We start from the raw sequence: 57671 nt of genomic DNA on the forward strand, positions 1-57671 counted from the left end.
TGATAACGGAACAATCACTTTAGGCGCCCCAGCTATAGAAGGTGCTTCAGTAGAAGCTAAAGTGTTACAACACTTAAAAGGAGATAAAGTTATCGTTTTCAAAAAGAAAAGAAGAAAAGGATACAAAAAGAGAAACGGTCACAGACAGTATCTTACTCAAATTGTAATTGAAGGTATTTCTGCATCAGGTACAAAAAAAGCAGCTCCAAAAGCTGAAAAAGTTGCTGAAGCAAAAGCTCCAAAAGCAGCAAAAAAAGCTGATGATTTGAAATTAATTGAAGGAGTTGGTCCTAAAGCAGCAGAAGCATTAGTTGAAGCTGGTATTACTACATTCTCTAAATTAGCAAAAACAAGTGCTGATGCGGTAAAAGCAATTTTAGAAGCATCTGAATCTAAATTATCTCATTTAGATCCAACTACTTGGGCTCAACAAGCACAATTAGCTGCAGATGGTAAAATGGATGAATTAAAAAAATTACAAGATGAATTAAATGGTGGTAAAGCTGTTTAATTAATTTATTAACAAATATAAAACTAATACGTCATGGCTCACAAGAAAGGTGTCGGTAGTTCTAAGAATGGTAGAGAATCAGAATCAAAACGTTTAGGCGTTAAGATATTTGGTGGTCAAGCTGCTATTGCTGGGAACATCATCGTAAGACAAAGAGGTTCAAAACATAATCCAGGTGCAAACGTTTACATTAGTAAAGATCACACACTACACGCAAGAGTAGATGGAGTTGTTTTCTTCCAAAAGAAAAGAGATAACAAATCTTATGTTTCTATCCTTCCATTTGAAGTTGAAGCATAATTGATTTTCTCAATTATTATAAAAACCCATTTCTTTCGAAATGGGTTTTTTTTTGCTCTCCACAGTATTTGATTAATAATTATTGCAATTTAAAATAATAAAATACTGGATTCCCACAAACTAATTCTGAAAATCCTTCCTCGGTTTTTTCTCCAATGTAATAAGCTTTTAATTCTCCTGAATTTTCATCTACACTATAATCCCAAATCTCTTTGTTTGAATATAAAAATTCTGTAAAAGAATACGACTCTGGATTTTCGGAAAACTTAATCTTTTCTGTTTTTACTAATTCCCATTTTTTTGAATTACGATACAGTTCGAAAAATAGGATTTCATCTACATTGATAGTAATCATTTTTCCACCTAAGCCGTCTTCTCGGATAGCCCAGTTTCCCTCTTTAGAAACCCATTTCCAATCTCCAAGTAATCTATTGAGCTTATTATTTCTAATAATTGATTTTAATGAATCTGCTTTTTTTATAGCAATTTGAGCAATTTCAGATTTTGCATTCATGTCGTAGACTAATGAGAATTCTCGGATAGCTACTGTATGATTGCCGTTTTCAAGGGTGTTTTTTGCTGATTCAAAATTTTCTTTTTGATATTGATTCCGAATAGCGTCTTGTGACCAAATCTGTATAGACATGAATAATAATAAGTTGGATAAATATTTTTTCATACTGTTAGAAAATGTTTCTTTACTACAATTGTAAATTGTTAATTCGAAAAATCTGGGATACAACTATAAGACTAATTCATACATCTTGTACGTTGTTATAAAAGCCAATTTAAAACAAAAAACCCTTGCAGCAATGCAAAGGTTTCTTTATGAATAATTTTAGCTAATTACTAATCACTAAGGACTAATTACTAAAATCTAGTATCTGTAATATTCTGGTTTGAATGGACCTTCAACAGGAACACCAATATAATCAGCTTGATCAACACGTAACGTTTCTAATTCAACACCTAATTTAGCTAAGTGTAACATTGCTACTTTTTCGTCAAGGTGTTTTGGTAACATGTACACGTCATTGTTGTATGCCGCGCTGTTCTTCCACAATTCGATTTGAGCCAAAGTTTGATTTGTAAATGAGTTACTCATTACAAAACTTGGGTGACCTGTAGCGCAACCAAGGTTTACTAAACGACCTTCGGCCAAAATGATGATGTCATTTCCAGCAATAGTATATTTGTCAACTTGAGGTTTGATTTCGATTTTTGAATCACCGTGGTTTTCGTTCAACCAAGCCATATCAATTTCGTTATCAAAATGTCCAATGTTACAAACGATAGTTTTGTCTTTCATTTTTTCGAAATGAGAACCCAAAACGATATCTTTATTTCCAGTAGTAGTGATGATAATATCAGCAGTTGCGATAACGGTATCTAATTTTTTTACTTCAAAACCGTCCATTGCAGCTTGTAAAGCACAAATTGGGTCAATTTCAGTAACCGTAACAATAGAACCAGCACCTCTGAAAGAAGCAGCAGTTCCTTTACCTACGTCACCGTAACCACAAACGATTACTCTTTTTGCAGCAAGCATAATATCAGTTGCACGACGAACCGCATCAACTGCTGATTCTTTACAGCCGTATTTGTTATCAAATTTAGATTTAGTAACCGAGTCATTTACGTTGATAGCAGGCATTGGCAAAGTTCCAGCTTTTACTCTTTCGTATAATCTGTGAACACCAGTAGTAGTTTCTTCAGACAATCCTTTGATACCAGCAACTAATTCCGGGAAACGGTCAATAACCATATTCGTCAAATCTCCACCGTCATCAAGAATCATGTTCAATGGTTTTCTGTCTTCACCAAAGAATAATGTTTGCTCAATACACCAGTCAAAATCAACTTCGTTCAAACCTTTCCAAGCATAAACTTGAATTCCTGCAGCAGCAATTGCAGCAGCAGCTTGATCTTGAGTAGAGAAAATGTTACAAGAACTCCAAGTAACTTCAGCACCAAGAGCGATTAAAGTTTCAATCAAAACCGCAGTTTGGATTGTCATGTGCAAACATCCTGCAATACGAGCACCAGCAAGTGGTTGTTCGTTTTTGTATTCAGCACGAAGCGCCATTAAACCTGGCATTTCAGCTTCTGCTAGTTCAATTTCTTTTCTTCCCCAAGCCGCTAGAGAAATGTCTTTAACTTTGAAAGCCACAAAAGGCATAGTTGTAGTACTCATTTATAGTATATTTGTAAGTGTAAAATTTTTTGCAAATTTACATAATAACTTTAGAATTTTACTGTTTTCTTGAAGTTTTATGAATTGTTTAATTCGCTAATCTTTTGAACATTAACTAAATAATTTCTTTAAGCTGAACTTATTTCAGTTTCTGGAGCTATTTCCCGTTATTCGCTATATCTTTTTCCACGCAAAAAAGCGTGAAAAAAGGATGCCGCTACTACCGGGGCTAAAAACCAAGACGATAACACGATGCCGCTTTACAAAACGATACATTTCTCCCGAAGCGTCGGGACCACTACTCAAATCCTCGTTTGGAAAGTAACCGAATCCTATGCCGAATTATTAGAACAAGTGGTCTTAAACGACAGCAATCGCCTCCGCCTCGACGGAATGAAATCTGAAATGCACCAACGCGCCTTTCTGAGTGTTCGCAAGTTATTACAGGAAACGGGCCACACCGATTTAGATTTGTATTATGATGAATTTGGGAAACCACATCTACATGGAGAGAACCATATTTCTATAACACATTCCCATAATTTTTCGGCAATTATCATCAGTGACGAAACCGTAGGAATCGATATCGAATTGCAGCGAGACAAAATCCTCCGAATCGCCGATAAATTCTGTGACTCGGAATTTCAATTCTTGGATTTGAACAGTGACGAATATATCAGGAAATTAACGGTTATTTGGGGTGCTAAAGAAGCCATTTTCAAAATTAGAAACGAAAAAGGAATCAGTTTTAAAGACCATATCAAAGTAAACTCTTTTGAATTAGAGAGTAAACAAACAATGGCTGAACTGCATTTTAATAATTCAATAAAATACTTCAAGATCCATTTTGAAGAAATAGAGGATTTTACGTTAGTTTACGCTTTCGAAAATTAAAATCAACCGCAAACTAGCAAATTAGGGGTAAAACTTATGGAGAACCTATACAGCCAAATAATAAAAGCCAAAACGAATAACCAAAAATTACTCGCTATCCTTCTTGATCCCGACAAATTGGTTTTAGAAAACTGGGATCTTTTAATTTCAAAAATTAACCAATCGCCGGCGTCTCATATTTTCATTGGCGGAAGCCTGGTTACAACTACTATTATTGATGAATTAATTGTGAAAATTAAACAAAACTGCAATTTACCAATCGTTCTTTTCCCCGGAAATCCATCTCAGATTTCAGATAAAGCCGATGCGATTTTATTTTTGTCTTTAATCTCTGGTCGCAATCCAGATTTTCTAATTGAACATCAAGTAAAAGCAGCACCCATTTTAAAGCAAACCCAACTCGAAATCATTTCTACGGGTTATATTTTAATTGAAAGTGGAAATGAAACCGCCGTAGAACGCATTAGTAAAACAAAGCCTTTAGATAGAAATAATCTAGATTTAGCATTGGCAACAGCACAAGCGGGAGAAATGTTAGGCAATAAATTGATTTATCTGGAAGCGGGAAGTGGTGCAAAACAAGCTGTTCCCTTGGAAATGATTGAATTAGTTTCTCAAAATATTGAAATTCCGTTACTTGTTGGAGGCGGAATTGTAGATTTGCAAGGAATTCAAAACGCCTATCATGCCGGTGCCGATTTAGTAATTATAGGAACAGCCTTTGAAAACGACATGAATTTTTTTAATCAATAATTTAATTTTTGCAATGATAGAATACTTTTTTTCTCAATACGCGGATTACCCAACCTTAGATATAGTTTTAGAAATTGTAGCAGTCGTTTTTGGTTTATTAAGTGTTTGGTATGCTAAAAAAGACAATATTTTAGTTTTTCCAACGGGATTAGTAAGTACATCTATTTATGTTTATTTGCTTTGGAAATGGACTTTATGGGGCGATATGATGATTAATGGATACTATTTTGTGATGAGTATTTATGGTTGGTACCATTGGACCAGAAAAAAAGAGGATATGGTTGAGTTCCCAATTTCAAAAATATCGAGTTCTGAAAAACGAATTGCGATAATTCTTTTTATATTTACGGTCGCTTTTGTGGTTTCGGTATATCAGTATTTCGAAAAATTCACCACTTGGTATGCTTATGTAGATACATTTATCACAGGAATTTTCTTTGTAGGAATGTGGCTCATGGCCAAAAGGAAAGTAGAAAATTGGGTATTTTGGATTATTGGAGATGTAATTTCAATTCCATTATATTTTTCAAAAGGATTTACTTTTACAAGTTTTCAATACATAGTATTTACAATAGTTGCCATTTTTGGCTATTTAGAATGGAAGAAAATCTCAGACAGCTCTCAAACGGAGTTACAAAAATAATTAAAATTGCTCTATTTGGTCCGGAAAGTACTGGAAAAACCACATTAGCAAAACAGCTCGCTGAATATTATAAAACAGAATGGGTTCGTGAATATGCCCGAGAATATCTTCAAGAAAAATGGGATGCAAATCAGCAAATTTGCGATGTTAACGATATGCTTCCTATTGCGTATGGCCAAACTAAATTAGAAAATGAAAGTGCTTTAATTGCTAATAACTATCTTTTTTGTGATACTAATTTATTGGTAACCAAAGTTTTTTCGGAAGTCTATTACGACTATTGTGATCCATTATTAGATCAAGCAGCTCGCGAACATGAGTACGACTTTTTTTTTCTTACAGATATTGATGTTCCTTGGGAAAAAGATGATTTAAGAGACCGTCCGGAAGAAAGAGAGTCAGTATTTGCAATTTTCAAACAATCCTTAATTGATAATAAGAAACCATTTGTAATTCTTTCAGGAGATAAAAAATTAAGACTGAAGAAAGCAGTTGCTATTGTTAATGATTTGACAAAAGCCAAAGAGATGGGGCTTTCTTCGCTTGATTTTATTCAGATTTATGAAAAAGGAGTTTCGTTAAAAAACATTCAACAACAACTTGGGTTTTTTAGAAACGGAATTACAAAAAGTAATCTGGTTGGACCGGCAACTTTGTTTAATGGTATTTTAAAATTATCAGAAAATGATTTTCGAATAAAAGCGGATTATTTTGATGAAAATAAATCCAGTTTAAAAATGGAAAAATTTGTTCCTGCTTCTGGAGCTGCCACAAGAATGTTTAAGTTTTTAATTGCTTTTTTGAATGAATTTGATTTTGAAAATGAAAGTATCAACGCTTATATAAACAGAAAAAAAGACACTGAGTTATCTGTTTTTATAGTGGGTTTAGAGAAGTTTCCATTTTTTAAGGCCGTAGATAAAAAACTTAGAGAAGAATTTATTGACTTTGAGCTACTTCATCGAGATTATAAAAATTATTATTTTATAAAATTACTTTTGTCTCCTGATTATTTTGGTTTTTCCAATAAACCAAAAGCAATTTTGCCTTTTCATAGATACAAAACACATATTGTAACTCCTGTTGAACAACACTTGAATGAGTGTGTCCATTATGCAAATTCAAATTCAAAATCAAACTTGCATTTTACGGTTACTGAATCTCATTTGGCTCAGTTTAAAAAGACAATTAGTGCCTTTAAAGGCAAGTTGGAAAAAAAGTCAGGGATAGCAATACACGTTAGTTACTCTTGTCAAAATGAGAATACGGATACTCTTGCTGTAGATTTTGAAAATAACCCCTTTAGAGATGAAAATGGCAAGTTGTTTTTTAGGCCGGGTGGACATGGAGCTTTGATAGAAAACTTAAACAATCTTGATGCTGATATTATTTTTATAAAAAATATTGACAACGTAATCCGAAATAATATTGAAAAAATTGCTTTGTATAAAAAAGCATTAGCAGGTATTTTATTAGGATTGCAACAGCAAGTGTTTAAGTATTTACATGCAATTGATGCTGAAGAAATTCAGCAAGAAGAAAGTGAAGAAATTTTACTTTTTTTGCAAGAAAAACTAAATATTAGAGTCTCAAACAGTTTTTACGAACTTAGTTTTGAAAATAAAATAATCGAAATTAGAACTATTTTAAACAGGCCTATGAGAGTTTGTGGAATGGTAAAAAATGAAGGCGAAGCCGGTGGTGGCCCTTTTTGGGTAAAAGATGAGAAAGGTTCCATTACTTTACAAATTGTTGAGAGTTCTCAAGTAGATTTATCAGATGATAATCAGAGGGGAATCCTGAATGCATCTACACATTTTAACCCGGTAGATTTAGTTTGCGGAATCAAAAATTATAAAAAGGAGAAGTTTGATTTAACTAAGTTTGTAGATCATAACAGTGGCTTTGTAGTAGAGAAAACAACTTTTGGAAGAGCTATTAAATCGTATGAATTACCGGGTTTATGGAATGGTGCCATGTCAAAATGGATGACTGTTTTTGTTCAAGTGCCTTTACTTGCTTTTAACCCCGTAAAAACAGTAAATGATTTATTAAAACCAGCACATCAGCTGTAATAATTTTACTGAAACATTTCCGAAGTTTCGGGACAACATAAATGGAAAACGAAAAAATCATAGCTGAGTTAAGTTTTAAAGCCGTTCGGAGCAGTGGAGCCGGTGGGCAGAACGTAAATAAAGTTTCTTCGAAAGTGGTACTGACATTTGATTTGAAAAATTCTCAGGCTTTAACCGAAGAAGAAAAACTTTTGGTCGAAACCAAATTGTCTTCAAGGTTAACAACTGATTCTGTTTTAATATTAAATTGTGATGAAGATCGAAGTCAGTTTAGAAACAAAGAAATTGTAATCAAACGATTTTTGGAACTTATAAAAAATGCGTTGCTTATTCCTAAAGAACGTAAACCTACTAAAATCCCTAAGTCGGTTATTAGAAAGCGAATAAAGGACAAAAAGAACATTTCTGAAATTAAAAAGACACGCAGAAAACCTGATTTTTAAAATTTATTCCAATTCATAATTTATAATTCACAATTTATAATTAGTTTTGCGCTGTCTCAAAGGGGTGCTCTAAATAACGAGCTGAGATTATACCCAAAGAACCTGGACAAGTAATGTTGTCAAGGGAAAAAATGACAAACAAATAGCGTGCACACTACTTTATTTGTCATAGGAAACAATCATTTTTTAATTTAACAAAAGAATAATTCCCCCTTTTATTCGTAATCTTTTTACGGATGAATACTTTTATTACAGTTACAAAGTCTCAAAGTCTCAAAGTCTCAAAGTCCAAGAATTTGACATATTATATGTCTTCGGTCTTTTTTCTAGCAACTTTTATCTCTTTCTCACAAGTCAAAGACGCGACGAAAGTAAACCAACTTGATGAAGTTTTGGTTTCGGCAGTTCGTGTGACGACAAAAACTCCGGTTAGTTTTAGCAATTTGGACAAAAAGGAAATCAAATTCCGAAATTTAGGACAGGATATTCCTATTCTGATGAATTATTTGCCTTCAGTTGTGACCACTTCTGATGCGGGAAATGGAGTTGGATATACCGGAATTCGTGTCCGTGGTAGTGATGCAACAAGAGTGAATGTTACTATCAACGGAATTCCTTACAATGATTCTGAAAGTCATGGGACGTATTGGGTAAATATGCCTGATTTTGCATCTTCAGTGGAGAGTTTGCAGTTGCAGCGCGGTGTAGGAACTTCAACTAATGGAGCAGGAGCTTTTGGAGCCAGTTTAAATATGCTCACGGATAATTTTGCCAAAGAAAGTACAGGAGAAATCTCTAACTCTTTTGGAAGTTTCAATACCAGAAAACATACAGTAAAATTTAGTACTGGTTTGATGAATGATCATTTCGAAATAGCGGGACGTTTGTCTGCTTTAAATTCGGATGGTTATGTGGGCCGTGGCGCATCTGATTTGAAATCCTATTTTCTTCAAGGTACCTATGTGGGTAAAACTACTTTGATAAAAGCCTTGGTATTTGGAGGAAAAGAGAAAACATATCAGTCTTGGAACGGAATTGACGGCGAAACATTGAACAATGATCGCACTTTTAATTCAGCAGGAGCTTTTACGGATGAACAAGGAAATGCTCGTTTTTATGACAATGAAACCGATAATTACCAACAAGATCACTCTCAATTACACTGGAACGAAAAGATATCAGAAAACTGGAGTACTAATTTTGCGTTGCATTACACCAAAGGAAAAGGATTCTATGAAAATTACAAAGAAGACGCTGATTTAACCGATTATGGATTACAGCCAGTTGGTGCCGTGACAACATCTGATTTGATTCGTCAAAAATGGTTGGATAATGATTTCTACGGAACTACATTTTCTGCAAATTACAAGAAAGACAAACTGGATGTGATTTTTGGTGGCGGATGGAATAAATATGAAGGAAGTCACTTCGGGAAAGTTATTTGGGCACGATTTGCTTCGCAGAGCGAATTAGGAGATCGTTATTATGACGATTATGCTGTTAAAACGGATGGAACTGTTTTTGCTAAAGCCAATTACCAAATCACAACGCAATTAAGTTTATTTGGAGATTTACAATATCGTACGGTTAATTATAAAGCCAATGGTGTTCAGGCCACTGTAGTAGATGACACGTTTAATTTTTTTAATCCAAAGACAGGATTGACGTATGACATCAATGCTAATAATGCCTTGTATTTTTCCTATGCAAGAGCTAACAGAGAACCAAACAGAACTGATTATGAAGGCGGAAACGTAAAGCCAGAAAAATTGAATGACTTTGAATTGGGTTGGAGATATGTAGCAGAGAAAGTACAATTCAATTCGAATGTGTATTATATGGCCTATAAAGATCAATTGATTTTAACTGGAAATCTGGATGATGTAGGCGCTCCGATACGTTCCAATAGCGAAAAAAGCTACCGTTTAGGACTGGAAGTAGACGCTACAATAGCGTTGACAAATCAATTGATTATACGCCCTAATTTTACCTTGAGTGCTAATAAAAATACGGATTTAGCGGTAGAAGGACAGAATTATGGTACTACTAATATCGCGTATTCACCATCGATTATTGCGGGAAATATTTTGGTCTATACACCAGTGGAAAATCTTCACATTTCATGGTTGCAAAAATTCGTTGGGGAACAATACATGAATAACATTGAATTACCGGCTGCAAAGTTGGCAGACTATTTTGTGAATGATTTGAATGTTGCGTATGAGTTTAAACCAAAATCAGTTTTTAAATCGATTATTGTGACTGGTTTAGTGAATAACTTTTTAGACAAAAAATATGTTTCTAACGGATACATGTATGATGTATATCCATATTATTATCCACAAGCAGGAATTAATTTCCTTGCCGGATTGACTTTGAAGTTTTAGAATATTGTTTTAGTTATAATGAGAAAAATCCTGATGGTTTACCTGTCAGGATTTTTTGTTTAATTATAAACTCGAAGAGAAGTTCCGTTTACTTGAACACGATATTGTTTCATAGGATATTGTAAAGTTCCCTGTCCGGTAAATAAACTGTACTCTTTACTGTCACATCCACAAACGGCATTTATCCCATCTATGGTCATGGTAGAACAGGAACTTATTGCTTGATTAGGACAAGCCGCATCAAAAGCATTGTAACCGCTACCGGTATTAAAAACAATAATACCACGTGCGCCTACTCCAGCATAATAAATAGCATTGCTCGCGTATTTAAGATTTGAATACGCAGGCAAATTCATATTAATATCTACCGTAAAAGTATAATTAGGGATATATGGATTTGTATTGTCAAAACCTGAATCACTACACGAGAAAAAGAAAGGAATTATAACGGAAAGGAGCAGGTATTTTTTCATTTTAAAATAGTGTCAAAGTATTAGTGAAACAAATTTAATTTATTTAACTTTGAATTATATATGATTAACATATATTTATAGACGAAAAAATAATAATAGTATCTTTGTGGAAAGAAATCCCGTCCTGATGGGATTTTTTCTATTTATATAAATGATGAAGTTATGAGTACAGTATCGTATTACACCGCAGAAGGGTTAAAGAAATTAAGAGAAGAATTAGATTATTTAAAAAGCGTAATGCGTCCAAAAGCATCTGCAGATATAGCTGAAGCAAGAGATAAAGGCGACCTTTCTGAGAATGCCGAATATGATGCTGCTAAAGAAGCACAAGGAATGCTGGAAATGCGTATTGCTAAACTGGAAGAAGTACACTCTAATGCCAGATTAATAGATGAAACACATCTTGATGTTTCTAAAGTATTGGTTTTGTCTAATGTGAAAATCAAAAACCAAACCAATGGAATGGAAATGAAATACACATTGGTAGCTGAAAGTGAAGCTGACTTGAAAACCGGAAAAATCTCAGTGACTTCTCCAATTGGGAAAGGTTTACTGGGTAAATCAGTAGGAGAAGTGGCAGAAATCACTGTTCCAAACGGAGTGTTGAAATTTGAAATTTTAGAAATATCTCGTGATTAAATAGTTAAAGGTTTAGCCGATTCAACAATTAACCAATTCAACAATGTCAAGTATATTTACAAAAATTATAAACGGAGAAATCCCATGTTACAAAATCGCAGAGGATGAAAATTTCTTGGCTTTTTTGGATGTAAATCCAAATGCAAAAGGACACACGCTTTGTATTCCAAAACAAGAAATAAATAAGATTTTTGAGATGGAAGATGATTTGTATATCGGACTGATGCAGTTTTCTAAAAAAATAGCAGTTGCCCTTGAAAAAACGGTTCCGTGTAAAAGAATCGGAATGGCAGTTGTAGGACTTGAAGTTCCCCATGCGCACGTTCATTTAATTCCATTGAATGAAATGGATGAAATGCGTTTTCAAAATAAAGTATCGCTGTCCAAAGATGAATTTGAAGCTTTGGCAGAAAGCATTAAAGCTAATTTGTAATATTTTAGTAAATAAAATAAATTGGTATGATTTTAGTTTAGAAAGGGGGATAGGTGAAAACCTATCCCCTTTTAATTTTTTGAGACTACATTATATACTATGAAAAACATTTGTTTAGTACTTTTTTTCTTTTTCTCACTTCTGAGTTTTGGACAGGTCAATGCCGGATATCCTTTGGTTGATGCTAAAATGGCTGCTATTCCTGCTAATTCAACAACTTCAACCGATGCAATTGCCAAATATATTAACGCTAATTTTAAAACAGAAACGGATAAAATCAGGGCTGTTTTTTATTGGACTACATCAAATATAAGTTATGATGTTGCCAATATGTTTGTAGTAAATTTCAATGAAACGGTACAGGAACAAATCGCAAGGACGTTAAGAACCAAAAAAGGTGTTTGTATTCATTATGCTGTCGTTTTTAATGAGCTTTCGCAAAAAACAGGAATCCAATCCTATATAATCGATGGATATACAAAGCAAAACGGAAAAGTAAGTGATTTAGCTCACGCTTGGATAGCTGCAAAAATTGATAAAAAGTGGTATGTATTTGATCCAACTTGGGGTTCTGGTTATGTCAATAATGGGAGGTTTTATAAAAAAATAAATAACTATTATTTTAAGACTGAACCCACTAAAATAATTGCTTCCCACATTCCATTTGATTATTTATGGCAATTTTCCAATTATCCTATTACCAATGGTGAGTTTTATGAAGGAAAAATTGAAATCAACAAAACCAAGAAATACTTTGATTTTGAGAAAGAAATTATCAAATATAATGCTTTGTCTGAAGCCGATCAATTATTTGATTCGGCAGAAAGAATAGAGAAAAATGGATTGAAAAACGCCATGATTCTGGAACGTTATGAAGGGAAAAAGCAGCAGTTGACTTATTTGAGACATAATACGAATATCGAGAAATTGAATTCCATTGTGAACGAAATGAATCAGGCAGTTGTTCTATTAAATGATTTTATTTATTACAGAAACAATAAGTTCAAGCCTGCTTTGTCAAATGATGAAATTAGCAATATGATTGAAACGCCAAGAGAACAGCTAGTGAAATGTCAGAATGATATTTACAGCGTGGGTTCAGTTGGGAGCAAAAATGCGTCTAGTGTAGCATCGATTAAAAAATCGATTGGAGCAGCTTTGGCGCAAGCCGAAGAGCATTCCTTGTTTGTGAAAAATTATTTGAGTAAGTCTAAAATAGTCAGAAAAACAATGTTTTCAAAAGTTACTTGGTTTGGTGTTCCGTTAAACTAAATTGCTTTTTTTGAAACTGACTTGCATCGTTGTTCCTTTTCCAATCTCGGAATTCAACACTTTTATGGTTCCTTTATGGTATTCCTCAACGATTCTTTTAGTCAATGAAAGACCCAATCCCCAACCGCGTTTTTTAGTTGTAAATCCTGGTTCAAAGATGCTTTTGAATTGGTTTTTTTGAATTCCGCTTCCAGTATCGGTAACGTTTATTTTTACAGAATCACCTTCTTGTTCAATTTCAAGTGCTAATTTCCCTTTTCCTTTCATAGCGTCGATGGCATTTTTTACAAGATTTTCAATGGTCCAACTGTGTAAAGTAGGATTCAAAGAAACAATGATAGGTGATTTTGGTGCCTTGAATGAAAATTCAATTTGTTTCGAAAATCGGGATTGTAAATAGTCGTAGGATTGAAAGGTTTCTGCTACGATGTCTTTATTTTCTAATTTTGGTTCTGAACCTATTTTAGAGAAACGATCTGTTATGGTTTGTAAACGTTCAATGTCTTTTTCAATTTCGAAAGTGGTGCTTTCGTCAACATTTTCGGATTTCAAGAGTTCGACCCAGCCAATCAAGGAAGAAAGCGGCGTTCCTATCTGGTGCGCGGTTTCTTTTGCCATTCCGGCCCAAAGTTTATTTTGCGTAGCCATTTTGGTACTTCTGTAAAAATTGTAAACGAGCGCTCCAAAAAGCACAATGATAAGCACTAAAGCAACGGGATAATATTTTAATTTATTCAGTAATGCAGAGTTACCATAATACAGATTTTGAAATTTTCCCGGAACATATTCAATGACTATAGGTTCATTTTCGCTTTTTAATTTGGATAAAAAATCCTGGGCTTTGGACTTATTTTTCACAATAGCATCGTCAATGTTTACGGTGTTTATGATGCTGTCATTCTCCGTAACTATAATAGGAATTGAGGTATTGTTGCTGAAAATTTGAAGTGGGAGTTCTACATCGGTATTTTCACCGGCATTGTTAAGTGTTTTTTGAGCTTTTGCCCAAAGGTTCATTTTTAATCGTTCTTCATTTTTGAAGATTTGAAAAAAAGTATATGTGTTCCAGAGAATTAATGAAATGATTAAAAAGGATGCAAAAATAATAACCCAACGAGTTGTATTTCTTCTTTCAGAAAACTGCATAAATATAATTTAGTGGTATAAATATAACGAAATAAATGCTTTTGTATTTTAGTTTTGGAGAAAGAATTTTTTTTGAGAAAATTAATCCTTTATTTATTCTAATTTGAGGTTACTGCTTCTTAAACTTAATTCATTTGTCTACTTTTGTATCTTTCAGCAATAAATTAAAAACGTATGATTACTATTGATCCTAAAAGTATTGAAACAGCAAAACTGCAAGGGTATTTGCAAAGTTCCGTTGGACCGCGACCTATTGCTTTTGCCAGTACGATGGATGCTAAAGGGAATCCTAATCTATCGCCTTTTAGTTTCTTCAATGTGTTCAGTGCTAATCCTCCAATTCTGATATTTTCGCCCGCAAGACGCGTTCGTGATAATTCGATAAAACACACCTTAATCAATGCCGAAGCGACTCGTGAAGTGGTGATTAACGTGGTAAATTATAATATAGTTCAGCAAACGTCTCTGGCCAGTACGGAATATGCTGATGGAGTAGATGAGTTTATAAAATCTGGCTTGACTCCAATTGCTTCGGAGGTGGTAAAACCTTTTAGGGTAAAAGAATCCCCCGTTCAATTTGAATGCAAAGTCACTCAGATTATTCCATTGGGAACTGAAGGAGGAGCCGGAAATTTAGTACTTTGTGAAGTAGTGCGCATTCATATTGACGAATCTGTTTTAGACGAAAACGGAGCGATTGATCAACACAAGATTGATCTAGTTTCCAGATTAGGCGGCAATTGGTATTCCAGGTCGAATCAAGGTCTTTTTGAAGTGCCAAAACCATTATCCACATTAGGAATTGGAGTGGATGCGATTCCGGATTTTATAAAAGAAAGTACAGTTTTTGATGGAAATGATTTAGGGATTTTAGGGAATATTGAAGCCTTGCCTACAAAGGAAGAAGTTACTATATTTGTAAAACAAAATTTCGCAGTAAAAGGAGTTTTAAGCTCCGATGATGAGTTAAAAGTGCATTTGGAAGCTAAAAAATATTTAAATGCCAACGACGTGTTTTCGGCATGGAAAGTACTTTTGGCAGAAAGAAAAAAATAGAGCAAAACAATTAAAACATAGAAGATGGAAGTTACAGGAAAAATTAAAATGATCGATCAAACTAAAGAAGTTGGATCTGGAGGTTTCAAAAAAAGAGATGTAGTTGTTACTACTGATGAGCAATATCCACAACATATTCTAGTTCAGTTTGTTCAGGATAAATGTGACTTATTGAACGGTTTTCAAGTAGGTGAGCCTGTGAAAATTGATATTAATTTAAGAGGTAGAGAATGGACAAATCCTCAAGGGGAAACGGTTTATTTTAATACTATCCAAGGATGGAGAATAGGGAAATTGCAAGCTGAAGCTCCTTCTGCTGCACAAATGCCTCCTATGCCGGCTGCAGAAGCTTTTGCACCAGCAACTAACTTAAACGAAGAAGAAGCAGACGATTTACCTTTTTAATCATTTGAGTTCCTATTGATATAGTAAACAAACCCGACAGGTATTCAAAACACTGTCGGGTTTTATTTTTTAATAAAGAATGTATTATTTAACTGCAACACTATTATTTCCTCCAGTTTCTCTGACCAATTCTTCGGGTATTCTAGCTCTTGGAGGAGATTTATCACCGGAACGATTGCAACTTGCTTATAAAAGTGGCATTTTTCCGTGGTTTGAAGATGGAGAACCTATTACATGGTGGTCGCCAAATCCCAGAATGGTTTTGTTTCTGGATGAATTGATTGTTTCCAAGAGTATGCGCAACATTCTGAATAGAAATAGTTTCAAGGTTACTTTTAATCAGAATTTCAGGAACGTAATTTCAAACTGTCAAAACATAAAAAGAGACGGTCAAAATGGGACTTGGATAACGAATGATATGATTGAAGCCTATTGTAAATTGAACGAATTAGGTATTGCAAAATCGGTTGAAGTCTGGCAAGATGAGGTTTTGGTTGGTGGATTGTACGGAATCGATTTGGGTCATGTTTTTTGTGGTGAAAGTATGTTTTCTAAAGTCTCTAATGCTTCCAAAGTGGCTTTCATTGCTTTGGTAAACCAATTAAAAAAAGAAAATTACAAACTGTTGGATTGCCAAGTTTATAATCCGCATCTTGAAAGTTTGGGCTGCAGGGAAATTGACAGAGAAGAATTTATGGAGATTTTGAAAAGCAAATAATTTTCAGATTCCGATTTCTAGCACTTTAAACTGCAACCTGATTACTAGCTTTTTTTCCAGCAATCTGCTACGTGATCATCGACCATTCCAGTGGCTTGCATGTGTGCATAAATCACAGTGGAACCTACGAATTTAAATCCGCGTTTTTTCAAATCTTTACTAATTTCATCCGAAAGTGGCGTTGTTGCAGGAACTTCTTTCAAGGATTGTCGGTTGTTTTGAATAGGTTTCCCATCGGTAAATTTCCAAATATATTTTGAAAAACTACCAAATTCTTCTTGTACTTTCATAAAAGCAATGGCATTCGAAACGGCTGCGCGAATTTTTAACTGATTGCGAATAATTCCTGAGTCTTGAAGTAACTCTTGGATTTTATCATCGGTATAAAGTGCTACTTTTTTATAGTCAAAATCATCAAAAGCTAATTTGAAGTTTTCTCTTTTTTTTAGGATTGTAATCCAACTTAGTCCAGCCTGAAAGGTTTCTAAAATTAGGAATTCAAATAATTTTTGATCTTCATAAACAGGAACACCCCATTCTTCATCATGGTATTTTTCGTAAATATCAATACCCACACACCATTTACATCTTATTTTTTCTTCCATGATTTATTCTGTTTCTTCTGATAAATATTTTTTTATAATGTAGTGCCCCAAATAAATTAGCGGGGTCAATAAAACGGCAATTCCAAGTTTGAAAGTATAACCCGTCAATGCAGATGTGATAAAAGTATCAAAGTTAATTTTTCCGGGCAACCAAAAAGCAATTCCAAGGACAATAAAAGAATCGAATAATTGAGAAATTATAGTGGAACCCGTTGTTCTAAGCCATATTTTTTTATTTCCTGTGCGGTTTTTGAAAAACCAAAAAATAGTTACATCAATCAATTGTGAAACTAGAAATGCAATGATACTTCCAACGATTATCCACATACTTTGCCCAAAAACAGCAAAGAATTGATCGTCATTTACCGGGCTAATTCCTTTTGCTGCAGGAATGCTTATGGCTAAAAATAAGAGGATAAAAGCATAAGCTATTAAACCGGCTGTGATTAAAGACAATTTTTTCACTCCTTTTTCTCCGAAATATTCATTGATTAAATCGGTAGTCAGGAAAACAATGGGCCAAGGTAAAATACCGATACTCATTACAAACGGACCAATCTGTATTAGTTTTCCTCCTATTAACTCTGCCGTAACAGCATTGGTTATAAATAGTCCAGCTAGTATGACAAAGACCAACTCTTTTTTTGTTTTAAACATAAGCAATTTGAGATTTATTTCAAAGTTACTCTTTTTTTGAAAAAAGAAATAAATTTTTATAAATAGCAAAGCATTTTTTTAATCAGAATTGAATTATATTTTTTTATTATTTTTTTTATGAATTGTTTTGTTAGTTTTGTTTTGAAGTTGTTGTTAGTTTTTTAACGCACTCTTTAAACTATTAAAATATGAAAAATAATTTATTCTTGCTCTTAGTGTTAACTTCATTTGCATCATTTTCACAGAATTTTGCAGGAATGTTTTCTAATGATTTAAAAAACAAAGAAATTTTAGCATTTCACTCATTAAATAAAAAAAATAATGAATCTACTTTGTACTTTGTAAATAACGATAGAATTATTGCGAATAGATTGAGTAGTTCTATGCAATTTAAAGATTCTATTTCTACAAATAAGCCAAGTCAGTCAAATAAAAATATTCTTGGAAATATTAATACTGAAAATGAATCTTTACTTTTCTTTGGGGATGATAGTTTTAAAAGTATTTTTTGTCTTTCATTTGATTTCCAAAAAAGAAATGTTGATTTTAAGATATTTAATTTTATTACAAGTGAAGATAAAATACTGCAGTATTTTTCTGAAAATGAAAAATTTTATGTCCTCTCAACTAATAAATCTTCTAATAAAGTTAAGTTGACAATAATTAATGAAAATAAAGAATTAAATGAACTATATCTTGAGTCAAGTTTAGATCAAAATTCAAATGATTTATTGATGAATGTTAGTGTAAATAATGAAAATATAAATATGAATGCATTGAAAATAAATATAAATTCCTATTGTTTTTATACTGAAAGTTCAAAAATGAATAAAGCATATTTTTATAATAATCAATTCATTTTATCTTTTGATTCTAATAATTTATATACAAAGGTTATTGTTTTTGATTTAATTAAGAACTCAATAACAGAGAAGAATATCACTAAAACAAGTCAAATTCCTTATAATGACATTGATTTGAAAAGTAATTCTTTTTTGCAAGAAGGGAAATTGTTTCAAATTGCTTTTAATAAATCTGATTTAGTTGTCACAATAAAAGATTTAGACAATAACTTAATTAAAGAATTTAGTAGTTTTACTTCTGATTTTGACAATGTTGAGTTTATTAAAGAACATGAAATTGATGCTCCAAATATTACAAAGAAAAGAGATGTTTTTTTGAAGTCTATGGCTAACGGTGAGGCTGGGATTTCTTGTTACAAGGATAATAATAATTTTTTAATTTCTTTTGGAAGAGCGGTTGCTTTAGTGTTACCTGAAGAAAAAAGAGAAAACAGTTACGCTACAATTGGTGGTGCAGGAGGCTTTGTTGGTGCACTGATAGGCGCTATTATTGATAACTCAAGTAATTCTAATAAAAATGTCAGATCTTTTTTAAATAACGGAAGATATTATTTTAACTATTCAATAGATACTAATTTCAATTATGTTCAAACGGCAAGTAATAAAAAGATTGGAGCTGAAAAATTACGTTCTTATTTGAAACTAAGTGACAATGAAAATGGTTCAATTTTGTTTAAAATAGATACCATTACCTATTATGGATTTTATGATCATAGCGAAAAAAGATATTTTATTAGAAAGTTTGATGATTATTAAATATTAATTACTTAATTTGCCTTACATCAAGTTAAATAATAAGTTTCATGCCAAAAAACTATAATTCAGTTTTTTTTAAGCAATAAACCCCAACTCATTATAAAACAAGTTGGGGTTATTTATAATACGAAATCAAAAAAAAATTGAAATCGTTAATCTTAATTTTAAAATCAAATTATCCTAAAGTAACTCTTTTGAAACCTGTAATCTCAACGTTGAATCCTTTAACATAATCGCTAACTTTTTTACTGTCATCTTTGATGAAGTTTTGATCTAATAAGGCTTTCTCTTGATCTAAAGTAGTATTGTCAGAGATGAAACGTTGAACTTTTCCAGGGATAATTTTATCCCAAATTTGTTCTGGTTTACCTTCAGCTTTTAATTCAGCCTTAGCATCCTCTTCAGCTTGTTTTAAAACTTCTTCAGTTAATTGAGAGAAAGAAATGTATTTAGGAACATTTTTCAATGTTTTTCCTAAACGTTTTGCTTCTTCATTTTCTTTTTCGATGATAGCAATACGAGCAGCAAGTTCAGAATCAACGAAAGATGGGTCAAAATCTTTATAAGATAATGTATCAGCTCCCATAGAAGCCACTTGCATAGAGATGTCTTTAGTTAAAACGTCACCATTAGCAATTGGTGCAGATATTGCAGTTAAAGCAGCAATTTTGTTAACGTGAACATAAGATCCAACGAAAGCACCCTCTAAAATTTCAAAACCACCGATTTCGATTTTTTCACCGATAACACCAGTTTGCTCGATCAATTTCTCAGCAACAGTCATTCCGTTGAAATCTGACGCTAAGAATTCTTCTTTAGAGGAGAAGTTAATCGCTTTTTCAACTAATTCTTTAGCTAAAGTTACGAAAGATTCATTTTTACCCACGAAATCTGTTTCGCAGTTTAAAGTGATGATAGCTCCTTTAGTTTTATCAGCATTAATAAAAGATACAGCAGCTCCTTCAGACGATTCACGGTCAGAACGGTTAGCAGCTACTTTTTGTCCTTTTTCTCTAAGGTTTTGAATAGCTTTGTCAAAATCTCCTTCAGCTTCAACTAAAGCTTTTTTACAGTCCATCATTCCGGCACCTGTAGTTTGTCTTAATTTATTAACGTCTGCAGCAGTAATTGTTGCCATGTTGTATTATTTTTTAAGGTTAAAAGTAAAAAATTCCAAGTGTTAAATCCAATTTCCAATTTTATTAAATTATCAACATATTGTTTCTAATTATTTTTGGAGAGGAATTTAAAACTTGGAATTAAATGTTTATTTATTCTTCAGTTGCAGTTGGAGCAGTAGCTTCTACAGCAGGGGCTACTTCTACAGCTTCAGCAGCAGGAGCAACAACTTCAGCAGTAGCTTCACCTTCTTTGTCAGAACCTCTATCAGAAAGTCCTTCAACAATTGCAGCAGTAACTAAAGATAAAATTTTATCAATTGATTTAGAAGCATCATCATTTGCAGGAATTACATATTCTACTTCACGAGGATCAGAATTTGTATCAACCATTGCAAAAACTGGAATGTTTAATTTTTGAGCTTCTTTTATTGCGATATGTTCCGCTTTGATATCAACTACGAACAATGCAGCTGGTAGTCTTGACATGTCAGCGATTGAACCTAAGTTTTTCTCTAATTTAGCACGAAGACGATCAACTTGCAAACGCTCTTTTTTAGAAAGAGTCATGAATGTACCATCTTTCTTCATTTTATCAATAGTAGCCATTTTTTTAACAGCTTTACGGATAGTTACGAAGTTAGTTAGCATTCCACCAGGCCATCTTTCAGTGATGTAAGGCATGTTTGCAGCTTTTGCTTTTTCAGCAACGATGTCTTTTGCTTGTTTTTTGGTAGCAACGAATAATATTTTTCTACCTGATGCAGCGATTTTTTTCAAAGCGTCATTAGCTTCTTCAATTTTTGCTGCAGTTTTATATAGATTGATAATGTGAATACCATTACGCTCCATATAAATGTAAGGAGCCATGTTTGGATCCCACTTTCTAGTCATGTGTCCGAAGTGAACACCTGCTTCTAGTAATTCTTTTACTTCTACTTTGTTTGCCATTTTGTTCTAGTTTACGTTCTGTTGATTAGCAATGAATAAATGGCGATTTCTCGGCTTTATACATTTAGATGCTAAACTATTTCCTACCTCAGTAGGAGAGCAACAACAACTGTTTTTTTAAATTCAATAATAAATGAACGATGTCTTGTCCCATTTGAACAAGACAGGTAATATTAACGTTTAGAGAATTGGAATCTCTTACGAGCTTTCTTCTGACCGAATTTCTTACGTTCAACCATTCTTGGATCTCTTGTTAATAAACCTTCTGGTTTCAAGATAGCTCTGTTTTCAGCATTTACTTCACACATAACGCGTGCCAATGCCATTCTTACAGCTTCTGCTTGACCAGTTGAACCACCTCCGTAAACGTTAACTTTTACGTCAAAGTTGCTTACATTTTCTGTCATAGACATAGGCTGTAATACTTTGTACTGTAAAGTTGCAGTTGGGAAGTACGTTTCGAATGCTTTTTTGTTTACAGTGATTACTCCTGTTCCTTCTGAAACATAAACACGTGCAACAGCGGTTTTTCTTCTACCGATTTTGTGAATAACTCCCATTACTTAAGATCGTTAAGGTTAACTGTTTTAGGTTTTTGAGCGCCTTGTTTGTGCTCAGATCCTACAACAACATTTAAATTTCTAAAAAGTTCAGCACCTAATTTATTCTTAGGTAACATTCCTTTTATTGCTTTTTCAACTAGTAATGCAGGGTTTTTTGATTGCAATACTTTAGCAGTTAAAGTTCTTTGACCTCCTGGATAACCTGTGTGACGGATGTATGTTTTTTCATCCATTTTGTTACCTGTAAGGTTAATTTTTTCTGAGTTGATAACGATTACGTTATCACCGCAGTCCACGTGTGGTGTGTAACTTGGCTTGTACTTACCTCTCAAAATCATAGCGACTTTTGAAGCAAGACGACCTAAGTTGTGACCATCAGCATCTACAACAATCCACTCTTTAGTAACGGTGGCTTTGCTTGCTGATTGTGTCTTGTAGCTTAATGCGTCCATAATATATTTTTAATTAAACATTCCATCCCCAATAAAGGGGTTGCAAAAGTACAATTAATTATTTTAAATACAAATACCTTAAATGAATATTTTTTTCTTGTTTTTACTCTGATAATCAAATGTATATTTAAAATAATATTCTAAGATTGAATTTGTGTTTCGTACTTGTTGATGAGTTGAATTCAAGGCGCTGCTGTTTTTATTTAATTTTATTGTATATTTCTAATATTTGGAAGCAAATTTTACATTTTATTGGCTATTTTTGACATTTAAACAGTTAATATTTTAATTATTCATATCTTGTAACTGTTTTTATCATATAAATTACGTCAAATATATCTCTTATGAAAGCTAAAGCAACTTTAAAACAAATCGCTAAAGAACTGAATGTTTCTGTTTCTACAGTTTCTAAAGCGTTGAACGATAGCCCGGAGATTAGCGAGCAGACGAAGATTAAGATTAAAGAATATGCGAAGCTTAAAAATTACAAACCTAATGTCATTGGTCTGAATCTTAAAAACAGAAAAACAAAAACCATTGGTGTTATTATCCCAAATATTTTAAATTCTTTTTTTGCCAAAGTATTTAGTGGTATAGAAAAAGTTGCAGACGAAAAAGGGTATAACGTTATTATGTGTATTTCTAACGAATCATCAGAAAAAGAAGCTCATACGCTGGAAATGCTAAGCAATGGAACTATCGATGGATTTATTGTTTCGGTTTCTGAAGAAGCACAAAAAAATCAGGATTACGACCATTTCTCTGCCATTATTAATGATGGAACTCCTATTGTTATGTTTGATCGAATTGCCGATGGCGTAGATTGTGACAAAGTAATTGTTAATGATTTTGACTCCGCTTTAAATTCAACACAACATTTAATTGATATAGGATGCAAGAATATTGCCTTGTTGTCCTCTATTGACAATTTAAGTGTTGGTAAATTAAGAGCCGATGGATATTTGAAAGCATTGGAAAATAATAATATTGCTGTAAACAACGATATCATTTTAAGAACGGATTCTGAAGATGATTTAAAGGATAAAATCGAAAAAGTTTTTGAAAATAAAATTGATGGAATCTTTGCTCTTGAAGAAAATGACTCAGTAGCAGCTTTGCGTATTGCGCTTAAAAAAGGATATAAAGTACCGGAAGAAATTTCTATCATTGGTTTTGCCGATGGTATTCTGGCTTCCAGAAGATTGTCTCCAAGTTTAACAACGGTGAGTCAGCACGGAATCGAAATAGGTGAGGTGGCCGCTAAATTGCTTATTGACAGGTTAGAATCCAAAGAAGAAGATCTGCCTTATGAAACGGTCGTAATCAAAACAAAATTGAAAGAAAGAGAGTCAACAAGGAAATTGTAGAAACTCATTTAATAATAGGTCTAAAAAAAATCTCTAATCGTTTTAAATGATTAGAGATTTTTTTTATGAGTATGATGGAAGATATTTAATGTGCTTCCAGCCAATCTTTTCCTAACCCTAAATCAACATCTAAGGGAACTTCTAACTTGATAGCATGTTCCATTTCGTGTTTTATCATTGGTTGGATTTTTTCGAGTTCCGAATTGTGTACGTCAAACACAAGCTCATCATGAACTTGTAATAACATTTTGCTTTTCCAATTTTCGGATGTTAGTTTTTCATGAATATTGATCATTGCAATTTTGATAATATCTGCAGCACTTCCTTGAATTGGTGCATTTACCGCATTTCGTTCTGCACCACCGCGAACAATGGCGTTTTGCGAATTGATATCTTTCAAATAACGACGACGTCCTAGGATGGTTTGCACATAACCATTGTCTCTCGCAAAATCTATTTGTTCTTGAATGTAGGATTTTAATCTTGGATAGGTTTGGTAATAGGCCTCAATTAAATCAGCGCTCTCTTTTCGAGATAAGTTAGTTTGATTGCTCAATCCAAAAGCTGAAACCCCATATATAATTCCAAAATTTACCGTTTTGGCGTGACTTCGTTGTTCGCGAGTTACTTCTTCGAGCGGAACATTAAATACTTTTGAAGCAGTAGATTTGTGAATGTCTTCGTGGTTTTGGAATGCTTTAATCATATTTTCTTCACCACTCAATGCCGCAATTACTCGCAATTCTATTTGGGAATAATCCGCAGAAACCAAGGTGTAATTTTCATCTCGAGCCACGAATGCTTTTCTAATCTGTCTTCCTCGTTCCGTACGAATGGGAATGTTTTGCAAGTTCGGATTATTTGAACTCAAACGGCCTGTTGCGGCAACGGTTTGCATATAATCGGTGTGGATGCGCTGCGTGATTTTATCTACTTGGTTTGGCAAAGCCTCGACATAAGTATTTTGTAATTTTACTAATTGTCGCCAATCCAGAATGTCTTTTACAATTGGGTTTTCGGCAGCCAAATAACTCAAGATTTCCTCTCCGGTTGCATATTGACCGGTTTTGGTTTTCTTTTGTTTTACACCTCCAATTTTTAATTTATCGAATAAAACATCGCCTAATTGCTTTGGAGAAGCCAGATTAAATTTTTCTCCTGCAGTTTCAAAAATATTTGCTTCTAATATTTTAATGTCATCGTCTAATGTTTTTGAAAGTGATTTCAAGAAATCTACATCAACACGAATCCCTTCTTTTTCCATATCAGCCAGAACTTTTACTAATGGAATTTCGATTTCCTCAAAAAGTTTTTTGGTTCCGGTTTTATCCAATTCTAAAGTAAATATTTCCTTGAGTTGCAAGGTAACATCAGCATCTTCAACGGCATATTCTTTGATTTCTTCCAATACAACGTCGCGCATTGATTTTTGGTTTTTTCCTTTTTTACCAATTAACGTTTCAATGGATTGAGGTGAATATTTCAAATAAGTTTCTGCCAAAATATCCATATTATGACGCATATCCGGATTAATCAGGTAATGTGCAATCATCGTATCGAATAATTTTCCTTTCACGGTAACATTGTAATTAGAAAGAATCTTTAAATCATATTTTAAATTTTGGCCAATTTTCTCGACGTTTTCATTTTCGAAAAAAGGAATGAATTTCTCGATTAAAGTTTGTGCTTCCTGTTGGTTTTCTGGAAAAGGAACATAGAAGCCTTTTCCTTTTTCATACGAAAATGAGATTCCAACTAATTCGGCGTGCAAAGCATCTAGTCCAGTTGTTTCTGTGTCAAAACACACTGAAGATTGTTTTTGTAAATTTTGCAACAGCAATTTCATTCCTAAATCACCTTGAATTATCTGATAGGAATGCGCTGTGTTTTCTAGTGAACTATAATATTGATGACGGGTTTCTTCTGAAAAATCATCTTGAATGGCACTTCCAAAAAGATCGAATTGGTCTTCGTTTTTTGGTTGTGGTTTTTTGTATAGTTTGGTTTCGTCAACAGGATTAGTGTTAGTGGTTGCAGTTCCGCCTTTTTTAAATATAGCGTCAAATTGCTCCGCCATTCGTCTAAACTCTAATTCATTGAAAAGCGCATCTGTTTTTTCGACATCCGGAGTTGATAATTCATAATCCGTTTCATCAAAAATAACGGGGCAGTCCAGTAAAATTGTAGCCAAAGTTTTGGATAATAGCCCTTTTTCTTTATTGGCTTCAATGTTTTCTTTCATTTTTCCCTTTAGCTTGTCAGTATTTGCCAAAAGATTTTCCATGGTTCCAAATTCCTTCAACAGTTTCTTAGCCGTTACTTCGCCTACACCAGGAAGTCCTGGAATATTATCGGCAGCGTCACCCATCATTCCAAGAAAGTCAATTACTTGGTCTGGTCTTTCGATTTCAAATTTTGCCAAAACCTCTGGAATTCCCCAAATTTCTATTCCGTTCCCCATTCGGGCAGGTTTATACATGAATATATTTTCAGAAACGAGCTGTGCAAAATCCTTGTCAGGAGTAACCATAAAGACTTTGTAGTTTTGTTTTTCGGCTTGTTTAGCAATTGTACCAATTAAATCATCAGCTTCATATCCTTTTACCTCTATAATAGGAATATGCATGGCTTTCAGTAAATCTTGGATATATGGAATAGCAATTTTAATAGCTTCGGGGGTTGCATCACGATGCGCTTTGTATTCTGGAAATATATCATTTCTTAATTGACTTCCGCCATTGTCAAAAGCAACTGCTAAATGATCTGGTTTTTCTCTTTTTATTACATCCATCAGGGAGTTCATAAATCCCATAATGGCTGATGTGTCCATCCCTTTAGAGTTGATTCTTGGGTTTTTTATGAAAGCATAATAACCACGAAAAATTAAGGCATAAGCATCAAGAAGGAAAAGGCGTTTTTGTTGTGACATAATTGTGATTTTGTAAAGTTTTCAAAAGTACAAAACTTGTGAGATAAAGGAGTGAAGGTTTGAAATATTTATTATGATTGTTACTAAAGCCCATTTTTTTGTTTTCTGAAAATTTCGTCTTTAAAATTAAGTAATCAATTCTTTATTTGGAGAAACATTGCGAATAATGATTTGAAAGAAAATTGTTGTTAATCTGTTACGGATAATTATTTTTAAATAATTAAATTGTAAGAATATAAATATACATTTAATAAAAACATGCTTTTAATCGATTTTTTATGTATTTAAACGTTGTTTTGTGTAAATTTACACACGAAGTTTTAAGCCTAGTGAGGCTATTTATATTAAATCTTTAATTCGTTATATTATGAGAAAAAATTATTTTTCAAAAAAGGTATTACAATCCTGTGTGTTATTTTTCATGATAATAACAACAAATGTGTTTGCACAAGTAGGTATAGGAACGATTACACCACATGCAAGTTCTGTATTGGATGTTTCATCAACAACCCAAGGGATGTTAACTCCCAGAATGACAACTGCACAAAGAGCTGCTATTGCTTCTCCTGCTGATGGTTTAATGGTTTATGATACAGATCTAAAATCTTTTTATCATTACAATTCAACTTTAACATCATGGAATGTAATGAATAGTGGTACAACAGGCAGATTAAAGTTTAAACGTATAAAATCTACAGATGTTTTAGCGACAGTTTTAGCGACAGAGAAGGCTGCGGGAGGTAATACAAAGTATGTTTTGGATGTTAACACTTATTATGAAATAAATGGAACCATAATTTTTGATTTACCAATTGATTTAAACAATGCCTATATTTCAGGTCAGGATGCTAATGAGGATAAATTAGTTAGAACATCTGGAAATCTGTTTGATGGTGCAACAGGGGGAAGTATTAGAAATGTTACCATTCAGGTTACAGGGGGAGGAAAAGTTTTTAACTTGAGTGGAACAGCAGCGCAAAATATAATTATTAGAGATACAATAATTGCAGGTTCTTCCAGTGTAGGTTCTATAACTGGTTTTGGATTAGTTTTTGTCAGTATAGTTCAATATGTTGGAAATATTACTGGTATTGTTTATGATTCTATCGGTAAATTATTGATAAGTAATGCAGCGTGGTTTAGTAATAATGGGGGGACTTATGAAAAATTGCAAGGAACATTTGGTTTAGTGCAAAAGCAAGGAGGTTTTAGCGAGGTTTCTGGAGCAGCCGTTGGTTTTGATGTGTCTTCTAATCCAACAATAACGGGAGATGCCGTTATGGAAACGGTTGTTTTTACAGGAACAGTAACAACAGGAAAATATGTAAACGGATATAGTCCTGCAATTTATTCAGGATATAATTTTGATAATAATTGGAATGTTCGTTGTGCAGGAATTCCAACTGAAATTGATGCATCAGCAGTGGGTGAATTTTCAGTGGATTATGCTGTAGGTTCTGGTGCTTCTACGGGTTTCTCTGGATCAAATCCAACTTCTATTATAAAGGTTGCGGGTGTCTCTGCCTCATCAAATTTATTTAGATTTTCTACCGGGGGAGTTAGTAATAAACTTATATATTTAGGTAAAAAGAAACGTTTTTTCCAAGTTACGGGTTCTATTTCGTTTCAAGTTCCAGCAATAGGTACTTATATAATTTATATTTCTAAGAATGGTACACCTATTTCGCAGTATAAAATCTATGGTCGTGGAGCAGCTGTAAATGATATTTTAGTATTACCATTAAATGCATTAGTCGAGTTGTCAAATTCTGATTATATAGAGGTTTTTGCGCAAAGGTATTCATCAACTAATAATAATGATAGTATCATAACTCCAAATATGGCATTAGTTGTAAAATAGTAAAAGCTTATATAATCTAAAAACCGCATTATTTTAAACCTAAATAATGCGGTTTTTATTTGTATTCCATATTCCTAAATCGCAGGAGTCTATTTAAGTTTAATCAACAGTTAAATTTTAATTAATAAAAAACCATTTTGGTTAATTGTTTTGTTATTTTGTTAAAAATTTTTTTAAAATGATCTTTCGTATCGTATTCTTGTGCTTAATGCTTCTTGTTATTGAGCTTTATACTTTTCAAGTATTAAAAACTTTAATAAAATCAAAGCCAATATTGTTTTCAATTCAGATTATAAGCATATTAGTTTTAGTATATATTGTTTATTCTTTGATGCAATTTGACCGAAGCGTAGGTCAGACCAAACAAATGATGGTTATCATGGGTTTGTTGCTTATTGTTTATGTTCCAAAATTAATTTTGACATTGATATTAATGGGAGAAGACATCTTTAGATTAGGTGCCGGAACTGTTAACTATTTTGTCAATTATGATAAAAATACAGACTTTCTGAATTCAAGAAGAAAGTTTGTCAGTCAAATAGGATTAGGATTAGCAGCGGTTCCTTTTTTGTCTTTAATATATGGGGTGACTATAGGTAAATACAATTATAAAGTCATCAAGCAACGTATATTTTTTCCTGATTTACCAGATGCTTTTGATGGTTTTACGATTACTCAAATATCAGATGTTCACAGTGGAAGTTTTGATAATCCAGAGAAAATTAATTATGCAATAGATTTAGTCAACGAGCAAAATTCAGATATGATTTTGTTTACCGGAGATATTGTGAATACTGATGCCAAAGAAATGCATCCGTGGATAGAAACCTTTAATAGGATTAAAAAACATGAATATGGTAAATATTCAGTTTTAGGAAATCACGATTATGGAGAATATGTAACTTGGCCATCAGAGGCGGCAAAAGAAGATAATTTTAAAGCCATTAAAGATTTATACGGACAAATTGGTTTTAAATTAATGCTAAACGAACATACTTTTATTGAAAAAGGAGATGAGAAAATTGCATTAGTTGGCGTAGAAAACTGGGGACATAATTTCAAAAAAGCGGGTGATATCAACAAAGCTTCCCAACATGTAAATAAAGAAGATTTTAAAATTTTGATGAGTCATGACCCTTCGCATTGGGAACATGAAGTGCAACATCATGAGAAAAATTTTCACCTTACACTTTCCGGTCATACACACGGAATGCAGTTTGGAATCGAAATACCGGGTTATTTTAAATGGAGTTTGGCACAATATGTATACAAACAATGGGCGGGATTATATGAAAACGTCGGACGATACGTTTATGTAAATAGAGGTTTTGGTTTTCATGCCTATCCTGGCAGAGTGGGAATCATGCCTGAAATAACGGTCATCGAACTAAAAAAAGGTGTTAATGTGGCATAATTCGTTTAAAATACTACATTTGTAAAATAAACATCTCTTTTTAGTGAATTTAAAAAATTAAATTTTTGGTTTTATGTCAAAATTTGGAGAACTTATAAACGCTCAAGTACCGGTGTTAATAGACTTTTACACAGAATGGAATGAGCCCTCAGTTTCAATGCATCCTGTAATTAGAGATGTAGCAGCCGCTCTTGGTGATAAAGCAAAAGTCATAAAGATTGATGTGGATAAAAATCAAGAATTAGCCGATGCTTTACGCATTAAAGGCTTGCCTACGTTGATGATTTATAAACAAGGTCAAATGATTTGGAGACAATCCGGAGAATTAGATGCGAACACTATTATTAGTATTGTTCAAGAACAATTGTAACGCATCTCATTACAACACCTCACAATTAAAATTGTTTTCTTTTAAATAAGCTAATGTTTTAGGCAATACGTATTCTAAGTTTTTAAAGGCTTTTATACTGTCGTGGAAAACAATAATGCTTCCTGGTCTTAGATTTGATGTTGCATTTTTTAAACATTGTTCTTGCGTTAAAGTTTGGTCAAAATCAGCACTGAGGACGTCCCACATAATTATTTTATAACCCAGTTTCCTGATTTTTCTAGATTGAGATGCTTTTATCTTGCCATATGGTGGACGAAACAGTTTATATTTTAGATTAGAAGGACTATTTTTTTGAATCGCTTCTTCGCATAGTCTAGTGTTTTCAATGTAAACTTCGGTTGATGTTTTCCATCCGTTCAAATGATTAAAAGTGTGGTTTCCTATGCGATGACCTTCGCTAATCACCTTTTTGAATATTTCAGGGTTTTTATCAATATTATCTCCAATGCAAAAAAAAGTAGCTTTTACATTGTGTTTTTTTAATTCATCCAAAACCCATTCTGTAACTTCTGGAATAGGCCCATCGTCAAATGTGAGGTAGACTGTCTTACTGTTTCCCGTATTGGAAACATCCCAAGTATAATTTGAGAAAATCTTTTTTATAATCCGACTTGTTTTTATCCAGTACAGTTTCATTTTTTAGTTTTAAAATTAAAAAAAAGTAGCGACATTTTTCAACATCGCTACCTTTTCTAATTAGAGTTTTCTATTTAAAATTATTCTTTTTCGCGTCCAAAGCGGTCAAACATTTTAATATAAGTATTGAATACAATTTTATTTTTGTTGTAGAAATCTAAGTCACCATTTTCTTTCATTACGCTTAAAAGGCTTCTGTATCGCTCAATATCTGTGATGATAGGAATGGCAATACTAGTTTGCTCAGAAGATTTTAGATTGCCATAATAATTAAGGTTTTCTCTGTATTTTAAGATCAATTTGCTCAGCAATTGTTGTGCTTTTAATTTCTCATCAATTTTGTAATATCCGCCAGCAAAAGGTTCTACTAAAGAGTAATAGTCAAAATATTCCAATGGCATTTTTGTCATCGCCAAATCGATAATATTCTTTGCTTTATCTTTTTGTCCTTCAACAATTAATTGATTCATTAATCTGGAAAGGTTGGTTCTGTACGTTATACTATTTCTGCGAGTTTCAGGATCATGGTAAATTTTTGGACTTTCGCCATTGCCCCAATCCCATTTCATAACTTTAGCATACATTTTATCAGAATCGATTTGCCCCATATCAAGTGGACTTGCATCTTTTGACAAAGCGGTTTTTATTGGAACAAGTTTGTATACCATTCCTTCTAATTGAAGGTACTCTTTCATCCAGATATAATCTTCGTTGTCAAATGCGCCACCGCTAAAATAGATTGGTCTTTTCCAATTGTTATTAGCAACAATATCAAGCATCATCAATCTGTTTTTGTACAATGCATTTCCTTTTATATCCAAGTCAATGTAAGGAACAATAGAATCATTGTGCTTAGGATTAACCACTTTGTTTTTTATGATTATATTTTTGTCAACAGGAATTCGGATCTTATTTGTAGGATAAAAATGGATTGTTTGTCCGTTTTGCATATCTACAGTTGATTTTGGATTTTTGATAAAATTGATAAAGTCTTTTATGTCCCAACGGCTTTCAATTTTTGGAATGTGAGCTACATAATCCAGTTTATCCCCTACATATTCATCGTGTGTAAATGAAATAGGAAGAGCATCTGATTCGTATGTTTTAGTTTTCATCTGATCGATATACCAATCAGTCATGAAAAGGCTTGTGTTTACAATTTTGATATCCGTTCTCACTTTTTCAATCTCTTGGGCGTACCAAAGAGGGAACGTATCATTATCACCAATTGTGAATAAAATGGCGTCTGGGTCGCATGATTCCAAATATGCTTTTGCCATTGCAACAGCAGTATATTTACCGGAACGGTCGTGATCATCCCAGTTTTGAGAAGCCATAAGAACTGGAGCTGCCAATAAACTTGCTGCAATAATAATTGGACCAGCCAGTTTTGGGGTTAAATATTTCTGGGCACTTTCGTATAATGCATAAACGCCAAAGCCTATCCAAATGGCAAATACATAAAAGGAACCTACTAAGGCATAATCTCTTTCTCTAGGTTCGAAAGGCCTTTCATTCAAGTAGATTTTTAATGCTATTCCGGTAAAAAGGAATAAGGCGAGTAATACATAGAAATTTTTTAAATCTTTATTGGCATGATACATTAAGCCGATTAGGCCAAGGATAAATGGCAGAAAGAAATACACATTTCGTCCTTTGTTGTTCAATACATCCGAAGGAAGATTGTCTTGACTTCCTAAGTGTAATTCATCTATAAATGAGATACCACTAAGCCAGTTCCCATCCAGATAGTCGTATTTTCCTTGAATGTCGTTTTGTCTTCCAACAAAATTCCACATCAAGTATCTCCAATACATATAACCAAATTGGTATTCAACCATGAATCCTAAATTATCAGCAGTTGTAGGTTTTTCTACAATTAAATAATCACCATAGCTTTTCAAGAACGTTACATAACCTTCGTTGTCAATTTGTTTTTGAGCGTAAGCTTGCCTGAATTCGGTAACAATTTTTTCGGTTTCGTTTTTTAGTTGAGCAATCGCTTTGTTGTAATCTTCTTCACTCAACTGACTTGGATCGATACCGTATTTGGCTAAATCATCCTCATATGGATAATCAGGATTTAATCTAAATTGAGGTGGATTTGTAAAATTCATGTAGTTTTCGATGTGCTCACCGCTCCACATTCTTGGCAAAATAGTTTTTTGATTGTTGTCTGAATTTTGCTCGGCATTTTTGAAATTATTTGTAATAATATATTTTCCGGTCTTATAATCTCTTTCGTAATTGGGTGCTTTATCCAGATAAGGATTGTCCTTGTCTAAACCAGCAAAGGCTTCTGTGTATTGAGGGCCGTAAAACAAAGGATTTACACCATATTGTTCTCTATTGTAGTAGGCAAGAACTTCGGCAGCATCCGAAGGCTTATTTTCGTTGATTACGGTATTGGCATTTGCTCTGATGGGTAACATCATCCATGTAGAGAAACCAATTAAAATAAATAATATACAAAGGATTATAGTATTGTAGAATGCGAAACCTTTTTGTTTGGTGTATTTTAGTCCAAAGTAAAAGAAAGCAATTAAGATTAAAGCAACAAATATAGTTCCTGAGTCAAAAGGTAATCCTAAGCTGTTAACCATGAAAACTTCGGTTTTACCAAAGAATCCCATAGTCAGAGGAAGAAGTAATTTGAAAATAAATAATAAAATAGCGATTACAACAACATTTGCAATGATGAAATTTTTAAGGGTGACTACTTTGTAGTTTTTGAAAAAATAAAGGAAACCTATTGCGGGAATTGTTAATAATGCCATGAAATGGACTCCAAAAGAAAGCCCGACAACAAGAGATATGATTAAAAGCCATTTATTTCCTCTAGGCTTGTCCATGTCTTGTTCCCAGCGTAAACCCAACCAAAATAATAAGGCAATGAATAAAGATGCCATAGCATATACTTCGGCTTCTACAGCATTGAACCAAAAACTATCTGAAAAAGTATAGGCCAAGGCTCCTACGAATGAACTTCCAAGAATAACAATGTCATTGTTTTTATTCGGGTCTGAAAATCTAGAAACTAATTTTTTCAAGATTATCGATGAAGACCAAAATAAGAATAAAATAGTAAAAGCACTGGAAAATACAGACATCATGTTTACCATTAAGGCAATTTTTGTGTTATCTGAAGCAAACATGGCGAAAAACGCACCAATCATTTGGTATAATGGAGCTCCGGGAGGGTGGCCTACTTCAAGTTTTGCTGCTGTAGCAATGTATTCGCCACAATCCCAAAAACTCATGGTGGGTTCAACAGTTAAAGTGTATGTTAATAATGCTATTCCAAATGTAAACCAACCAATAATTGTATTCCATTTATTGAAATTGAATGCTGCTTTATCCATGTACTAAAATTTAATTTAATTTTGAATTACAAAGAAAATGTTTTTTTGTTTAACCTTGATAGCATTAACAATATTTTCTGGAAAAGTATTACATTTCAATAACACATTGATTGTTAAGGTTTTTTGTAATTTTTTCAAGTTGTTTTGAATTTTTAGCAAATTTTTTTTCATAAAAAGGCAAAATAAATTTGTACAAACTAAAATTTATTTTAAATTTGCACTCGCTTAGCAGCAATGCTGGTCTATGGTGTAATGGTAACACAACTGTTTTTGGTGCAGTCTTTCAAGGTTCGAGTCCTTGTAGACCAACAAGTATTTATGAAAAACCCCGTAAACATTACGTTTACGGGGTTTTCTTTTTTGGGGCGTAGTAAATCACGTAGTAATTTTTTATTTACTACTAATAAATATTTAGTTGAAACTTTAATATTTGTGAAGTATTTTTGTAAAAAGCAGATATTTTAACGGTTTTGGGGAGTTCGAATCGATAATTAAAATTTTTGTGGTTGCCTTGAGCATAAAGAACTCTAAAAAAACACCTGTTTTTTCAATGAATAAGGAAATTCTTAATTCAAGAGATGTGATGGCAATGTTATCGATTTGCGAAAACACGCTACTTGAAATGGAAAGAGATAGAAGAGTTGTTATTGATTTTCGGATTGGTAACAGAAAACGTTATTACTTAAAAAACGTTTTGGCTTCACTAAATCGGCTTCAAATAAAAAGATAATGAGAGTAATGTAATCTTTTATCTGTCTGGCAAACTATAACCATAATACATTGTTGGTTGTGTTCGTGCCTATACCCATTTTTTTTTTTTGACTATTGGAATCTGATTGATTTTAATAGTAACAATAAATTTTACGGCCAGAGGACTTTTTCCTAAAGCCGTGATATTTATTATAAAATAAGTAATCTATCAAGGACTCAAGTACAGTTCCTAAGAGATTAGTAGTATAAACAATTTAAGAATATGAATGAAAAAGAGTATCTATCTGTAAAAGATATTAGTGAATTAACCTTGCAGTCGGCAAGAAATGTTAGAAGAATAATTAAGGCTTTAAATGGTACAGTAAGTATTACGCAATTGCATATGTGTGCGGCAACAGGGCACTGGAGAGTACATAACTTGTTGTTAAGTAGTTTTAAGCCTCAAAGAATAAGAAGGGATAATTACTATGCTCTAAGTGTAGACCCATGTAGTAACTATTCGGAGAGCGATATAGATGAGATTATGATGTTTGTATATAAGCAAATGAATAGTAGCAAGCTTGAAATCAACTATGTTGTTGAGCAAAAAAAAGCAAATAATCGAAATCATTTACATTGTTATGTAAAGTGTAGTAATAAAAAGAAGCTTCTCCAATTTATTAAATTGGGGTTTGCACAGGCAAGCTATCACCAAAGCCCAATATTTGATTTGGAAATTTGGATACATTATATAACGAAGGACGGAAGTCAAATTAAAACATTAAAAAATTAGAAAAAATGGAGAAATTAAAAAATTTGGATTATAATCCAATACTAAAACAGTTACTTGTAAATTACGTGCTAAGAATGTACGAAGACCTAGCAATAACCGATGACTGGCATTTATACGAAGAATACTTGATGCTGATAAAAGAAAATAGGCTACATGAAATCTTTGAAAACGAATGTCTAACGAATAAATTAAATGATGAAAATTATAACTGTGGTGACGATAGATGATAGAATTAAGGTTGTTCGGTTGCAATTATCAGTTGAAACAGACCCAGAGCGAAAAAAAGAGATGCAAAAGAAATTACAGAAATTGCTGTTGCAGAAAGAAATCGAAACAATAAGAAGGAAAATAGAACAATTAGGATGACCGCCTTCCGTCCTGGTAAAACATATATTAGTAATTCTAGTTACCACCCTCAGATATGTGATTTTATTGTGATAGATAATAAGGGTATGGATATGCGCTTTAGAATATTTTAAATTTTTACAGAATAGTATTGTTCCGTTTTGTACCTAGTCTAGCCCGTTACTACTATTGAATGTTTTTAAAAAAATAGTGTTTTATGTGTCAGAATCGCCATAAGCAATGATGGTGTTCGTAAGTGTTTTATTAAATTTGGAATGGGTCGTGCGTAGCACGATCCATTTTAATTTATACTAGTTAGTAACCTTTGAATTTTTTGTGCTGTCCCAAGACTGCAACCACCAATTTTTGAAGCACGTCTAAGAGATTCTCCGTTTTTAAGCTCTTTTGCAACCGCTTTATATTTTGTTAGGAAATCTGCATCGCTTATTTTTGAACCGTATAGACGACCTGTATAAGAACCTTTGGCCTTAGCTAATTCGATTCCTTGACGTTGGCGTTCTAGCATATTAGAGCGTTCCATTTCGGCTACGTTACCAAGAACACTTATAATCATTTTAAAGCTCGGATTTGGCTTGTTATCGATTAATGAAAACATCCCGATGTTTTCTACAAATAGTTTGATTGATTTTAGATTGAAAAATTCGACCATTGTTAATATGTCGATTATAGAACGGCCCAAGCGGTCGATTGATGAAATGTGAATTTCAGATACCACGCCAGTTTCGATGTCGGCCAAAAGTTTCGATGCTTCTTTTCTATCGATGAACTTAATCGACCCAGAAACTTTATCTATGTAAATTTTTGAAAATTCTTTAGCGTTTACTTCTTGACGACCTGTATTTTGTTCCTCGCTCGATACTCTGATATATTTTACTTTTGACATGGCTTATATTTTTTATCCTTGAACAAATATAGTGTATATATTTAGGATGGCAAAATTATACACCTAAAAACCAGGTATTTAGCTAAAAATAATGTGTCGTTTCGAAGCATGCTCTAAAAATATACGTATTTGAGAATCAAAGAATTAAATTGACACGAAAACTATATCAATTTAAATGTGATTTAGATTTATTTTGATACACTTTACGTTTTGATACGTTATGTTTTTATTTATTAATGAAAGCATGATTTAAAAACAATATCAATTCCAATTCCAATGAATTGCATAAAATGAGTTTTGTTTTTATTAATAGTGGTTTAAATTGGTAATTTTAAATTTATATTTACATTTACAAAATCATTAATGACTTTAAAATGCGATACAAAGAATTAGAAATAAATAGATTTAGGGGGATTAAGAAGATTGAATTTTCGGATTTTCGAAATATTAATCTAATTGTTGGTAGGAATAATTCATCTAAGACTAGTATATTAGAATCTTTATTTGTTTTAACAGGGAGTTTGAGTCCAGAAATTATTTTAAGAATTAACTTGTTCAGAAATTTAAAATTTATTGAGCAAGAGGATTTACGGTTAGTGTTTAATGCGTTAAAATATGATGAAGATATACATATAAAAGCAATTGGTTTTAATGAAGAGAAAAGAGAATTAACTATTTCTCCTGGTTCTAAGGATGTGAAAACACAGACTTTGTCAAAAGATGTTAATAATAGAAGTCTAAATGACCTAGACTATAATTCGTTCTCCTCGGTAACAAATATAAACGAGTTGACTTTTAGAACAACTGTCAAAGAGAGGCACTCTCCAGAAAAGAAAGCTGTTGCAAAGATTTATTTTCAAAATGGCGAATTTCTCACTGAGAATGGCATATTGAAGAGTAAAATTAATGACAGAGCGGTTTATGTTACTCAATATTTAGATTTGAGTTCTAATCTTGAAAAAGAGTTGGAAAATTTAATTATAACTAAACAGCATATGAGTATTGTTGATGCTTTGAAGAGTGTTGATGTAAATATTGTAAACATTTCTTTAGGGCATAATCGAATGATATATGCTGATATAGGTTTAGATAGGTTGATACCAATAAATTTATTGGGAGATGGGGTTCGAAGGCTTTTAGCTATAATTTTAGCTATTCATAATTCAAAAGATGGAATTGTTTTAATTGACGAAATTGATAATGGCTTGCATTATTCAACTTTAAAGTCATTATGGAAAAGTGTTCTTTATATCTCAAAGCAATGTAATGTTCAGGTTTTTGTTACAACGCATAATTATGAAACAATAAAATACTTAAGTGAATGTCTTGTGGAAGCGGAGTATGAAATTTATAAAGATACTGTCAAAACCTATACTGTTAGGAAGCTTCAAAATGGAGAGCATAAATCTTATGGGTATGATTTTGAACAATTCAGTAATGCGATTAATGAAGATATTGAATTAAGATAGATTATGCTAAGAGTATTTGCGGAGGGTTTAGATGATGTTTTTATTAGAAAATATCTTGAAAAATTAGGTTATGTTTCCAATGTAGATTTTACTACGGATAATAGTGGAGGGTGGACTAAAACACCATTGGTGGCTCCTAAAATTCGAGAGTATTTAGATGGTGGAGATAGAGTTGTTTTAGTTTTTGATGCTGATGGTGATTATAATGGAGGTGGATTTGAAATTAGAAAATCAGAATTGGAGGCTATATTGAAGAAATCAGAATTGGCAATTGACTTTTTTTTGTTTCCAAATAATAAAGATGATGGAGATTTTGAAACTCTATTGTCTCAAATTGCAAATGTTGACAGATTAAAGATTTTCGATTGTTTTGACAAGTATGAATCTTGCGTAAAGGCATTGGAAACGGATACTACGAAATTTAGAGTTCCTTTGAGAAAATCGAGGGTTTATGCATACTTTGAATCTTTTGATGAATCAAATAATTCGAAGAAAAAAGAGAGTAATGATAAAACTTTTTTTTATGATAATCCTAAATATTGGGATTTGGATTCAGTTCATTTGGAAAGTTTAAGGCTTTTTTTAAAAGAAAAGTTAGATTGAAGTAGGTAATAATTTTTAATTACGTTGATCCTGCGGAGCAGGAACAACATAATTAAAAATTGGCTTTAATATCACAACCTAAATGATGTTTGGTTTTAATAAGATTGTTTTAAAAGAGTATTAAAAACTTAATATTTGAAAAGTGGTGATTTTTTTGAGCTCAGTTGATTTAGGAATTTAACTGCTTTGTCATCAAGTGTTGATTTGTCATAACCATCCAGAACTGATGCGTTTTTTATTTTTGGATGTGTGATAGGTTCAATTGTATCGTTTTGTACGCCTAGCTGTTTAATATTTGTTATGAAGGTTCTACGGCAGTCGTGAGGTGTAAATAAGGTATGTTGTTCCTTGTTCTCAATTTTGATTTCATTTACCAAATAATATTTTGTTTTTGTTTTTATCTTATCTTTAAATTCGAGGTGTTTTAAAAATTTCTTTATTACTTTTCTAATGTTTGGTTCAGATGTGAATTTTGGAAATTTATTACCGTTAGCTTCTAATAGGTTTTTAACGGGTTTTAATATTGGTATTGTTACAATTAGTTCTTGTGTGTTTTCGGGTGATTTCCTTATCTTAGTTGTAAAGCAATTATACTTTTTAGATTTATGAATTATGGTTTCAGGGTTTACCTCGTGTAGGTATATCATATCTCCAATTCTTAAACCTGTGAATGATGAAAGGATAATGTAGTTTCTAGCGTGTTCAAATTCTTTTGAGTGACTAGTGTCGGTGTTAATAATTGTGTTTAACTGTTCTTCACTTAAGTAGGTTTCATAAGAAGCTGGGCTAGATGGGATTTTTAAGTTTTTTTTGGAATAAGCTATTTGTATGTCAATTCCATCTTCCTTGGCACAGTTGAAAATTGCACGTAGTGACCTAAATTCTTTATTGACGGTCGTTTGAGTGTAGTACTCGCCATTATCAGTTTTTTGATAGTCGTTAATGGTTTTAAAGTAGTCCCAATATATTTCCTCGGTTATTTCGCCAAAAGTCAATTTGATGTTTTTATCTGACTCGTATCTTTTAATACGGTTTACTATTGCTTGGTATTGTTTTGCTGTCGTGTCACCCCAATATTCACTTGAAGTATTTGTTAGGTTCGTTCTTCGTGAAATCAATTTTTCGGTATAATCAGCTATATTGGTGTTTTGGTTGTCTTTTTTTCTTCTATTAAGTTTTTCAAAAACTAATTGTTTTAACTCCTCGTTAGTCGGGTCTTTGTCAAATGTATTTCTGAAAAATGAAAGTTGCTCGTAAGATATTCTTTCAATTTTATCCAATACGTTATTTAGGTCTTTGCCGTATTTTTTAACATAAGTTTGATTTGCTCTATAAGTCGGTTTATCAATCCAATATTCCTTATTGATACTCCATTCAGTTGAAATTCTAAAAGGTTGGTATCTTGGAGTGTTTGAATTTGGGGTATTTTTTTTTATGCCGTATGATAGATTAAAGAGAATTAATTGTTTTCCAGACTTTGTTTTTCGAGCTTCTAAATTGAAATTATGGGTAGGTTGTTTCACAGTTATAATTTTATCACGTAGTAAATCACGTAGTAAAACTATGCTATTTAATGATGTTTTCCAAAACTTTTTGAGGTGTTGATTTTTTATAGTGTCTAAAAAGTTTCGATTTTATTGGGGTTACAGGGCTTTTTGAGGTTTGATGAGGTGTTAGGGGGGTAGTCCTTGTAGACCAACGTAAAACCCCTCATTCTTGAGGGGTTTTTTTATGCAATGAATTGAATAGATTGTTTTTGGAGTTTGATTTTCGTCTGGATTGATTAAATCTTGAAAGTTATCACTGGTTTGACAGTGTGGTTTACCAAGTCTTCACTGATGCTTCCATTAAAAAAATGAGCAAATCCAGTTCTTCCATGTGTGCAAAGGCCTATCAGATCGGCATCAATGCTATTGGTAAAATTAATGATTCCGTTTTCTATATTAACGTCATTGTAAATGTGTGTAGAGTAATTTTCGATTTCAAATGAGGCAATAAAATTTTTCATTATTTCCTCAGACATTTTGGTGGTTTTAAAACTATTGGGTGTGCAAATCATGACTAAGTATAAATTTGCATTAAATATTTTGGCGAATTCTATCATTTTTTTGAAAGGTTTTTTAGTCTCTTTTGAAAAATCAGAAGCAAATACAAAGTTGTTGAATTTAAAGTCGCGAATATCTTTTTTTATGACCAGTACCGGTATTTCTGAGAGTCGAACCACTTTTTCGGTGTTGGACCCAATGAGTACTTCTTCGATGCCGGAAGTTCCGTGCGAGCCCATCACTATTAAATCAATTTCATTTTTTTTATTAAAAGATAAAATGCCGCTAAAAGCTCTTTCGAATTGTACAGACGCATTTACTGAAATTCCATTCAAGTAGGGCTGTTCCTTGATTTTTTGGAGTGTTTCGTTTGCTTTTTTTATAAATAACATTACTTCAGGAATGCTGCTTCCGCCGGTTATTGCGTCGTTCATTTGGTTAGGTAATTCTAATAAGTGTAACAAAAAGATTTCACAATTATTTTTTTTTGCAATTATGGCAGCTACTTTTAAAGCGTTTTCAGCATATTCAGAAAAATCGGTAGGGACTAAAATCCGTTTCATAACTATAAAGTGTTAAATTATGATAAAAACTGTTATTTTAATGCTTCTATAAAGATAAGAAATTATTTTACAGCAATCGATTATTTTAGTTTATAAAAAAAAACACTATATTTGCACCGTTATTTATTAAAATCTAGATAATGAGGGGACTAAATGTCCCCTCTTTTTATAAAAATATGACATTTAAAGAAAAAGTAAATACGTTGTTGACAGAAGGCTTGTTAGAAAAGCCATCAATCTTTTTGATAGACCTTATCATTACGGATGCTTTCAAGGTTATAGTGACTTTGGACGGAGATAATGGAGTGGCACTTCAAGATTGTATCGATGTGAGTAAATTCATAGATAGTAATTTGGATAGAGAGGAACAGGATTACTCTTTAGAAGTAGCTTCAGTAGGAGTTGGGTCTCCATTGAAATTAATAAGACAATACAAGAAAAATATAGGTCGAACATTGATTGTGAAGACTTCGGCTGAAATTATTGAGGCAGAATTAGTTGATGCTAATGATGATTTTGTAATTTTGTCTTGGAAAGCAAGAGAGCCTAAAAAAATAGGAAAAGGGAAAGAAACAGTTCAAAAAGAGCTTAAATTGCCTTACGTAGATATAAAAGAAGCAATTGTTACAGTAACATTTTAATTAAAGAATTCGCATGGAAAATTTAGCATTAATCGATTCATTCTCAGAGTTTAAAGACGATAAACTTATTGATCGTGTAACGCTTATGGCAATTTTGGAAGATGTATTTAGAAATGCATTGAAGAAAAAATACGGTTCAGATGATAATTTCGATATCATTATAAATCCTGATAAAGGAGATATGGAGATATGGCAGAGAAGAGTAATCGTTGCTGATGAAGACTTGGATTTTGATCATCTTGAAATTACGTTGACTGAAGCTAGAAAAATTGAGCCTGATTTCGAAATTGGTGAAGAAGTTTCCGAAGAAGTGAAATTAATTGATTTAGGTAGAAGAGCAATTTTAGCTTTGCGTCAGAATTTAATTTCTAAAATTCATGAACATGACAACACGAATCTTTACAAGCAATTTAAAGATTTAATAGGTGATATCTATACTGCTGAAGTACACCATGTGCGTCCAAGAGTCGTAATTTTGGTTGATGATGAAGGGAATGAGATTATTTTACCAAAAGAAAAACAAATACCTTCTGACTTTTTCCGTAAGGGAGATAATGTTAGAGGAATAATAGAAAGCGTTGAATTAAAAGGAAATAAACCTCAAATTATTATGTCTAGAACTTCTGAGAAGTTTTTGGAAAAATTATTTGAACAAGAAATTCCGGAAGTATTTGACGGTTTAATCATGGTTAAGAAAGTAGTAAGAATTCCTGGTGAAAAAGCAAAAGTAGCTGTAGATTCTTATGATGACAGAATTGATCCAGTAGGAGCTTGTGTGGGTATGAAAGGATCTCGTATTCACGGAATTGTTCGTGAATTAGGAAACGAAAATATAGATGTTATCAATTATACAAGTAACATTCAGTTGTATATCACGAGAGCATTAAGTCCAGCAAAAGTATCTTCTATTAAGATAAATGAAGAAACAAAAAGAGCAGAAGTTTTCTTGAAGCTTGAAGAAGTTTCAAAAGCAATTGGCCGTGGTGGGCACAACATTAAATTAGCGGGTTTATTGACTGGTTATGAGCTAGACGTTATTCGTGAAGGTGATATTGCAGGTGCTACAGCTGATGAGGATGATGTTGAATTGACTGAGTTTTCAGATGAAATTGAAGACTGGGTTATTGAAGAATTTGCAAAAATTGGTTTGGATACAGCAAAAAGTATCTTAAAACAAGAAGTAGAAGATTTAGTAAGAAGAACAGACCTGGAAGAGGAAACGATTCTAGATGTAATGAGAATATTGAAAGAAGAATTTGACAGTTAGTCAATGTGTCTTCAACGATAAACATGCCACTTTACAATTAATTCTTGCTCGGTAGGTATCGAGTTGGGAGTAAAGTGAGGAATAACAAAAAAGGTAATAATAAAAAGGTTTTATGTCTGAAGAGAGAATTATTAGAATAAACAAAGTTTTAAGGGAATTGAATATTTCTTTAGAAAGAGCTGTGGATTATCTAAAAGATAAGGGGATTGCTATTGAAGCAAATCCAAACGCAAAAATTTCTGATGATGTATACAATGTCTTGTGCGGTCAGTTTGCAGGTGACAAAGGGAATAAGGAGGCTTCTAAAGAAGTAGGGGAAGAGAAAAGAAAAGAAAAAGAAGCTTTGCGTTTAGAACGAGAGAAAGAAATCGAAGACAAACGTAAAATTGAGGAAGAGCGAGTAAAACAACAAGAGGTTATAAAAGCGAGAGCAATTATATCTGGTCCGGTTCAAGTGGGTAAGATTGATCTTAATCCAAAAAAACCATCAATCGTTGCGCCTGTAAAAGCTGTTGAAAAAGCAGAAGCTCCAGTAGCTAATGCACCTGAAGTAAAAGCTGTCTCAAAAGAAGTTTCACCTGAGAAACCGTCAACTGAAAAGCCGTCAACTGAGAAACCTGTTTCAGACAAAAAAGAGGTAAAACCTATTGTTGGGATAAAAGAGGTTAAAACAGAAACTCCTAAAGAAGTTCCTGCTGAACCAAAAGTGGTTGCAAAAACTGAGACAGTTAAAGTTGATGAAGCTCCTGTTGATGAAACCATCACTACACAATATCAAAAACTATCGGGAACTACATTAACGGGTCAGATAATTGATTTATCTCAATTCAACAAACCGAAAAAGAAAAAAGAAGAACCGAAAATCACTCCGAATAAACCGGGTGCTCCAGGTTCGGCTGCAGCCAATGCAAATAAAAACAAGCGTAAAAGGATTGCTCCTAAACCGGGTGCTCCTAGACCGCCTGCAACACCGGGAGTTCCTGGTGCGCCAAATCCTAACAAGATTACACCTAATACTGGTGGTGGTGGATTCAATGCAAACAGAAGTGCAAGACCTGGTTTTGTAAAAGGAAACAGACCTGCCATTGTTGCAAAAGTGGAGCCTACTGAGGAAGAGGTTAAAAATCAAATTAGAGAGACTTTAGAGAAACTGCAAGGTAAAGGTGGTAAATCTAAAGCGGCAAAATATAGAAGAGATAAAAGAGATACGCACCGTCAGAAATCTGATGATGAGCAAAGAGCTATTGACGAAGGCAGTAAAACGATAAAAGTTACTGAATTTGTTACTGTAGGTGAAATTGCCATCATGATGGATGTGCCAATTACTAAAGTGATTGGAACGTGTATGTCGCTTGGAATCATGGTTACCATGAACCAACGTCTTGACGCAGAAACGTTGACTATCGTTGCTGATGAATTTGGTTATGAAGTTGAATTTATCACTGTAGATATCGAAGAAGCAATTCAGGTTGTTGAAGACAGAGAAGAAGATTTAGTTTTCAGAGCGCCAATTGTAACGGTAATGGGTCACGTCGATCACGGTAAGACATCGTTACTGGATTACATTCGTAAAGAAAACGTTATTGCAGGGGAGTCTGGAGGAATTACACAGCATATTGGTGCCTACGGAGTAACGTTGGATAACGGACAAAAAATTGCATTCTTAGATACACCGGGTCACGAAGCGTTTACTGCGATGCGTGCGCGTGGTGCTCAAGTTACAGATATTGCTATTATTGTAATTGCAGCTGATGATGACATCATGCCGCAAACTAAAGAAGCAATTAGCCATGCTCAGGCAGCTGGAGTTCCTATCATATTTGCTATCAATAAAATTGATAAGCCAAATGCTAATCCTGAAAAAGTAAAAGAAAGATTAGCAGGTATGAATTTACTTGTTGAAGACTGGGGTGGAAAAATTCAATCACATGATATTTCTGCGAAAGTAGGAACAGGTGTGAAAGAATTATTAGAAAAAGTATTGTTAGAAGCAGAACTTTTAGATTTGAAAGCAAATCCAAATAAAGCGGCTTCTGGAACTGTTGTTGAGGCTTTCCTTGATAAAGGAAAAGGATATGTTTCTACTATATTAGTTCAAAACGGAACGTTGAAAATTGGAGATTATATGTTGGCTGGTAAGCATCATGGTAAAATTAAAGCCATGCATGATGAAAGAGGGAATATCGTTACTGTAGCGGGTCCTTCGACTCCGGTTTCGGTTTTAGGTCTTGATGGAGCAGCAACTGCGGGTGATAAGTTCAATATTTTTGAAGACGAAAAAGAGGCAAAACAAATTGCTTCAAAACGTTCTCAATTGATGCGTGAGCAATCCGTACGTACACAACGTCATATTACATTAGATGAAATTGGACGTAGAATTGCATTGGGTCAATTTAAAGAATTGAACATTATCCTTAAAGGAGATGTGGATGGTTCTGTTGAAGCATTGTCTGATTCGTTCTCTAAATTATCTACTGAAGAAATTCAAATTAATATTATCCATAAAGGTGTTGGAGCAATTACTGAAACTGACGTAATGTTGGCTTCTGCTTCAGATGCGATTATCATCGGATTTAATGTTCGTCCTGCTGGAAATGCAAGACAATTAGCTGACAAAGAGGAAATCGATATCCGTTACTACTCTATTATTTACGCTGCTATCGATGACTTGAAAGATGCAATGGAAGGAATGTTAGCTCCAGAGATGAAAGAAGAAATTCTGGGTACAGCTGAAATTAGAGAGATATTCAAAATCTCGAAAGTGGGTTCAATTGCAGGATGTATGGTTATGGATGGTAAAATTGTCCGAAGCGCTAAAATGAGAATTATTAGAGAAGGTGTAGTTGTCTTTACAGGAGAGCTTTTAGCACTGAAACGTTTCAAAGACGATGTGAAAGAAGTAGCCAAAGGTTACGATTGTGGTATTCAAGTAAAAGGATACAACGACATCGAAGAAAGAGATGTTATTGAATCGTACCATGAAGTTGCTGTTAAAAAGAAATTGAAATAAAATTTCAATATATTAAAATTAAAATCCCGATTCATTCGGGATTTTTTTATTTTTATAGCAAACTAAAATTTTTATTTATGAATAAATTACTTGCGTTATTTTTTGTTGTAGTTAGCACGGTTGCCTTTTCTCAAAATAAAACGGAATTCCACAAAGTATCTTTAAAAGATAAAAAAGATAATGCTGTTGGCTTTAATTTTTATGTTGAGAATGTTTATGATGGAAGGCAGTTTAAAGAAAATATTGGAACCGTTCAAAAAGGAGGTTTTAATAGAAAAGTATTAGCTAATTTTGAAAAACCTTTGGCAGAAGAGTTTTTGGATTACCTCGCTATTATTTGTCCAAAAGAAGAAAATAAGTCTAAAATTTCTATCCGAATTAATGATCTGTATGTTTCTGAACTTACTCGAGCAATGTCCGAAACAGGATACGCAACTTTAGCAATTGATGTAATAGAGTCTAAAGAAGATGTCGATTATATTGTAGGTTCGTATACGGCTTCAACAGAAAGTAACGGTATGGATGTTACCGGTAAACACGATGAACGATTGAAGAAAGTTTTACAGGATTGTTTGACTAATTATATGAAAACAAGTGATGCTGATAAATCAGCTCTCGTTTTTGATGCTAATCAGAGTATTAAAAGTAAAACGATTACAGATGTCCCGCTTAAAGGTATTTATTTGACTTATGTAGATGTTTTAAATGGTAAACCGATTGATGATACTAATTTTGAAATCACGAACAAAAAGGAAAAGTTTTATTTGCAAAATAAAGCTACTAATTCAGAGGAACTGAATTATTATGGATTCAGTGATGGAGAAAATTTTTATATCAATGTTTCAAAATATGCTAGCTCAAAACATTATGCCAAGACGGAAATAATTAATGGTAAATATTACATTGAAAATGTAATTTATAATTCTAATAATGCTATTGCAATGGGCGCGATGTTTGGACTGATTGGAGTTGCAATTGCTTCTGCAGCCAGTGATTCGTCTACTCCAATGCTTATTGATTGTTATACGGGGCAACCATCCTTTTTGTCGAATAGTGAAATGAAAGTGATGCTGTCGCCATATCCAGAATTGTTGAAAGAGTTTAAGGATAGTAATAAAAGTAGTTTGGAAAGAAAAGAAATCCTTAAAAAATATTACCATGCAACTTTGGTACAATAAAAAAAGACACCTAATTAGGTGTCTTTTTTTATTTATTAGGCTTTATTAAATGTACATTGCTGTAGCTTTTTTTAATTTCGATGAGATTTCGTTCTGCTTCAATTCGTGTTTTGAAATTCCCAACCCAAACTTTGTAATTTGGCGTAAAGAAAATAATAGTTCCATCAATGTCTCTGAATTCTTGCTTAAAATCATTTAACGTTTTTTTTGCTTTTTCGCTGTCTCCACTGAAAATTTGAATTTTATAATAGTCATTTACAGTGTTTGAAACATTTGTTTTTCTCTTTTCATTTAATAATTGTTCAAATTTAGAGTCTTGATTTACCCTGATGTTTCCGTCTTGGGCATATGCATTACTATAGGAAATAAATAAGGTAAGAGAGATAAAAAATGCTTTTCTAAGGGCTAAAATTCTCATAATGTGATTGTTTTTGTGCAAAAGTAATATTTAATGACTGATAGCAAATACTAAATGTTATTTAGAATTAATATAAATTGAAATTAAGACTATTTTAAGGTTTTGAGAATAGTTCTTAAGTCGTATTTTTGTCCAAGTTTTTAAATAAAGGATCAGTTTCTATAATTCAATTAGAAAAAACTGTGCCAATTTTTAGTAGATAATCATTATACTATATGAAAAAGGTGGGTAACCATAATTCGATCTCAAGGAAATTATTTTTTAGCATAGCTTTGATGCTATCTATTTCCTTTACTTCATTTGCTCAAGAAGCTACTCCTGCGGCTGATGCTGCAGCTCCGGATGCTTCAGCTACTTCTCAAAGTGCGGACCCGGTAAAGGGTAAAGAGCTTTTTAATGCTAACTGTGCTGCATGTCACAAACTTGATGCTAAAGCAACAGGTCCGGCTCTTAGAGGTGTGGCTGCTAAATATGATGCTGCATGGCTTCATAAGTGGGTTCATAATAGTTCAGACTTAATTAAATCTGGCGATGCTCAAGCTGTAAAAGTGTTTGAAGAAAACAATAAGGCTGTAATGTCTGCTTTTCCTCAATTATCAGATGCTGATATTGATAACATCATTGCTTATACTTCAGAGCCTAAAGCTGAAGCTGCTGCTCCAGCTCCTGGAGTTGAAGTTCCTGGTAAGCCAGCTGCAGATAGCGGTATTTCAAACAATATTATATTAGGTGCTTTGGCGCTTGTTATGGTTATTCTGGTTGTGATGTTGTTTTTGGTAAACAGAGTTTTATCTAAAGTAGCAAAAGCAAATGGTATTGAAGTAGCTCCGAAAACTCCAACAACTCCTATATGGAAAGCTTTTGCTAAAAATCAGTTTTTGATTTTAGTTACGGCAATATTTTTGCTTTTGGCGAGTGCTTATTTTGTTTACGGATTTTTAATGCAAGTTGGTGTTGATCAGGATTACGCTCCAATTCAACCAATTCATTATTCGCATAAAATACATGCTGGTGATAATGAAATCAATTGTAAGTATTGTCACTCTGCAGCCAGAGTTAGTAAAAATGCAGGAATTCCTTCTTTGAATGTTTGTATGAACTGTCATAAGAATATTGCTGAAGTTGCTGAAACTACTGCTACTCCTGAGTACAGCAAAGCATTTTATGATGAGCAAATCCAAAAATTATATACTGCGGTTGGTTGGGATAAAACAACTCAAAGTTATACTGGAAAAACGCAGCCTGTAAAATGGGTTCGTATTCATAATTTACCTGACTTCGTTTATTTTAATCACTCTCAGCACGTAACTGTTGCCGGAATTGAATGTCAAACGTGTCACGGTCCGGTTCAAGAGTATGAAATTCAAAAACAATTTGCTCCATTAACAATGGGTTGGTGTATTGATTGCCACAGAAAAACTGATGTTAAAATGGAAGGCAATGAATATTATACTAAAATTCATGAAGAACTTTCTAAGAAATACGGTGTAGACAAATTGACTGCGGCGCAAATGGGAGGTTTAGAATGTGGTAAATGCCACTATTAATCAAATTATTAAGATTTTAATATTTATATATGTCATCAAACAAAAAATACTGGAAAAGTGTTGAAGAACTAGACAAAAATAGTTCTATTGTTGAGGCGCTTAGAAATAACGAATTTGTTGAAGAAATTCCTACTGACGAGTTTTTAGGAAATAATGACGCTTTGTCATCTTCATCAACATCACGTCGTGATTTTTTAAAGTACGTTGGTTTTAGTACTGCAGCGGCTACGCTTGCAGCTTGCGAAGGTCCTGTGAACAAGTCAATACCTTATGTACTTCAGCCGGAACAAATCATTCCTGGAGTAGCTGATTATTATGCAACTTCTGTTTTTGATGGATTTGATTTTGCTAATCTTTTGGTAAAAACTCGTGAAGGGCGTCCTATTAAAATAGATAATAATACTATTGCAGGAGCTAAGTTTAGTGCTAATGCAAGAGTTCATGCGTCTATTCTGTCTTTATATGATAGTATGCGTTTGAAAGAGCCAAAAATTGAAGGTAAAAATTCAACTTGGTCTGCTGTTGATTCTAAAATTAAATCAAGTATAGCTGATGCTGCTGCAAAAGGTGGTCAAGTAGTGCTTTTAACAAACACATTGGCTAGTCCGTCAACAGAAAAGTTGATTGCTGAGTTTATCGGTAAAAATCCAAATGCTAAACATGTTGTTTATGATGCTGTATCTGAATCTGAAGCATTAGATGCTTTCGAAACGGTATATGGAGAAAGAGCTTTGGTTGATTATGATTTTTCTAAAGCTTCGCTAATAGTTTCTGTAGGAGCTGATTTCCTTGGAGATTGGCAAGGTGGAGGATTTGATTCAGGTTATGCTAAAGGTAGAATTCCTAAAGCAGGAAAGATGTCTCGTCATTTCCAATTAGAAGCAAACATGACTTTGTCTGGTGCTGCTGCTGATAAGCGTTTACCAATGTCTACTGCTAATCAAAAACTAGCATTAGTTCATATATATAATATTGTAACGGGTTCTGCTGTTGCTGTAAGTTTAGAAGATAAATTTAAAGCAGAAGTTACAAAAGCAGCTCAACAATTGAAAGCTGCTGGTTCAAAAGGAGTGTTGGTATCTGGTATTCAAGATAAAAATGCTCAATTGTTAGTTTTAGCTATCAACCAAGTGTTGGCAAGTGAAGCTTTCAGTACTTCTGGAGTAAGACAAATCAGAAAAGGATCTGATGCAAAAGTTGCTCAATTAATCAGTGATATGAAAGCGGGAAGCGTTCATACTTTGGTAATGAGTGGTGTTAATCCGGTTTATACTTTAGCAGATAGTGCTTCTTTTGTAGAAGGACTTAAAAAAGTAAAAACATCAGTTGCGTTTTCTTTAAAAGAAGATGAAACTGCTTTAGTAAGTACTATTGCAGCGGCTGTTCCTCATTATTTAGAGTCATGGAATGATGTAAGTATCACCAAAGGAACTTACGGAATTACTCAGCCTGCTATTCGTCCTCTTTTTGTTACAAAACAATTTCAAGATGTATTGTTGTCTTTAAATGGATTGACAGGTACATTCTACGATTATATTAAAGCTAATGCGTCAACTATAATAACTGGTTCTACTTGGAACAAAGTGTTACATGATGGTGTTTATGTTGGAGTTGTTCCAACTGCATCTGCTGGTTCTGCTGATTATAGCGCAGCTGCAAATGCTTTAGCAAAATCAAAAGCTTCTCAAGGACTAGAGCTTGTTTTGTATACTAAAACAGGTATGGGAGATGGACAGCAAGCTAATAACCCTTGGCTGCAAGAGTTTCCGGATCCAATTACAAGAGTTTCTTGGGATAATTATGTTACTGTTTCGAATGCTGATGCTAAGAAATATGAACTTTCTAATGAAATCGTTGCAAATGGTGGTTTAAACGGAAGTTATGCTACTATTACTACTGCTGATGGAGTTAAATTAGAAAATGTTCCAGTAATCGTTCAACCAGGACAAGCTGTTGGAACTATCGGTTTAGCATTAGGTTACGGTCGTAAAGCGGCTTTGAAAGAAGAAATGATGGTGGGTTTAAATGCCTACTCTTTATATAAAGGTTTTAATAATGTACAGTCTGTAACATTGGCGAAAGCTGGAGGAGAACATGAGTTTGCTTGTGTTCAAGGCCAGAAAACATTAATGGGAAGAGGAGATATCATTAAAGAAACTTCTTTAGAAATTTTCAATACAAAAGATGCTCACGTTTGGAATGAACAACCAATGGTTTCATTGGATCATAAAGAAGTTGAAGCAACTAAAGTAGATTTATGGGATTCATTTGATCGTTCAACGGGTCACCATTTTAATCTTTCTATTGACTTGAATGCTTGTACCGGTTGTGGTGCTTGTGTGATTGCTTGTCATGCTGAAAACAACGTTCCTGTTGTTGGAAAATCAGAAGTTAGAAGAAGTCGTGATATGCATTGGTTGCGTATTGATAGATATTATTCTTCTGAAAGTACTTTTGAAGGCGATAACGAAAGAAAAGAAAATATTGCAGGTTTATCAAGTTCATTGTCTACATTTAATGAAATGGAAAAAGCGGGTGATAACCCACAAGTTTCTTTTCAACCTGTAATGTGTCAACATTGTAATCATGCACCTTGTGAAACGGTTTGTCCAGTTGCTGCAACTTCACACTCACGTCAAGGTCAAAACCATATGGCTTATAACAGATGTGTTGGAACGCGTTATTGCGCTAACAACTGTCCGTATAAAGTGCGTCGTTTTAACTGGTTCTTGTACAACAAAAACAGTGAATTCGATTATCATATGAATGACGATTTAGGACGTATGGTATTGAATCCAGATGTTAATGTTCGTTCTCGTGGAGTTATGGAGAAATGTTCGATGTGTATTCAAATGACACAAGCAACAATTTTGAAAGCAAAAAGAGAAGGAAGAGCAATCGTTGATGGTGAATTCCAAACTGCATGTTCAAATGCTTGTTCTACTGGAGCAATGATTTTTGGTGATGTAAATGATAAAGAAGCGGAAGTGACTAAGTTAGCTGCTGACGAAAGAATGTATCATTTATTGGAGCATGTTGGAACAAAACCAAATGTGATTTACCACGTTAAAGTTAGAAATACCTAGTACAAAAAATAATTAATTAAGAATCAATATAAAGGATTATGTCGTCTCACTACGAAGCAACCATTAGAAAACCCTTAGTTATAGGTGATAAATCTTATCACGATGTAACTGTAGATGTAGCTGCGCCTGTTGAAGGTAAAGCAAACAAACATTGGTGGATTGTATTTTCAATCGCATTAATAGCCTTCCTTTGGGGACTTGGCTGTATAATTTACACCGTATCTACAGGTATTGGAACATGGGGATTAAATAAAACTGTAGGATGGGCTTGGGATATCACGAACTTTGTTTGGTGGGTTGGTATTGGTCACGCAGGAACACTTATTTCGGCGGTATTATTACTTTTCCGTCAACGTTGGAGAATGGCGATTAACCGTTCTGCAGAAGCAATGACAATTTTCTCAGTTATTCAAGCAGGTTTATTTCCAATCATTCACATGGGGCGTCCATGGTTAGCGTATTGGGTTTTACCAATTCCGAATCAATTTGGTTCTCTTTGGGTAAACTTTAACTCGCCATTACTTTGGGACGTATTTGCAATTTCAACGTATCTTTCGGTTTCATTAGTATTCTGGTGGACTGGTTTATTACCTGATTTTGCCATGTTACGTGATAGAGCTATTACTCCTTTTAATAAAAGAGTGTATTCTATATTAAGTTTTGGATGGAGCGGTAGAGCAAAAGACTGGCAACGTTTTGAAGAAGTATCTTTGGTACTTGCAGGTTTAGCTACTCCACTTGTACTTTCAGTGCATACTATTGTATCTATGGACTTTGCTACATCCGTTATTCCTGGATGGCATACTACAATTTTCCCTCCGTACTTTGTTGCTGGAGCGGTTTTTTCTGGATTTGCAATGGTAAATACTTTGCTTATCATTATGAGAAAAGTATCTAATTTAGAAGCTTATATTACGATTCAACACATTGAGTTGATGAATATCGTTATCATGATTACAGGTTCTATTGTTGGGGTTGCCTATATAACGGAACTATTTGTTGCATGGTATTCTGGTGTAGAATATGAGCAATATGCTTTCTTGAATAGAGCTACCGGACCTTACTGGTGGGCATATTGGTCAATGATGACTTGTAATGTTTTTTCTCCACAATTTATGTGGTTCAAAAAATTAAGAACAAGTATCATGTTCTCGTTTATAATTTCGATAGTTGTAAATATTGGAATGTGGTTTGAGAGATTTGTAATTATCGTAACTTCGTTACACAGAGATTATTTACCATCTTCTTGGACAATGTTTTCACCTACATTTGTTGATATTGGAATTTTCATTGGAACAATAGGTTTCTTCTTTGTATTGTTCTTATTGTATTCAAGAACATTCCCTGTAATTGCACAAGCAGAGGTAAAAACAATTTTGAAAGGAACTGGAGATAATTACAAAAGAGAAAGAGAAGCAAATAAAGATTCACACCATGAGTAATAAAGTAATATACGCCATTTATAATGACGATGATATATTGATGGATGCGGTTAAAAAAACCAGAGCAGCTCATCATCATATTGAAGAAGTTTTTACTCCATTCCCGGTTCACGGTTTGGATAAAGCTATGGGAATTGCACCTACAAGATTAGCTATTTGTGCTTTTCTTTATGGATGTGTTGGAATCTCGGTAGCAACAGCTATGATGAATTATATCATGATTCAAGATTGGCCACAAGATATTGGTGGAAAACCAAGTTTTAGTTATATTGAAAACATGCCGGCTTTTGTTCCAATCATGTTTGAACTTACTGTATTTTTTGCTGCTCACTTAATGGTTATTACTTTTTATATGAGAAGTAAATTATGGCCTTTCAAAGAAGCAGAAAATCCGGATGTAAGAACTACAGATGACCATTTTTTAATGGAAGTTGCTGTAAATGACAATGAAGAAGAATTAGTTTCTTTTTTCCAAAGCACGGGAGCTGTAGAAGTTAAAGTAATAGAAAAGCATTAATTATAGATATGAAAAGCGTATATAAAATAACACTTTTATTTGGCATAACTATTTTAGTTTCATCTTGCCATAATAATGCGAAACCGAACTATCAGTATTTTCCAAATATGTATGAATCAGTAGGGTATGAAACTTATTCTGAATCAAATGCATTTAAAGACGGTAAAGAAGGTCAACTTCCAGCTGCAGGAACTATTAACAGAGGGTTTGAGCCTTTTGAATATGAAAATTCTACTGCAGGATATGAGTTAGCAAAAGCAAATCTTAAATCTCCGTTGGATTCTTTAAGCAGAGACTCTGATAAAGGAAAAGAGCTTTTTGAAATATATTGTATCAGTTGCCATGGTGCTTCTGGTAACGGAAAAGGAAAGCTTGTAGAAAGAGAAAAATTTCTGGGTGTTCCTAGTTATAAAGATAGAGTTATCACTGAAGGAAGTATTTTTCATGTTATAACTTATGGTTTAAATTCAATGGGTTCGCATGCTAACCAATTGAGTGCCCATGAACGTTGGTTAGTTACTGACTATGTTCTAAAACTAAAAAGCGAATTATAATTGTTGAACAAACTGATCGTAATAGATATGTATACATTTTCAAGTAAATTAAAAACTTTTTCTTTCATCTTAATGGCTGTAGGTCTTTTAGGAATTGGATATGGTTTTTTAACTGCACCTAAAGATATTCAAGAAGTTGAAAAGCTTCTTGCGGCCGAAAGTCATGGTGGTCATGGTGAAGCTAAACATGAAGGGGCTGCTGCTGCTGAACCTTCCCATGAAGCTGCTGCTACCCATAGTGAAGCTACCGAAGAGAAAAAAATCGAGGAATCTCACGAAGCTGTTGCTCCAACAGGTGATACAACTAAAGTTGCTGAAGAAGCACATGCTGAACCAGTTCACGCTGAAGCAGCTATTAAAAAAGAAGGTCACGATGTTAGTGAAGAAGCAGAACATACTGAGCATTTGAATCATGTGTTACACCAACTACAAAACAAACCTTGGTCTGCTTTATATGTTGCTTGTATTTTCTTTATGCTTGTTTCTCTTGGGGTTTTAGTTTTTTATGCAATTCAACAAGTAGCTCAGGCTGGATGGTCTCCAGTATTATTTAGAGTTATGCAGGGTGTAACATCTTATTTACCAGTTGGTTCTGTTATTTTTTTTGTTATTCTAATATTATGTGGATTACACTTTAATCACATTTTTATATGGTTAGATCCTGAAGTTGTTGCTCATGATAAACTAATCGCTAATAAAACAGGTTATTTAAACTTTCCTTTTTGGATCGTTAGAGCGGCTATATTTTTGACAGGTTGGAGTTTATACCAATATTTTTCAAGAAAAAACTGTTTGGCTCAAGATGAATCAAATGACAACTCATTTTACAAGAAAAACTTCAACATATCAGCAATGTTTTTAGTTTTCTTTATAGTATCAGAATCTATAATGTCTTGGGATTGGATAATGTCTATTGCCCCGCATTGGTTCAGTACATTATTTGGATGGTATGTATTTGCTAGTTTCTTTGTTAGTGGAATTACTACAATTGCTTTAGTTACTTTATACCTAAAATCTAGAGGATATTTAGAGCATGTAAATACAAGTCATATACACGATTTAGCAAAATTCATGTTTGGATTAAGTGTATTCTGGACATATTTATGGTTCTCACAATTCATGTTGATATGGTATGCAAATATTCCTGAAGAGGTAACATATTTTATCACTAGAATTGAATTGTATAATCTTCCATTCTTTGGTGCTGTAGTAATGAATTTTTTATTCCCTTTATTAATATTAATTAATACAGATTTCAAGAGAATTACATGGGTACTAGTTATGGCAGGAATTGTAATACTAGCAGGTCATTATATTGATTTCTTTAATATGATTATGCCGGGAACTGTAGGAGACAGATGGTTTATTGGTATACCTGAAATAGCATCCGTTCTTTTCTTCTTAGGATTATTTATTTATGTTGTTTTCACAGCGTTAACTAAAGCTCCTTTGTTAGCAAAAAGAAATCCTTTCATTGAAGAAAGTAAACATTTTCATTATTAATATTTAAAGAAAAAAACAGATGACAAGTTTGTTGGTAATTATAGTTTTAGTTTTATTAGCTGTTGCTTTATGGCAATTGACTAAAATATTCGACCTGACGCAAGTTGGATCTAATTCAGATAGTACAGAAATAGCTACAGATAACGATAATAACGTTCAAGGTTATTTGATGTTTGGTTTCTTGGCTTTCATTTATATTTTTTCAATTTATGGTTTGTTTAAATGGGGACCTCTTGTTCTTCATACGCCAGCTTCTGCACATGGTGGTGAAGTAGATAATTTAATGAATATTACATGGGTTCTTATTTTTATAGTTCAGGCTATTACTCAAGTATTGTTGCATTATTTTGCTTTCAAATACAGAGGGAAAAAAGATCAAAAAGCACTTTATTTTGCTGATAATAATAAGTTAGAGGCTATTTGGAGTGTAATTCCAGCTGTAGTTTTAGCAGGATTGATTCTTTATGGTCTTTTCGCTTGGACAAATATTATGTTTGTTGATGAAGATGAGGATACAATAGTTATTGAATTGTATGCACAACAGTTCAACTGGAAAGCTAGATATTCAGGTAATGATAATGTATTAGGGAAAGCTAATGTTAGATTTATTGAAGGAGCAAATGCTGTAGGTGTTGATTTAGCTGATCCATATGCACAAGATGATATTGTAGTAACTGAATTGCATATTCCTAAAGGTAAAAAAATTCTTTTCAAAATGCGTTCTCAAGATGTTTTGCACTCTGCATACATGCCTCACTTTAGAGCACAAATGAACTGTGTTCCTGGTATGGTTACACAATTTGCTTTTGAGCCAATATACACTACTGCA

The 57671-nt window shown here is 33.3% G+C and carries 51 protein-coding genes and 1 tRNA gene (2 of these 52 cut by a window edge); 35 read left to right on the top strand and 17 right to left on the bottom strand.

Annotation, left to right across the window (positions count from 1 at the left end):
• Together rplU and rpmA are read left to right on the top strand one after the other, a co-directional pair.
• Window positions 1-511, top strand: partial view of a 50S ribosomal protein L21 gene (rplU, locus tag QLS31_RS08005; protein ID WP_282743419.1) — the 3' portion only. Its footprint begins 125 nt before the window's first position; 511 of the gene's 636 nt are visible here — the last part of the coding sequence; its start codon lies beyond the left edge, outside the window; the stop codon is at window positions 509-511.
• A gap of 33 nt (window positions 512-544) precedes the next feature.
• Window positions 545-811, top strand: coding sequence for a 50S ribosomal protein L27 (gene rpmA, locus QLS31_RS08010; RefSeq protein ID WP_086453627.1), 267 nt, complete (start codon window positions 545-547; stop codon window positions 809-811).
• A gap of 79 nt (window positions 812-890) precedes the next feature.
• Here the strand turns inward: rpmA and QLS31_RS08015 are convergent, their stop codons facing one another.
• Window positions 891-1490 carry a hypothetical protein gene (locus tag QLS31_RS08015; RefSeq protein ID WP_282743421.1) on the bottom strand — a complete coding sequence of 200 codons (600 nt, stop codon included), beginning with the start codon at window positions 1488-1490 and terminating at the stop codon, window positions 891-893.
• A 198-nt stretch (window positions 1491-1688) separates the two neighbouring features.
• Window positions 1689-3005 (bottom strand): adenosylhomocysteinase, encoded by a 1317-nt coding sequence (gene ahcY, locus QLS31_RS08020; RefSeq protein ID WP_282743423.1) that lies wholly within the window; start codon window positions 3003-3005, stop codon window positions 1689-1691.
• 252 nt (window positions 3006-3257) lie between these two features.
• Here ahcY and QLS31_RS08025 point away from each other — a divergent pair, with 252 nt between their 5' ends.
• The 6 genes from QLS31_RS08025 (at window position 3258) to QLS31_RS08050 (ending at window position 10200) form a co-directional block, all read left to right on the top strand.
• Window positions 3258-3899 (top strand): 4'-phosphopantetheinyl transferase superfamily protein, encoded by a 642-nt coding sequence (locus tag QLS31_RS08025; RefSeq protein WP_282743424.1) that lies wholly within the window; start codon window positions 3258-3260, stop codon window positions 3897-3899.
• A gap of 36 nt (window positions 3900-3935) precedes the next feature.
• Window positions 3936-4652, top strand: a complete 717-nt coding sequence (locus QLS31_RS08030) for a geranylgeranylglyceryl/heptaprenylglyceryl phosphate synthase (protein ID WP_282710902.1) — start codon at window positions 3936-3938, stop codon at window positions 4650-4652.
• A gap of 13 nt (window positions 4653-4665) precedes the next feature.
• Window positions 4666-5295: a nicotinamide riboside transporter PnuC gene (pnuC, locus tag QLS31_RS08035; protein ID WP_282715063.1), complete on the top strand. Its 630-nt coding sequence runs from the start codon at window positions 4666-4668 to the stop codon at window positions 5293-5295.
• On the top strand, window positions 5250-7370 hold the full coding sequence (locus QLS31_RS08040; protein WP_282743425.1) for a DUF4301 family protein: 2121 nt from the start codon (window positions 5250-5252) through the stop codon (window positions 7368-7370). The genes pnuC and QLS31_RS08040 overlap by 46 nt, the downstream gene beginning before the upstream one ends.
• Before the next feature lie 41 nt (window positions 7371-7411).
• Window positions 7412-7813 carry an alternative ribosome rescue aminoacyl-tRNA hydrolase ArfB gene (gene arfB / locus QLS31_RS08045; protein WP_282743426.1) on the top strand — a complete coding sequence of 134 codons (402 nt, stop codon included), beginning with the start codon at window positions 7412-7414 and terminating at the stop codon, window positions 7811-7813.
• Window positions 7814-8121: 308 nt separating this feature from the next.
• A complete protein-coding gene (locus QLS31_RS08050) occupies window positions 8122-10200 on the top strand; it encodes a TonB-dependent receptor (RefSeq protein WP_282743463.1) in 2079 nt (692 codons plus the stop codon).
• A gap of 59 nt (window positions 10201-10259) precedes the next feature.
• Here QLS31_RS08050 and QLS31_RS08055 read toward each other — a convergent pair whose 3' ends face one another.
• Window positions 10260-10673: a hypothetical protein gene (locus tag QLS31_RS08055; RefSeq protein WP_099714260.1), complete on the bottom strand. Its 414-nt coding sequence runs from the start codon at window positions 10671-10673 to the stop codon at window positions 10260-10262.
• 162 nt (window positions 10674-10835) lie between these two features.
• Here QLS31_RS08055 and greA point away from each other — a divergent pair, with 162 nt between their 5' ends.
• The 3 genes from greA to QLS31_RS08070 all read left to right on the top strand — a co-directional run bounded on the left by greA (window position 10836) and on the right by QLS31_RS08070 (window position 13017).
• Complete coding sequence (gene greA, locus QLS31_RS08060; protein ID WP_091165910.1) at window positions 10836-11312, top strand: transcription elongation factor GreA; 477 nt, start codon at window positions 10836-10838, stop codon at window positions 11310-11312.
• Window positions 11313-11355: 43 nt separating this feature from the next.
• Window positions 11356-11745, top strand: coding sequence for an HIT family protein (locus tag QLS31_RS08065; protein WP_121342904.1), 390 nt, complete (start codon window positions 11356-11358; stop codon window positions 11743-11745).
• A 99-nt stretch (window positions 11746-11844) separates the two neighbouring features.
• Window positions 11845-13017, top strand: a complete 1173-nt coding sequence (locus tag QLS31_RS08070) for a transglutaminase domain-containing protein (protein ID WP_282743427.1) — start codon at window positions 11845-11847, stop codon at window positions 13015-13017.
• On the opposite strand, the gene QLS31_RS08075 is transcribed toward QLS31_RS08070, so the two are convergent.
• A complete protein-coding gene (locus QLS31_RS08075) occupies window positions 13009-14163 on the bottom strand; it encodes a HAMP domain-containing sensor histidine kinase (protein WP_121342902.1) in 1155 nt (384 codons plus the stop codon). The two genes, QLS31_RS08070 and QLS31_RS08075, sit on opposite strands and share 9 nt — an antisense overlap.
• Window positions 14164-14337: 174 nt before the next feature.
• Between QLS31_RS08075 and QLS31_RS08080 the strand changes: the two genes are divergently transcribed.
• The 3 genes from QLS31_RS08080 to aat all read left to right on the top strand — a co-directional run bounded on the left by QLS31_RS08080 (window position 14338) and on the right by aat (window position 16342).
• On the top strand, window positions 14338-15219 hold the full coding sequence (locus QLS31_RS08080) for a flavin reductase family protein (RefSeq protein WP_121342901.1): 882 nt from the start codon (window positions 14338-14340) through the stop codon (window positions 15217-15219).
• Between the two features lie 24 nt (window positions 15220-15243).
• A complete protein-coding gene (locus QLS31_RS08085) occupies window positions 15244-15624 on the top strand; it encodes a DUF3127 domain-containing protein (RefSeq protein WP_099714265.1) in 381 nt (126 codons plus the stop codon).
• A gap of 79 nt (window positions 15625-15703) precedes the next feature.
• Entirely contained in the window at window positions 15704-16342 is a 639-nt protein-coding gene (aat, locus tag QLS31_RS08090; RefSeq protein WP_282743428.1) for a leucyl/phenylalanyl-tRNA--protein transferase, read from the top strand.
• A gap of 44 nt (window positions 16343-16386) precedes the next feature.
• On the opposite strand, the gene QLS31_RS08095 is transcribed toward aat, so the two are convergent.
• On the bottom strand, window positions 16387-16947 hold the full coding sequence (locus QLS31_RS08095; RefSeq protein WP_282743430.1) for a DNA-3-methyladenine glycosylase I: 561 nt from the start codon (window positions 16945-16947) through the stop codon (window positions 16387-16389).
• 3 nt (window positions 16948-16950) lie between these two features.
• On the bottom strand, window positions 16951-17604 hold the full coding sequence (locus tag QLS31_RS08100; RefSeq protein WP_282743431.1) for a queuosine precursor transporter: 654 nt from the start codon (window positions 17602-17604) through the stop codon (window positions 16951-16953).
• A gap of 188 nt (window positions 17605-17792) precedes the next feature.
• On the opposite strand from QLS31_RS08100, the gene QLS31_RS08105 reads away from it, so the two are divergent.
• Window positions 17793-19223 (top strand): hypothetical protein, encoded by a 1431-nt coding sequence (locus tag QLS31_RS08105; protein ID WP_282743432.1) that lies wholly within the window; start codon window positions 17793-17795, stop codon window positions 19221-19223.
• A 175-nt stretch (window positions 19224-19398) separates the two neighbouring features.
• On the opposite strand, the gene tsf is transcribed toward QLS31_RS08105, so the two are convergent.
• The 4 genes from tsf to rplM form a co-directional block, all read right to left on the bottom strand.
• Window positions 19399-20361, bottom strand: a complete 963-nt coding sequence (tsf, locus tag QLS31_RS08110; protein ID WP_282743434.1) for a translation elongation factor Ts — start codon at window positions 20359-20361, stop codon at window positions 19399-19401.
• 133 nt (window positions 20362-20494) lie between these two features.
• Window positions 20495-21292 carry a 30S ribosomal protein S2 gene (gene rpsB / locus QLS31_RS08115; protein ID WP_282743436.1) on the bottom strand — a complete coding sequence of 266 codons (798 nt, stop codon included), beginning with the start codon at window positions 21290-21292 and terminating at the stop codon, window positions 20495-20497.
• A 173-nt stretch (window positions 21293-21465) separates the two neighbouring features.
• On the bottom strand, window positions 21466-21852 hold the full coding sequence (rpsI, locus tag QLS31_RS08120; protein ID WP_066080508.1) for a 30S ribosomal protein S9: 387 nt from the start codon (window positions 21850-21852) through the stop codon (window positions 21466-21468).
• Window positions 21852-22307 (bottom strand): 50S ribosomal protein L13, encoded by a 456-nt coding sequence (gene rplM / locus QLS31_RS08125; protein ID WP_035669714.1) that lies wholly within the window; start codon window positions 22305-22307, stop codon window positions 21852-21854. Before rplM ends, rpsI begins: the two co-directional genes overlap by 1 nt.
• 344 nt (window positions 22308-22651) lie before the next feature.
• Here rplM and QLS31_RS08130 point away from each other — a divergent pair, with 344 nt between their 5' ends.
• Entirely contained in the window at window positions 22652-23674 is a 1023-nt protein-coding gene (locus QLS31_RS08130; protein ID WP_282743437.1) for a LacI family DNA-binding transcriptional regulator, read from the top strand.
• An 85-nt stretch (window positions 23675-23759) separates the two neighbouring features.
• Here QLS31_RS08130 and polA read toward each other — a convergent pair whose 3' ends face one another.
• On the bottom strand, window positions 23760-26603 hold the full coding sequence (gene polA, locus QLS31_RS08135; RefSeq protein ID WP_282743438.1) for a DNA polymerase I: 2844 nt from the start codon (window positions 26601-26603) through the stop codon (window positions 23760-23762).
• 367 nt (window positions 26604-26970) lie between these two features.
• On the opposite strand from polA, the gene QLS31_RS08140 reads away from it, so the two are divergent.
• The 3 genes from QLS31_RS08140 to QLS31_RS08150 all read left to right on the top strand — a co-directional run bounded on the left by QLS31_RS08140 (window position 26971) and on the right by QLS31_RS08150 (window position 30248).
• The gene (locus QLS31_RS08140; protein WP_282743439.1) at window positions 26971-28464 is read left to right on the top strand and encodes a hypothetical protein; all 1494 of its coding nucleotides are present in this window, start codon (window positions 26971-26973) and stop codon (window positions 28462-28464) included.
• Window positions 28465-28642: 178 nt separating this feature from the next.
• Entirely contained in the window at window positions 28643-29878 is a 1236-nt protein-coding gene (locus QLS31_RS08145) for a metallophosphoesterase (RefSeq protein WP_282743441.1), read from the top strand.
• 73 nt (window positions 29879-29951) lie between these two features.
• On the top strand, window positions 29952-30248 hold the full coding sequence (locus QLS31_RS08150; RefSeq protein WP_099714276.1) for a thioredoxin family protein: 297 nt from the start codon (window positions 29952-29954) through the stop codon (window positions 30246-30248).
• 9 nt (window positions 30249-30257) lie between these two features.
• Here QLS31_RS08150 and QLS31_RS08155 read toward each other — a convergent pair whose 3' ends face one another.
• On the bottom strand, window positions 30258-30905 hold the full coding sequence (locus QLS31_RS08155) for a polysaccharide deacetylase family protein (protein WP_282743443.1): 648 nt from the start codon (window positions 30903-30905) through the stop codon (window positions 30258-30260).
• A gap of 80 nt (window positions 30906-30985) precedes the next feature.
• Window positions 30986-34267 carry a DUF2723 domain-containing protein gene (locus QLS31_RS08160; RefSeq protein ID WP_282743445.1) on the bottom strand — a complete coding sequence of 1094 codons (3282 nt, stop codon included), beginning with the start codon at window positions 34265-34267 and terminating at the stop codon, window positions 30986-30988.
• Window positions 34268-34505: 238 nt separating this feature from the next.
• Here QLS31_RS08160 and QLS31_RS08165 point away from each other — a divergent pair.
• The 3 genes from QLS31_RS08165 to QLS31_RS08175 all read left to right on the top strand — a co-directional run bounded on the left by QLS31_RS08165 (window position 34506) and on the right by QLS31_RS08175 (window position 36116).
• Window positions 34506-34576 (top strand) — tRNA-Gln (locus QLS31_RS08165).
• Between the two features lie 664 nt (window positions 34577-35240).
• Entirely contained in the window at window positions 35241-35750 is a 510-nt protein-coding gene (locus QLS31_RS08170) for a hypothetical protein (RefSeq protein WP_282743446.1), read from the top strand.
• A gap of 192 nt (window positions 35751-35942) precedes the next feature.
• On the top strand, window positions 35943-36116 hold the full coding sequence (locus QLS31_RS08175) for a hypothetical protein (RefSeq protein WP_282743447.1): 174 nt from the start codon (window positions 35943-35945) through the stop codon (window positions 36114-36116).
• 280 nt (window positions 36117-36396) lie between these two features.
• Here the strand turns inward: QLS31_RS08175 and QLS31_RS08180 are convergent, their stop codons facing one another.
• Complete coding sequence (locus QLS31_RS08180; RefSeq protein ID WP_282743448.1) at window positions 36397-36999, bottom strand: recombinase family protein; 603 nt, start codon at window positions 36997-36999, stop codon at window positions 36397-36399.
• A gap of 374 nt (window positions 37000-37373) precedes the next feature.
• Here QLS31_RS08180 and QLS31_RS08185 point away from each other — a divergent pair, with 374 nt between their 5' ends.
• Together QLS31_RS08185 and QLS31_RS08190 are read left to right on the top strand one after the other, a co-directional pair.
• Entirely contained in the window at window positions 37374-38468 is a 1095-nt protein-coding gene (locus QLS31_RS08185; RefSeq protein WP_282743449.1) for an ATP-binding protein, read from the top strand.
• Window positions 38469-38471: 3 nt separating this feature from the next.
• On the top strand, window positions 38472-39071 hold the full coding sequence (locus QLS31_RS08190; RefSeq protein WP_282743450.1) for a DUF3226 domain-containing protein: 600 nt from the start codon (window positions 38472-38474) through the stop codon (window positions 39069-39071).
• A gap of 128 nt (window positions 39072-39199) precedes the next feature.
• Here QLS31_RS08190 and QLS31_RS08195 read toward each other — a convergent pair whose 3' ends face one another.
• Both QLS31_RS08195 and QLS31_RS08200 read right to left on the bottom strand, forming a co-directional pair.
• Complete coding sequence (locus QLS31_RS08195; RefSeq protein ID WP_282743452.1) at window positions 39200-40594, bottom strand: phage integrase SAM-like domain-containing protein; 1395 nt, start codon at window positions 40592-40594, stop codon at window positions 39200-39202.
• A 260-nt stretch (window positions 40595-40854) separates the two neighbouring features.
• Entirely contained in the window at window positions 40855-41679 is an 825-nt protein-coding gene (locus QLS31_RS08200) for a universal stress protein (protein WP_282743454.1), read from the bottom strand.
• A 176-nt stretch (window positions 41680-41855) separates the two neighbouring features.
• On the opposite strand from QLS31_RS08200, the gene rimP reads away from it, so the two are divergent.
• The 4 genes from rimP to QLS31_RS08220 all read left to right on the top strand — a co-directional run bounded on the left by rimP (window position 41856) and on the right by QLS31_RS08220 (window position 47775).
• Complete coding sequence (gene rimP, locus QLS31_RS08205; RefSeq protein ID WP_099714280.1) at window positions 41856-42320, top strand: ribosome assembly cofactor RimP; 465 nt, start codon at window positions 41856-41858, stop codon at window positions 42318-42320.
• A gap of 13 nt (window positions 42321-42333) precedes the next feature.
• Window positions 42334-43587, top strand: coding sequence for a transcription termination factor NusA (gene nusA / locus QLS31_RS08210; RefSeq protein ID WP_099714281.1), 1254 nt, complete (start codon window positions 42334-42336; stop codon window positions 43585-43587).
• Between the two features lie 112 nt (window positions 43588-43699).
• The gene (gene infB, locus QLS31_RS08215; RefSeq protein WP_121342887.1) at window positions 43700-46597 is read left to right on the top strand and encodes a translation initiation factor IF-2; all 2898 of its coding nucleotides are present in this window, start codon (window positions 43700-43702) and stop codon (window positions 46595-46597) included.
• Window positions 46598-46674: 77 nt separating this feature from the next.
• Complete coding sequence (locus QLS31_RS08220) at window positions 46675-47775, top strand: DUF6563 family protein (RefSeq protein WP_282743456.1); 1101 nt, start codon at window positions 46675-46677, stop codon at window positions 47773-47775.
• A gap of 28 nt (window positions 47776-47803) precedes the next feature.
• Here the strand turns inward: QLS31_RS08220 and QLS31_RS08225 are convergent, their stop codons facing one another.
• The gene (locus QLS31_RS08225; protein ID WP_099714285.1) at window positions 47804-48193 is read right to left on the bottom strand and encodes an SPOR domain-containing protein; all 390 of its coding nucleotides are present in this window, start codon (window positions 48191-48193) and stop codon (window positions 47804-47806) included.
• A gap of 215 nt (window positions 48194-48408) precedes the next feature.
• On the opposite strand from QLS31_RS08225, the gene QLS31_RS08230 reads away from it, so the two are divergent.
• The 7 genes in view from QLS31_RS08230 to QLS31_RS08260 are tightly spaced (at most 38 nt apart) and all read left to right on the top strand, a layout consistent with a single transcriptional unit that may run on beyond the window.
• Window positions 48409-49740: a c-type cytochrome gene (locus tag QLS31_RS08230; RefSeq protein ID WP_282743457.1), complete on the top strand. Its 1332-nt coding sequence runs from the start codon at window positions 48409-48411 to the stop codon at window positions 49738-49740.
• Window positions 49741-49769: 29 nt separating this feature from the next.
• Window positions 49770-52826 carry a TAT-variant-translocated molybdopterin oxidoreductase gene (locus tag QLS31_RS08235; protein ID WP_282743458.1) on the top strand — a complete coding sequence of 1019 codons (3057 nt, stop codon included), beginning with the start codon at window positions 49770-49772 and terminating at the stop codon, window positions 52824-52826.
• Window positions 52827-52864: 38 nt separating this feature from the next.
• Complete coding sequence (nrfD, locus tag QLS31_RS08240) at window positions 52865-54268, top strand: NrfD/PsrC family molybdoenzyme membrane anchor subunit (protein ID WP_099714288.1); 1404 nt, start codon at window positions 52865-52867, stop codon at window positions 54266-54268.
• Window positions 54261-54785 (top strand): DUF3341 domain-containing protein, encoded by a 525-nt coding sequence (locus tag QLS31_RS08245; protein ID WP_099714289.1) that lies wholly within the window; start codon window positions 54261-54263, stop codon window positions 54783-54785. Before nrfD ends, QLS31_RS08245 begins: the two co-directional genes overlap by 8 nt.
• Window positions 54786-54793: 8 nt before the next feature.
• Complete coding sequence (locus tag QLS31_RS08250; RefSeq protein WP_282710861.1) at window positions 54794-55339, top strand: cytochrome c; 546 nt, start codon at window positions 54794-54796, stop codon at window positions 55337-55339.
• A gap of 27 nt (window positions 55340-55366) precedes the next feature.
• Window positions 55367-56842 (top strand): quinol:cytochrome C oxidoreductase, encoded by a 1476-nt coding sequence (locus tag QLS31_RS08255; protein WP_282743459.1) that lies wholly within the window; start codon window positions 55367-55369, stop codon window positions 56840-56842.
• Window positions 56843-56861: 19 nt separating this feature from the next.
• Window positions 56862-57671 carry the 5' portion of a cytochrome c oxidase subunit II gene (locus QLS31_RS08260; protein ID WP_282743460.1) on the top strand. The gene runs 345 nt beyond the window's last position, so the window shows 810 of its 1155 coding nt (coding positions 1-810); its start codon is at window positions 56862-56864; its stop codon lies beyond the right edge, outside the window.

The sequence above is a fragment of the Flavobacterium sp. XS2P24 genome, from assembly GCF_030010285.1.
In the GTDB taxonomy this organism is placed as follows: Bacteria; Bacteroidota; Bacteroidia; order Flavobacteriales; family Flavobacteriaceae; genus Flavobacterium; species Flavobacterium algoritolerans.

What these genes read in the sequence shown, in the direction of transcription:
- rpmA (WP_086453627.1), top strand. Translation starts at nt 545, where the DNA reads ATGGCTCACAAGAAAGGTGTCGGTAGTTCTAAGAATGGTAGAGAATCA.
- QLS31_RS08015 (WP_282743421.1), bottom strand. Translation starts at nt 1,490, where the DNA reads ATGAAAAAATATTTATCCAACTTATTATTATTCATGTCTATACAGATT.
- ahcY (WP_282743423.1), bottom strand. Translation starts at nt 3,005, where the DNA reads ATGAGTACTACAACTATGCCTTTTGTGGCTTTCAAAGTTAAAGACATT.
- QLS31_RS08025 (WP_282743424.1), top strand. Translation starts at nt 3,258, where the DNA reads ATGCCGCTTTACAAAACGATACATTTCTCCCGAAGCGTCGGGACCACT.
- QLS31_RS08030 (WP_282710902.1), top strand. Translation starts at nt 3,936, where the DNA reads ATGGAGAACCTATACAGCCAAATAATAAAAGCCAAAACGAATAACCAA.
- pnuC (WP_282715063.1), top strand. Translation starts at nt 4,666, where the DNA reads ATGATAGAATACTTTTTTTCTCAATACGCGGATTACCCAACCTTAGAT.
- QLS31_RS08040 (WP_282743425.1), top strand. Translation starts at nt 5,250, where the DNA reads ATGGAAGAAAATCTCAGACAGCTCTCAAACGGAGTTACAAAAATAATT.
- arfB (WP_282743426.1), top strand. Translation starts at nt 7,412, where the DNA reads ATGGAAAACGAAAAAATCATAGCTGAGTTAAGTTTTAAAGCCGTTCGG.
- QLS31_RS08050 (WP_282743463.1), top strand. Translation starts at nt 8,122, where the DNA reads ATGTCTTCGGTCTTTTTTCTAGCAACTTTTATCTCTTTCTCACAAGTC.
- QLS31_RS08055 (WP_099714260.1), bottom strand. Translation starts at nt 10,673, where the DNA reads ATGAAAAAATACCTGCTCCTTTCCGTTATAATTCCTTTCTTTTTCTCG.
- greA (WP_091165910.1), top strand. Translation starts at nt 10,836, where the DNA reads ATGAGTACAGTATCGTATTACACCGCAGAAGGGTTAAAGAAATTAAGA.
- QLS31_RS08065 (WP_121342904.1), top strand. Translation starts at nt 11,356, where the DNA reads ATGTCAAGTATATTTACAAAAATTATAAACGGAGAAATCCCATGTTAC.
- QLS31_RS08070 (WP_282743427.1), top strand. Translation starts at nt 11,845, where the DNA reads ATGAAAAACATTTGTTTAGTACTTTTTTTCTTTTTCTCACTTCTGAGT.
- QLS31_RS08075 (WP_121342902.1), bottom strand. Translation starts at nt 14,163, where the DNA reads ATGCAGTTTTCTGAAAGAAGAAATACAACTCGTTGGGTTATTATTTTT.
- QLS31_RS08080 (WP_121342901.1), top strand. Translation starts at nt 14,338, where the DNA reads ATGATTACTATTGATCCTAAAAGTATTGAAACAGCAAAACTGCAAGGG.
- QLS31_RS08085 (WP_099714265.1), top strand. Translation starts at nt 15,244, where the DNA reads ATGGAAGTTACAGGAAAAATTAAAATGATCGATCAAACTAAAGAAGTT.
- aat (WP_282743428.1), top strand. Translation starts at nt 15,704, where the DNA reads ATGTATTATTTAACTGCAACACTATTATTTCCTCCAGTTTCTCTGACC.
- QLS31_RS08095 (WP_282743430.1), bottom strand. Translation starts at nt 16,947, where the DNA reads ATGGAAGAAAAAATAAGATGTAAATGGTGTGTGGGTATTGATATTTAC.
- QLS31_RS08100 (WP_282743431.1), bottom strand. Translation starts at nt 17,604, where the DNA reads ATGTTTAAAACAAAAAAAGAGTTGGTCTTTGTCATACTAGCTGGACTA.
- QLS31_RS08105 (WP_282743432.1), top strand. Translation starts at nt 17,793, where the DNA reads ATGAAAAATAATTTATTCTTGCTCTTAGTGTTAACTTCATTTGCATCA.
- tsf (WP_282743434.1), bottom strand. Translation starts at nt 20,361, where the DNA reads ATGGCAACAATTACTGCTGCAGACGTTAATAAATTAAGACAAACTACA.
- rpsB (WP_282743436.1), bottom strand. Translation starts at nt 21,292, where the DNA reads ATGGCAAACAAAGTAGAAGTAAAAGAATTACTAGAAGCAGGTGTTCAC.
- rpsI (WP_066080508.1), bottom strand. Translation starts at nt 21,852, where the DNA reads ATGGGAGTTATTCACAAAATCGGTAGAAGAAAAACCGCTGTTGCACGT.
- rplM (WP_035669714.1), bottom strand. Translation starts at nt 22,307, where the DNA reads ATGGACGCATTAAGCTACAAGACACAATCAGCAAGCAAAGCCACCGTT.
- QLS31_RS08130 (WP_282743437.1), top strand. Translation starts at nt 22,652, where the DNA reads ATGAAAGCTAAAGCAACTTTAAAACAAATCGCTAAAGAACTGAATGTT.
- polA (WP_282743438.1), bottom strand. Translation starts at nt 26,603, where the DNA reads ATGTCACAACAAAAACGCCTTTTCCTTCTTGATGCTTATGCCTTAATT.
- QLS31_RS08140 (WP_282743439.1), top strand. Translation starts at nt 26,971, where the DNA reads ATGAGAAAAAATTATTTTTCAAAAAAGGTATTACAATCCTGTGTGTTA.
- QLS31_RS08145 (WP_282743441.1), top strand. Translation starts at nt 28,643, where the DNA reads ATGATCTTTCGTATCGTATTCTTGTGCTTAATGCTTCTTGTTATTGAG.
- QLS31_RS08150 (WP_099714276.1), top strand. Translation starts at nt 29,952, where the DNA reads ATGTCAAAATTTGGAGAACTTATAAACGCTCAAGTACCGGTGTTAATA.
- QLS31_RS08155 (WP_282743443.1), bottom strand. Translation starts at nt 30,905, where the DNA reads ATGAAACTGTACTGGATAAAAACAAGTCGGATTATAAAAAAGATTTTC.
- QLS31_RS08160 (WP_282743445.1), bottom strand. Translation starts at nt 34,267, where the DNA reads ATGGATAAAGCAGCATTCAATTTCAATAAATGGAATACAATTATTGGT.
- QLS31_RS08170 (WP_282743446.1), top strand. Translation starts at nt 35,241, where the DNA reads ATGAATGAAAAAGAGTATCTATCTGTAAAAGATATTAGTGAATTAACC.
- QLS31_RS08175 (WP_282743447.1), top strand. Translation starts at nt 35,943, where the DNA reads ATGATGAAAATTATAACTGTGGTGACGATAGATGATAGAATTAAGGTT.
- QLS31_RS08180 (WP_282743448.1), bottom strand. Translation starts at nt 36,999, where the DNA reads ATGTCAAAAGTAAAATATATCAGAGTATCGAGCGAGGAACAAAATACA.
- QLS31_RS08185 (WP_282743449.1), top strand. Translation starts at nt 37,374, where the DNA reads ATGCGATACAAAGAATTAGAAATAAATAGATTTAGGGGGATTAAGAAG.
- QLS31_RS08190 (WP_282743450.1), top strand. Translation starts at nt 38,472, where the DNA reads ATGCTAAGAGTATTTGCGGAGGGTTTAGATGATGTTTTTATTAGAAAA.
- QLS31_RS08200 (WP_282743454.1), bottom strand. Translation starts at nt 41,679, where the DNA reads ATGAAACGGATTTTAGTCCCTACCGATTTTTCTGAATATGCTGAAAAC.
- rimP (WP_099714280.1), top strand. Translation starts at nt 41,856, where the DNA reads ATGACATTTAAAGAAAAAGTAAATACGTTGTTGACAGAAGGCTTGTTA.
- nusA (WP_099714281.1), top strand. Translation starts at nt 42,334, where the DNA reads ATGGAAAATTTAGCATTAATCGATTCATTCTCAGAGTTTAAAGACGAT.
- infB (WP_121342887.1), top strand. Translation starts at nt 43,700, where the DNA reads ATGTCTGAAGAGAGAATTATTAGAATAAACAAAGTTTTAAGGGAATTG.
- QLS31_RS08220 (WP_282743456.1), top strand. Translation starts at nt 46,675, where the DNA reads ATGAATAAATTACTTGCGTTATTTTTTGTTGTAGTTAGCACGGTTGCC.
- QLS31_RS08225 (WP_099714285.1), bottom strand. Translation starts at nt 48,193, where the DNA reads ATGAGAATTTTAGCCCTTAGAAAAGCATTTTTTATCTCTCTTACCTTA.
- QLS31_RS08230 (WP_282743457.1), top strand. Translation starts at nt 48,409, where the DNA reads ATGAAAAAGGTGGGTAACCATAATTCGATCTCAAGGAAATTATTTTTT.
- QLS31_RS08235 (WP_282743458.1), top strand. Translation starts at nt 49,770, where the DNA reads ATGTCATCAAACAAAAAATACTGGAAAAGTGTTGAAGAACTAGACAAA.
- nrfD (WP_099714288.1), top strand. Translation starts at nt 52,865, where the DNA reads ATGTCGTCTCACTACGAAGCAACCATTAGAAAACCCTTAGTTATAGGT.
- QLS31_RS08245 (WP_099714289.1), top strand. Translation starts at nt 54,261, where the DNA reads ATGAGTAATAAAGTAATATACGCCATTTATAATGACGATGATATATTG.
- QLS31_RS08250 (WP_282710861.1), top strand. Translation starts at nt 54,794, where the DNA reads ATGAAAAGCGTATATAAAATAACACTTTTATTTGGCATAACTATTTTA.
- QLS31_RS08255 (WP_282743459.1), top strand. Translation starts at nt 55,367, where the DNA reads ATGTATACATTTTCAAGTAAATTAAAAACTTTTTCTTTCATCTTAATG.